This is a genomic window from Pseudomonas sp. DG56-2, from assembly GCF_004803755.1.
Lineage (GTDB): Bacteria > Pseudomonadota > Gammaproteobacteria > Pseudomonadales > Pseudomonadaceae > Aquipseudomonas > Aquipseudomonas auratipiscis.
The window spans coordinates 2,024,842-2,082,512 of record NZ_CP032311.1 but is presented as its reverse complement, the minus strand read 5'-3'; the positions used below and the strand labels follow the sequence as shown (position 1 = coordinate 2,082,512).

Here is a 57,671-nt window from a genome sequence, read left to right as displayed (position 1 = left end):
TATTTGATATGTTGCTTGATTTTATTGTACGGGGCTAGCGACGCAGAAACAGATCTTTGGATATTTGATGCGCAGAAACGATACGGCACTTCAAGAAATTGTTGGCGTGCTTCGTAGTTTCCTTGCTCCTGCAACCTGAATTTGGGTTGAGGGCACAGCGTGAGATTCCATCAACGCGGGGCAAAAAAATAATCTCGAATCCCAGTGCCGAACGTCCGCAATGGGTCGATAGCTGTCATCCAATCAACAGTTATCGGCCAGAAGCAGCCACTGGACAGGCCTGTTATCAGTCGCTAAAACCTGGCGGCTTTGATGAAGCCAACAAAGATTTGCCTGCATGAATCCCTCAAATGTGGGAGACAATGGTAACGGTGTGCGTGTAGGGAATCTAGAAAACGGTAGAGGAGCTCTTGTTCGTCCCAATGGCAGCAACGATCGGACAACCATCGAAATACAACGACCTGACGGAAAAAGAACCGGTGATCAGATACATTACGACTAAAGGATGTCGACATGAATAAACAAATATTCCGTCCATGGAGTGCATTAGGCTTGCCTGCTTTAGGTAGAGTAACCTTTGAACGAATTACTTATGACATCGGCATGCGCGTTCATCTTAAATAATCAGGAAATGCAGGTAGAAGACTTTATTTAGACTTCATCCAATTTCCCACCGCAATACGTATAGCAAACGAGAGCATGAGACTTGTTTCGTTGCAGCTTATTCCCAAGGAAATCGAAACCTCATTCTTTTTAGTCGAGAATTCAGATTTTTCAGGATGGCTACATAATGATTCACTTGATATCTATAAAGATGATCCGATTTTTCATTTGGCAATTGTCACAGATGAGTGGATAGACATTATTTGCAATGAAAAACCAGTACTTGTGATTGAGGGCTGTAAGCTTTAGAGGCTCAGACTTGAATGACATTGATGGGACGACCTGCATTCTTGAAGCAGCAGCTGATAGGGCGGCGCAATGGCCGAGATCGACTGAAGGATAACGTCTGAAAGACTACCGGCCTACCGCCTTGGTAGTCAGTCGTGCGCGCCTCCGGTCGTAATGGCAGAAAACGACCCATCGGAGACACTGAGTTGGTCTCATGCCAAGCTTGTCGCCTACAAACGAAATGCTACCTATGCAGCCGTTGTAGACTCTCGACCTACCCATTGCTGCGATTCGTTGCTAGCGGCAATAGACTAGACAAGATTGATTGAATAAAAGTAGATTATCTAAGAGTTGATTTTTCTAAATCAGGCAGTGGAGCAAATGAATTGCTGGCGCTACCTTTCAATGTCGTTATTCGTGATGCCCTTCAATACGATGACTGCTTTCAGATTATCTTGTTCGACGGGTCTGGGTTGACTGTATACAACCCGTGTCGATTTGAAGGGATAAGCTTTTCCGATCTCAAAGGCTGTACACTCAAAGAAATCAGTGAAGACGAAGCGACCACATTAATCGTGTTGGCCTTAGACAAGGGCACTCTGCATGTCAATGTGCACCCAGACGCTTGGACAGGGCCTGAAGCAATGACGCTCCACGGGCCAGGTCATTCGATTGTGATCTGGAGTTGACCGCTACTGAGCACCCTGGAACGGACTATCTATATTGGGTCGAATGCAGCCAGTCCCAGAATGGTTGCAATCGACCCTCAGCGGCCTCTGCATTGACGCCGTAAGTGGCCGAAAAATAATCCGCTCACATTATAGAGGGACCATATTTCATGCCGGTCAAGTTGGGTGAAGCAGTAACTCAGCGATTTCCTGAGCCTTCGCCGGCGCGATCCCTCGGACCTGATCTGTCAACAAAGGATGATCTTCACTTCCTCCCTGTTGCAACTCGACTATCGGACGAAGCCCTTCGGGCTGCAAATACACATTGACGGCAAAGGGGCCGCCCGGGGGGTAACATGGGATGTCGTTGGCCAACCATCCGAAAAAGCCATCGCCATCTGCTGGAGCAGTGCGGGTCTCTACATAACGGCCATAGCTTTTTTCAGAAACAGATACCCAAACACCCCAGATAAAGGGTTCGCTGATCCCGTGAATCGGAATTTCCAGAACTGAACGGATGAAGAAGTCCGTGCGTCCCTCCAACGTAACTGTGCACAGATCATCAGTGATCCAGCCACACGACGCCTTTTGCTCATCCGTCAACCACTGATAATACGCAGGTGCAGCGAAACCAAATGAGGGAGATCCTTCATGTACCTCGTTGCAACACTCACACCGGTAGGCAAAAATCGCAGCCATTGCAGATCCTTAGCATTCAATAGGCCTTTGATGTAAGGCAGCCTAACAAACACGGCGCACGCCCGCTATTGACCCAGCCTGTGTGAAAAAGAACCAAGAGTGAGTTGTAGGGGATAAAAGCCTGGAGCCGCTTGCAAAGGGGGAAAGGAATAGCGCGGATTAGCCCTAGTGAACACACTTGGGCGCATGATCTCGCTTGGCCAGGTGTACAGGTTGACGAGTTTAGCCAGCTAACCGTCAGGCTGGACGAACTCAGCGCCAGCGCACCAGTGAACACCAAGTGGATCAAGTACCCGTTTTACTTCAAGGCCGGCACATAGGTGATCGACAACAAGGGCGACGCGAGCGAAAGCGGCTGGGTGATCTATGAGTCGTTCGATGTGTTCAACGGTGCACTGCCGGCCTGACACTTCGGCGCTGTCAATTGAAGCTAATTTTCGGGGCCATTTGGCAGGCTGTAAAACTTCCAAACGACAAGAACAGCTGCAACGAGAAATGCGACAAGTCCATATGACACGTAGTCAGACCGTCCAAGCGCCCTCTCACTTTTAACCAAAAGGCCGCCTGCAATTATTAAGGCCACTGCCAGTCTCAAACGCCAAGACTTCATTCTCCGTGATGCCTGCATCAGCAACCACTCCTTGTACGTCGCAAAAGCATATCACTCACTTCAACAAATACCGCCAGCCCGGCATGGGCGGAGCCTGCAAGGAGAAAGCAATGGGCAACTACAACTATCGGCTACGTACGACGCCACTACAATGTGCTGGCCGAGATCGGGCGCAGCGTGATCGCCAACGGCGAGCCTGGTGTGATCCTGACGGATCGCGGGCACTACATCGGCGTCATCCTCGACAGCACCCCGAAGAAGCGCATCCGAAACTACCACCCCACCTGGGAAATGCAGTACGGCGAAATGGCCGAAGAACTGCCGCTGAAGTAGTTCGAGGTACTCGCCAACGATATGAATGACTAGGACGATGTGAAGTACATGCTCGGCGATGCGCAACACTACGAGCGCCGGGTGTGGACGGCCACTCGAAGCCAGGCCGAATTCCGGGCAAATCAAGAGCTGGACTAGTGCTTCGAAGACGCACGGCGATGCTCACCTTCAAAGTGCACGCGGCCTACCCCCCACGCTGCCAGTCAGAGTCTCAAGGCTTTTCGTCTAGCTCTGGTGGCCAAGCACTGATGAACCAGAGGATCCCTGGGATCGCAAGGTAGCTCCAGTGCTGACTCGGATATACCCCGATGCCGACAGCGCAAATCGCGAGCAAGGTGCCGCCCACTCGACGCTGGCGCCTCCGATTGAACCACTCTAGCCAAGCTTTATGCCTTTCTCGCAACCCCATTACCACTCTCTCAGTTTGGCAAACAGCGAAGCAAGCACCCCGACCCAACGAATCACGCCACCCAGGCGAGGAAGGTGCCTGAGCAATGGGGCCACTATATTGACATTGCACCTGTAAGCAAAGAAAGCGACGATTGGATGCTCTCTCATGTCACAACTGCCATAAGGATATCGAACCTTGAAACTCCCACCCGTCAAAACAGAATTGCTGGAGCGCGCACTGAAGCAGTTCGACGGCAGTTTCCGAGGCCTGCCCGAGTGGAAAGGATGGATGAATAACCAGGCTCATCGCTATGCAATCAGCGCCAATAACCAGATGTATCCTGCGAAGAAAATTGTATCGCTGGCGACCGGCATATCCGTAGGCCACTTCTCTGGAGGGCAGCCAACAAACAGCTACCTGAAGCGACACGGGTTTACGATCGTTGATCTCCCCCGATCGTCAAAGCCGGAGCTACGATTTGTAGTTGGTCAGGTTTACGACCGTCAGACCGAGATCCACGACTTGTTCGGAGGTAGCCGGCAGAGCGGCATTTCTCCATCTGCTCAAGCACCAGCAATTTTCCTGTTCACTGGAGACTCTGGTGAACAATATGGATACACAGATTCAACTGATGATAATGGAGTTGTCAGCTACACCGGTGAAGGCCAGACCGGTGATATGACTTTGACAAGAGGCAACCTAGCCATCCTCCAACACGCTGAGGCAGGGAGAGCTCTTCATTTATTTAAATCGCTTGGAAAGGGCGTTGGCCAGGAGTACATAGGCGAATTTACAGGTGCTAGCTATGAGTGGCGCACTGGACTCGATAAACGTGGTCAAGAGCGCCAGATTGTTGTGTTCAACCTGGTGCAAACGGAAACAGTAGCCCATCGAAAAGATTTCGAGGTTCAGGAAGATGAAATGTTCGTGCCGCCCCCGACGCTCGAAGAAGCACGAGCTCTTGCATTCGCAGCGGCTGGAACTGGCGGGCCAGGAGTTAAAGCCGCTGCAATGCGTACGATCTACCGTCGTAGCAAAGTAATCGCAAACTATGTCATCCGTAGATCAGGTGGTAACTGCGAAAGCTGCCAGCAACCGGCACCTTTTATGAAGAAAGATGGATCACCCTACCTTGAGCCGCATCACGTGAATCGAGTATCCGACGGTGGCCCGGACCACCCAATGTATATAGGTGCGATCTGCCCGTCTTGCCATCGAGAAATTCACCATGGGCTTGATGGAGAATCAAAAAATGAAGCCCTAAAAGCCTATGTAAAGGCTGTTGAATCTCACAAGATAAGCTGTTGATACAAGTGACTCCAAACCGGCCAGGATAGCGGCCGGCATCTCAAATCATTGTTGACTATGTGACAGTTAGTAAGCGCTCAACGAATCAATTCATCCCTATTTTTTCAGACGTCCGCCCCTCAACTCCCCGCGTCGGAAACTGTCCGGGGCGAATTGAATTAACCGACGAGTTCGCCGGCGACGGTGCCCGCTTCCGCAAGGACCGACCCAGCTATCAGCAGATGATGCATTACGCAGAGATTCAGTACGACTTGTTCGCTGAGATCGATGAAGGCATCGACTGCCTCTACGGTGATTGATTGACCTTAACGAGCTCCCGAACAGCCTTGTAGGCGCTATTAAAATCGCTGAGATTAGAAACGTTAGGGTGTCGGCGATAGTCGGCAAGTTCGATTTCCCCCTTTACATCGAACTGGAAGCGATCGCCGGAAAGAAAATCCGTCCACGCCCACAGTATAACTGCCGGCACACCTATGCCACGATGTGTCTCATGCCAGGGATGAATCCAGCATTCATTACGGGTCAGCTTGGGCACTCTGTCCAGGTACAGCTGTCGACCTATGCAAAATGGCTGAACTCGGCCAGTGAATGGTCCGAACTGGAGAAACTCGAAATGCAGCTAATTGGTACAGAATCGGTACAGGATTAAATTTCGTTCATGTTTCGCCCAATGATCACAGGCTAATCGACAGACTCTAGGCCATACTCCAGAATGCGAGCGTTTTTTTGGGGGAAAACCCTTGCACAGCCAACGACATACCAACTTTTAGTGAGCATTGACGTGAAAACCTCCCTTTCGATTCTAAGCCTGCTGCTGTTGCTCACCAGTACCGCGACTGTCCCAACGGCCACTGCTGCGCAACCCCCTGCCCAAGTGCAACGCGATCCTGCTAAGTTGCACCTGGCCTCTGGCGCTGCCTTGTTGATCGATTTGCAGACCAACAAGGTGCTTTACGCCAACAATGCCGACCGGGTGGTTCCTATCGCCTCGGTGACCAAGCTGATGACCGGCATGGTGGTGCTCGACGCCAAGCAGAACATGGATGAAATGCTCACCATGACCATCGCCCAGAACAAGGAAATGAAAGGAGTGTATTCACGGGTACGCCTGGGCAGCCAGCTCAGTCGCCGGGAAACGCTACTGATTACCTTGATGTCTTCGGAAAACCGTGCGGCCTCGACGCTGGCGCACAATTATCCAGGCGGCTACAACGCATTCATCAAGGCGATGAACGCCAAGGCCAAGGCCTTGGGCATGGCCCACACCCGTTATGTCGAACCCACAGGCTTGTCGACCAGCAACGTCTCCACCGCTCGTGACCTGGGCAAGTTGCTGCTGGCAGCGCGCAATTATCCGATGCTCAGCCAATTGAGCACCACCCGCGAGAAAACCGTGGCGTTCCGCAAGCCTAATTACACATTAGGCTTTCGCAACACCGACCACCTGGTCAACAAGAGCAACTGGGACATCGACCTGACCAAAACCGGTTTCACCAACGATGCCGGACACTGCCTGGTGTTGTTGACGAAGATGGATAACCGCCCGGTGGCCATGGTTATTCTCGATGCATTCGGCAAGTACACCCACTTCGCCGACGCCAGCCGCATGCGCCAGTGGCTGGAAACCGGCAGCACCAAACCTGCACCTGCCGTGGCCATGCGCTACAAGTCCGAGCGCAGCCAGAACCGTCCACAGGTTGACTGATTGAAGTACCGGGCCGGCGCGGCTTGCCCGCCAGACCCATCGGGGTTCAAGCCGTGGTGCTGACCATGCTTCCAGCACCACCGCCGCCAGCGTCCAGCAGGGCCTTGACCAACTGGGCGTTGGCGGTCATGAGCGCACTCATGGTTGCGCTCACTGCCGATTGTGCAGCAGCGACCGCGGAGGCCTTGGCAGTTGCTTCCATGTTGCTGCTCATAATTTCCTGAAGCTGCTTTTGTTGCTGCTCCAATTGCTTTCGCAGGCGCTCGATCATTTTGCGCAGCTGCTGGATGTGTTCGGGTTCTCCGCTTTCGACAGATTCGTTGGCTTCGCTCTTGTTGCTGGCGGCAGCGCCAGAAAAGCTCAGCTTGAGCGGATCTTCTTCGGTTTTCGCCGCCTGCGCCTCAGCGCCGGCATTGATGTTCACAACCCCGGTGGACACACCGTTTAATGGGATTGCATTGTTCGATACCAGTGTAATGCCGACCATGCGTTCATCATCCTGAAGGTGTATGGGTTGACTTTTCTATCGGCCGATTGCGGCACAACTTGAACGCGCGCCGCGCGCTAAATTTCCTCCATCGCCACTCGTCCCTCCTGATACCCAAGCTTCGCCCCAGACACTCTCACGCGCTGGGCAAGCCGCTCCGATCAGCCCCAGCGTCGAGATGGCAATGACTCAGTCCCGCACCCGAAAAGCGTTGTACATCGGCCTGCCCCTGGCCCTGGCAGTGTCCGCAGCTGTAGCAGGTTACCTATACACCAGAGAAGACCCAGGCTACCCACGCGCTATCGTCGAGCAAGCTAGCGCCCTGCATGAACACATGTTGTCGTTCGACAGCCATATCACCGTGCCGTTGAGCATGGGCAGTGCCGGCCACGAATTCGACGCCGACGGTACCGCTCAGCTGGATCTGGTCAAGATCGGCAAGGGCCGCTTGTCTGGCGCCGCCCTGACCGTGTTCGGCTGGCCGGAGCTGTGGAACGGCCCGAATGCGCCGCACCGCCCTACGCCAGGCTTTGTCGATGAAGCCCGGCATCAGCAGGAGGTGCGCTACACAATCATCAGCAATATGGTTCGCGACTTTCCCAACCAGGTGGGTATTGCCTACACCCCTGAGGACTTCCGGCGCCTCAACCGTGAAGGCAAGTTCGCCATTTTCATCAGCATGCTCAACGCCTATCCGCTGGGCCACGACCTGTCGCAACTGGACCTGTGGACCGCCCGCGGCATGCGCATGTTCGGTTTCAGCTACACCGGCAACAACGATTGGGCGGATTCCTCGCGGCCGTTACCATTTTTCAACGACACCGCCGACGCCCTCGGTGGCCTGTCACCGCTCGGCGAGCAGGCGGTCAAACGCCTCAACGCACTGGGCGTAATTATCGATGTCTCGCAGATGTCGACCCTGGCCTTGGAAGATGTCGCCCGCCTGAGCCGCACACCCATGGTTGCCTCACATTCGGCGCCACGGGCATTGGTAGACATCCCGCGCAACCTCAGCGACAAGGAAATGCAACTGATCAAAAACAGCGGCGGGGTTATCCAGGTGGTCGCGTTTGGCACCTACCTAAAACCGCTGAGCAAACCCACCCTGGACAAGCTTGAAGCGTTGCGCGCACGCTTTGACCTGCAACCCTTGCAAGGCCTGGCCAATGCCTTGATGCCAGGGGATGCGATCATTGCCATCTGGCCGCAAGCGCGCTTTGGCGAGTATGCCGCAAGCCTCTACGGCATCCTTGAAGAGGAGCCCAAGGCCAACCTCAAGCACCTCGTCGACGCCATCGACTACACGGTGAAGAAAGTCGGCATAGATCACGTTGGCATCAGTTCAGACTTCAATGACGGTGGCGGTGTCGACGGTTTTCAGGATGTCAGCGAGATCCGCAACGTCACTGCCGAATTACTGACACGCGGTTACTCGGAGGCCGATATCGGCAAGCTGTGGGGCGGCAACTTCCTGCGTGTATGGGATCAGGTGCAAAAAGCCGCAGACCCGGTTGCCAGCGTCACACCTTGACGCGACCAACAAAAACGCCGCCCGGGTTGACCAAGGCGGCGTTTTCATTCATCGGCAAGCAGCGTTTAGCTGGCCGTGGCCAACAGCGACACCTTCGCGTCACGCACCTGCCCACGCGACTTGTCGTGCTCATACAGTGAGGCGGCAATCTCGTCGGCGCGGATCGGCAGTACCGACAGCAAGGTATCGCTCAACCCGTGACTGGCCTGACTGAAGCCCTGCATGTACAGGCTGGCCTTGCAACGCTCGTCGGTCAGCAAGCGGTAGCTGCGATCGACTTCGTAGTCATGCAGATAATCGTCTAGCGGCGCCAGCAACTGGCGATGCATCTGACGCTCGTAACCGGTGGCCAACACCACGGCGTCATAGCCTTGCATGCGGGTTTCGCCGGTAGCGTTGTTGCGCATCACAAGTTCAACGCCTTGCTCGGTGGCTCTGGCCTGCTGCAGCGTGGTCAGGGTATGGAATGCGTGACGAGCCACACCGGAGACTTTCTGCCGATAGAAGATCGCGTAGATACGCTCGATCAGGTCCAGGTCAACTACCGAATAGTTGGTGTTGTGATACTCATTGATCAAACGCTCGCGCTCGCTGGCCGGCTGCTGGAACACCAGGTCGGTGAACTCCGGAGAAAACACTTCGTTGACGAATGGGCTGTCGTCGGCAGGCTTGAGTGCCGAGCCACGAATGATCAAATCCACCTGCGCCGACGGGTAGCTGTCATTGAGGTCGATAAAGGCCTCAGCAGCACTCTGGCCGCCACCGACAATCGCGATTCGCATCGGCTTGCCGTCAACGCATGGCTGCTTGGCCATACGCGCCAGGTACTGGGAGTGATGGAACACCCGCGCATCACGTTTGAGTGTTTCGAAAATCGCTGGGATACGCGGCGTGCCCCCAGGACTGAGCACCAGTGAGCGCGTCGTTCGTGCGAACTCCACACCCTGCGCATCCCGGGATATGACCCGCAATGCCTCGACCAGTTGATTGTTCAGCACCGGCTCAACCCGCAACACCTCTTCGCCATAGCGACTGTGCGCCTCGAAATGCGACGCCACCCAACGCAGGTAATCATTGAACTCCATACGGCAGGGATAAAACGTGCCCAGGTTGATGAAGTCGACCAAACGGCCGTGCTGCTTGAGGTAGTTCACAAACGAGTACGGGCTGGTTGGATTGCGCAGGGTTACCAGATCCTTGAGAAAGGATATCTGCAGCTCACTCTGGCTTACCAGCGTATTGCCGTGCCAACGGTAGTCGGCCTGTTTGTCGAGAAACAAGGTATCGAGCGGGCCCTGGATTTGTCCGCGCTCTTCCAGGGCGATGGCCAGGGCCAGGTTCGAGGGGCCGAAGCCGATGCCGATCAAGTCATGTACGACGGCCGATTCAATTGCCTGAGTCATATCCAGTGTCCTCCAGATAAGCCCCGATGGTCGGGGTGAAACAAATTAACCCTGTCGGTCATTGGCGAGGCGGCAGGTCGTCTGTTGACTAGGAACGAGAACAATCGGGGAAAATTTAACCAGCCTTCACACCTGGCAGCAGCGCAGTAAATTTTTTCTCGCTGCGCTCGTCCTCCCCAGACAGCAGCGAACCATGAGAAGGCAATGACTCGACCACGTTGGCAGCACACCTTGCGTTTCGGCCTGCCGGTGCTCCTCGCGCTCGGTGCCAGCGCAAGCTGGTGGGCCTGGGACCAGGGCTATCGGGACAACCCCGGCTACAGTTTCGCGGTCATCCGCCAGGCCAACGATATGCACGAACGTCTGCTGACCTTCGATGGGCATATCAGCGTGCCGCTGACACTGGGCTCGGCACACAATCCACTGGATGGCGACAGCCAGGGCCAGTTCGATTTACCCAAGCTGCAGCGTGGTGGCCTGTCCGCGGCGGCGCTTACGGTGTTTGGCTGGCCGCCGATCTGGCAAGGCGAAGGTGCGCCGCATCGCCCCAGCCCCCACTTCGTTGCCCAGGCACGCGCGCAACAGGAATCCAGCTACCGCATCATCAACAACATGGCGCGCGACTTTCCCGAGCAGGCGGCTATCGCCTACTCACCGGACGACGTTCGCAGGCTGCAAGGCGAAGGTAAGTTCGCGATATTCATCAGCATGCTCAATGCCTATCCGCTGGGCACCAGCCTCGATCAGCTGGATTTCTGGGCGGCCCGCGGCCTGCGCATGTTCGGCTTCAACTACGTGGGCAACAACGCCTGGGCTGACTCTTCGCGACCCATGCCGTTCTTCCACGACACCGCCAACGCCCTGGGCGGCCTTTCAACGCTCGGCCAGCAGGCGGTACGCAGGCTCAACGACCTGGGCGTGATCATTGATGTGTCGCAGATGTCCAGCCAGGCCCTGCGCCAGGTCAGCGCCCTGAGCCGCGCGCCGTTGGTGGCCTCGCACTCCGGCCCACGGGCGCTGGTGGATATCCCGCGCAACCTGGACGACGACGAAATGCGCCTGATCGCGGCCAGTGGTGGCGTGGTCATGATCCCCACCTACGGTGACTATTTACGCCCGATCAGTCAGGCGAGCCGAGCGCAGATCGAACAATTGCGCCAACGTTTCGAGCTGCCGCCGCTGCCAAACCAGGCCTGGGCATTGATGCCGGGTGACCCGGCGATCGCCACCTGGCCAGAACAGCGCTTTGGCGAATATGCAAAAGCGCTGTACGCCATTCTCGCCGAGGAGCCGAAGGCCACCTTGAACGACTTCGGCAATGCTATCGATCATGCAGTGAAGACCATCGGTATCGAGCATGTCGGCATCAGCTCCGACTTCAACGACGGCGGTGGCCTCGAAGGTTTCGAGGATGTCAGCCAGATCCGCAACGTCACCGCCGAACTGCTGTCTCGCGGCTACTCCGAAGCCGATATCGGCAAGCTCTGGGGCGGCAACTTCCTCAGGGCCTGGGCGCAGGTCCAGCACTCCTCAAAAACCCTCAGCGCGCGATGAACCTTGTCATGACCGACCGTAGAACATTCCTCAAACAGGCCGGGTTGCTCGCCGCCGCCCTGCCGCTGACCGGCACCCTCGGCCCAAGCGCCCTGGCCAACGTGCCAACACCTTCGGGCGGTGATAAATGGGCGCAGTTTCGCCAATTGTTCGACCAGGATCCGACCTACATCCACTTCGCCAATTTTCTCGTCACCTCGCACCCCAGACCGGTGCGCGAGGCCATTGCCCAGCACCGTGCCAACCTTGATCGCAATCCTGGCCTGGCCATGGACTGGGACCTGGAGGAAACCTGGACGCGTGAAGCCGAGGTACGTAAATGGGCTGGGCGCTATTTGAACGCCAAGCCGGCACAGATCGCCCTCACCGGTAGCACCACCGAAGGGCTGGCGATGATCTATGGCGGTATCCATGTGCGCCCGGACCAGGAAATTCTCACCACTCGCCACGAGCACTATTCAACCCACCATGTGTTGAACTTTCGTGCCGAGCGCGAAGGCACCCGGGTCCGGCGCATCGATCTGTTCAAGGCCCCGCACAGTGTTTCCAGTGACGAAGTGCTGGGCAGCATAGCGGCCAACATCCGCGCCAATACGCGGGTACTGGGCATGACCTGGGTGCATTCGGGCAGCGGCGTCAAATTGCCCATCGGCGAAATCGGCCAGCTTGTCGCCGAACACAACCGCAACCGCGACGACAAGGAGCGCATTCTCTACGTGGTTGACGGCGTGCATGGATTTGGCGTGGAAAACCTCGACTTTCCCGACATGCACTGCGACTTCTTCATTGCCGGCACCCACAAATGGCTGTTCGGCCCACGCGGTACGGGGATCATCTGCGCCCGCTCGGAACAGCTCAAAGATGTCAGCCCACTGGTGCCGACCTTTTCCCAGGACAGCGACTTTGCCACCAGCATGACCCCGGGCGGCTACCACGCTTTCGAACACCGCTGGGCGCTGGACAAGGCTTTCGAATTGCACCTGCAGTTAGGTAAGGCCGAGGTCCAGACCCGCATCCATCAACTCAATGCCGATTTACGCCAGCGCTTGCAGGGTATGCCGCAGATCGAACTGGTAACACCGAGCAGCACGGCGCTGTCCTCGGGCTTCAGTTTTTTCCGGGTCAAGGGCAAGGACAGTGACAAGGTTGCCGCCGAGCTGATGAAGCAACGCGTAGTGGCCGACGCCGTCAACCGTGATGTCGGGCCCGTGGTGCGCACGGCGCCGGGTTTGCTCAACAACGAAGCCGAAATCGAACGCTTCATGGCCATCCTCGCCAAGGCCGTGTAGCGCCGCCACTTTCATTAAAAATCGAGAGAGCAATGAATTCACAGACTCCCCGTATCTCGACAGCCAAGGTCATCTCCGGCCTGGCGCTCGGCGCCTTGCTCGTCACCCTCGCCCCCGCGGTGGCTCAGGCAGACGACGCACATAAGCCTGGTGAAGTGTTCAAGGATTGTAAAGACTGCCCGGCAATGGTGGTGCTGCCCGCCGGGACCTTCACCATGGGTACCCCCGAAGACGAACAGGGTCGCGAAGCCGACGAAGGTCCGATGCACCAAGTAACGTTCAGCAAGCCCTTCGCCATGAGTCACTTCCAGGTACTCAGCGGTGAATGGAATGCTTACCTCAAGGACAGCGGTTACCAGATGCCCGACGGCGACGACCGTCCTGGCCGCGAATGCCTTGCCGGGGTACCGCGCTACGCGCTCAGCGACGAGTACAAGCGCGCCGACAAGAACCGCTACCCAGCCGTCTGCATGAATTTCCATGAGGCCCAGGCATATACCGACTGGCTGTCGAAAAAGACCGGCAAACGCTACCGCCTGCTCAGCGAGGCCGAGCGCGAATACGCTGCGCGCGGCGGCAGCAAAGGTGCGCAACCTTTTCCACGCGATGAAGGCAAAGCCTACAGCATCGCCAAGCACGCCAATACCTATGGCCCGGAAGACGGCTTCAGCTTTCTCGCCCCGGCGGGCAGCTACGCGGCCAATGCCTTTGGCATCTACGACGCCCATGGCAACGTCTACGAGTGGACGGCCGATTGTCAGAATGACAGCTACGTCGGCGCCCCCAGCGATGGCAGCGCCTGGAAGCAAGGCGACTGCGTGGTGCGCATGATCCGCGGCAACGACTGGACCGAAGCGCCGATTTTTTCGCGCTCGGGCAACCGCAACTACCGGCGCCCGGAAACCCGTGGCGACTGGATCGGCTTTCGCGTGGTGCGCGAGCTCTGATCGACAGCCAGGCAGGAGGCAACGCGGCTAAATCGTCCCGCGCCTGGCTCGTCTTCCAACACACAGCCATCGCCCGCTTCACGGGCCAGTCCACCCCGCCCTAGGCTCCCAGCCCGTTGCGAACGAGGTAGTTTCATGACCGCAGCATCGCGTAGCGCCACCCGCGAACTCTTGAGCCTGCTCAAGCCGTACCGCCTGTTGGTGATTTTTTCCATTGTTCTGGGCATCATCGGCGGCCTGGCCGTTACCGCCCTGCTCGCCACGGTCAACCAGGGCCTGCACAACGACGATGGCATGAGCAAGGGTATCGTGCTGGCCTTTGTCGGCCTATGTGTGGTGGCGCTGCTGAGCAGCATCGCAGCCGATATCGGCACAAACTATGTAGGCCAGCATGTCATCGCCAAGCTGCGCAAGGAACTGGGCGCCAAGGTGCTGTCGGCACCGATCGAGCAGATTGAACGCTACCGTACCCATCGTCTGATTCCGGTGTTGACCCACGATGTCGACACCATCAGCGACTTCGCCTTTTCCTTTGCTCCACTGGCCATTTCCCTGACCGTGGTGGTCGGCTGCATGGGGTATCTGGCCAGCCTGTCGCTGCCGATTTTCTTTCTTACCCTGACCGCTATCGGCGTCGGCTCGGCCATTCAGTACGTCGCACAGCGCAAAGGGTTGCGTGGTTTCAACGCTGCGCGCGAAGCGGAAGACGACTTGCAAAAGCACTATCAGGCCATTGCCGAAGGCGCCAAGGAACTGCGCATTCACCGCCCCCGTCGCCACGCCATGTTGACCCGCAATATTCAAGGCACCGCCGATCATATCCGCGACACCCACGTACGCTCGATCAACATCTTCGTGATCGCCAAGAGCCTCGGGACCATGCTGTTCTTCGTGGTCATCGGCCTGGCCTTGACTCTGCAATCGCTATGGCCGAGCAATGATCCGGCAGTGATCAGCGGCTTCGTGCTGGTGCTGCTGTATATGAAAGGCCCGCTGGAAAGTCTGATTGGCAACCTGCCGATCATCAGCCGCGCGCAGATTGCCTTCCGACACATCGCCGATCTGGCCGAGCGCTTCTCTTCACCGGAACCGCACCTGTTGCTCAATGCCGAGCACAGCGCGCCTGCTGCGCTGGAGCGCCTGGAACTGCGCAACGTGCAGTACAGCTTCCCGGCCGTGCCAGGCAGTGATCCATTTACCCTGGGGCCGGTCAACCTGAGTATCGCCCCTGGCGAAATACTGTTTATCGTCGGTGAAAACGGCTGTGGTAAAACCACCCTGATCAAACTGTTGCTGGGCCTCTACACCCCCCATCAGGGTCAGGTACTGGTCAATGGCAAAGCAGTGGATGCGCAAAGCCTGGACGACTACCGCCAGCACTTCACCACGATCTTCGCCGACTACTTCCTGTTCGAAGACCTGATGAAAGACGGCAGTAGCCTGCCCGCCGATGCCGGCCAGTACCTGCAGCGCCTGGAAATCGCCCACAAGGTCAGCGTGCGCGATGGCGCGTTCACCACCACTGACCTGTCCACCGGCCAGCGCAAGCGCCTGGCGCTGGTCAGCGCCTGGCTGGATGAACGTCCGGTACTGGTCTTCGATGAATGGGCCGCCGACCAGGACCCGGCCTTCCGCCGGGTGTTCTACACCGAGCTGCTGCCTGACCTGAAACGCCTGGGCAAGACCATCATCGTCATCTCCCATGACGATCGCTACTTCGACATCGCCGACCATTTGCTGCGCATGGAAGCCGGCAAGGTTGTCAGCGAGCCCAGCTTCGCCTGAAAACTGCAGCGAACGCCCGCCGTTCGCTGCTTTACGTTAAATCCGACTCGTCGTCCTTCGTCTTTCTGAGAACGCACAATTCCTGCCGACGGCGACGAGATCGATGATGAATCCACAGCACTCCCTCCCCGAAGATGACCTGCTGGCCTTGTTAATGGCCGATGAAGCAGGCGCCCCGGACGCCATCGCCACCCGTTCCGATCAAGCCCCTCAACCCCTGTCGTTTGCCCAGCAACGCCTGTGGTTCGTACAACAATTCGCGCCACTGGGCTCAGCTTACAACTTGCCACGCGCCTTGCTGCTGAAGGGTGAGTTACGGGGGGACTCGCTGGAGTCGGCCCTACAGCAGGTAATTGAACGCCATGACATCCTCAGAACCCGTTTCGAAGAAATCGACGGCCAGCCCATGCAGGTGCTCACCCCACAGGCGAAACTGCACCTTCATCACCATGATCTTTGTGCCCTGATCCCTCTCGAACGCGACACTCGACTCCAACAACAGCTAACGGCCGAGGCAGGAAAACCTTTCGACCTGGGCTGTGCCCCATTGATTCGCGCCAACCTGATTCGCCTGGCCGAGGACCAGCATGTGTTGCTGTTGAACATGCACCATATTGTCTCCGACGCCTGGTCCAACCCGATCCTCATGCAGGACCTGAGCCGCGCCTACCAGAACGCCGTGCAAGGTCACAGTCAATCACTGCCACGGCCGGCCATCCAGTACAGCGATTATGCTCGCTGGCAGCGCCAGGACTACCTCACCACCGCCCAACATGCCAAGGCTGCGCGCTACTGGCGCGACTACCTTGGTGGCGAGATCACCCCGCTGGACCTGCCGTTGGATCGGCCTCGCATCGATGGCCGTGTAGCCCTCGCCGGCACGGTTACCGCGAGCCTGCCGGCGCCACTGGTGGCAGGTCTCAACAGCTTCTGCCAAGTCCACGGGCTGACCCCATTCGTGGTGATGCTCGGCGCCTGGCAACTGCTGTTGGGCCGCTATGCCAATCAAGACGATTTCACCGTCGGGGTACCCAATGCCAGCCGTAATCAGGCCCAAACCCAGGATCTGGTGGGCTACTTTGTCAGCACCCAGATCTACCGCGCGCAACTCGATGGTAGCCAATCGGTACTGAGCTTTCTGCAAGCGCTGCGCGAACAGTCGCTGGCAGCCCTGGAGCATGCCGACTACCCCATCGAACTGATCCTCGATGACTTGCAACTACAGCGCAGCAGCGAAGCAAATCCGTTGTTCCAGACCCTGTTCAACTGGCGCGTGGCGACCGGCGAACAAGCGCCGTTGCACTTCGCCGACCTGTTGCTGGACTTTCTGCCGCTGGGACAGCAGGAAGCCAAGTTCGACCTCTCCCTGGATATCACCTACAACCCTCGCAGCATCCAAGCCAGCTTCGAGTACGACAGCACGTTGTTCGCTTGCGCCAGTATCGAGCGCCTGGCGCGGCATTGGCAGAAGCTGCTGAACGCCCTGATCACACAGCCACGATACGCCGTCGGCGAACTGCCCATGCTCGACGCCGATGAGCAAAAAGCGCTGCTCGCATGTGGTAATGACACCGCCGTGCCGCGTCCAGACCTGCCCGCCGTGCACCTGCAGGTTGCTGCGCAAGCCGCCAGCACGCCTCAGCGCCTGGCCGTTGCCTGCCACGGAAAGACCCTTACTTATGCCGAGCTCGACAGCCGCGCCAACCGTCTCGCCCATCACCTGATCGAGCTGGGCGTGGGGCCTGATGTGTTCGTCGGCGTGGCACTGGAGCGTAGCGTCGATCTGGTGGTCGGCCTGCTGGCGATCCTCAAGGCCGGTGGCGCCTACTTGCCACTGGACCCGAACTACCCCGCTGAACGCCTCACCTACATGATGCAGGACAGCGCTGTTGAGCGAGTGCTGCTGCACCCCGAGCAGCAGCACAGCATCCCACTGCCCGAGGGTGTGCAGGCGGTGTACCTGCACAGCGTTCACGAGCAATTGCGCGGCTACGCCGAGACAGCGCCGCAGGTGACGGTCGACCCCGAACATCTGGCCTACATGATTTACACCTCGGGCTCCACCGGCCAACCCAAGGGCGTACAGGTGCGGCACGGGGCGCTGGCCAACCATATGGCCTGGATGCAACAGTCACTGCAGCTGACAGCAGACGATCGAGTTCTGCAGAAGACTGCGATCAGCTTCGACGCCTCGGTGTGGGAATTCTGGCTGCCACTGCAGAACGGCGCTCAACTGCGACTGGCCAGCTCCGCCCTGAACCAGGATTTATCCCTGCTCTGGCAGGAGCTTGCCGCCGAGCGCATCACTGTCCTGCAGATGGCCCCGTCACTGCTGCAAGCCCTGCTGAGCCAGGCGGATGCTCGACAATTGGCCAGTTTGCGCCTGGTGCTGCTGGGCGGCGAAGCACTGGCTGTGGCGTTGGTAGCGCAACTACAGGCATTGTGGCAGGGACGCATCGTCAACCTTTATGGCCCGACCGAAGCGACGATCGACAGCTGCCAGCAGAGCATTGTCGAATCGCTCGACGGCTCCATTGCCCCGATCGGCCTGCCGATCGACAACGTTCGCGTGCACGTCCTCGATCGGCAACTGCAGTCTTGCCCGCATGGCAGCGCTGGCGAGCTGTATATCGGTGGTGCGGGCCTGGCGCGTGGCTACCACCAGCGCCCGGCATTGACTGCCGAGCGCTTCGTACCTGATCCTTTCAGCGCCAGCGGCGAGCGCCTGTACCGCAGCGGCGACCTCACCCGCCGGCGTGCCGATGGCACGCTCGAGTACCTGAGCCGAATCGATCAGCAAGTGAAAATCCGAGGTCTGCGTATTGAGCTGGGCGAGATCGAAGCCCGCCTGCTGCAACGTGCCGGGATCGTCGAAGCTGCCGTACTGGCCCAACCGAGCGGCAACGGACTGCAACTGGTGGCCTACCTTGCTGGCGCACACGTGCCAGACCAGCTCAGCGCCGCCAGCCTGCGTGAATCACTGCGCCAAACCCTGCTGCAGCAACTGCCGGATTACATGGTGCCGGCCCATTACCTGTTTCTCGACAGTCTGCCGCTGACGCCCAATGGCAAGCTTGATCGCCGCGCGCTCCCGGCGCTGGACAGCCGTCACGGCCAGCGTGCCTATCAGGCGCCGAGTGACGCCATGCAGCAACACATCACTCACCTCTGGCAAGAGGTGCTCAAACTTGAGCAGATCGGCGTCAACGACAACTTCTTCGAGTTGGGCGGCGACTCGATTCTGTCCATCCAGGTCGTCAGCCGCGCCCGCCAGGCTGGCATTCGCTTCACGCCCAAGGATCTGTTCAAGCACCAGACCATTCAAAGCCTGGCCCAGGTCGCGCAATGGGGTGAAAGCGCCGTGCAAGCCGATCAAGGCCCGGTGCTGGGCGAGACGCCGTTGCTGCCGATCCAGCATGCATTCTTTGCCAGCGCCATCGAGCAGCGCCAGCACTGGAACCAGTCGGTGATGCTCAAACCGGCAGCCCCGTTACATGCAGACACCCTGCATAGCGCCCTGGTAGCGCTGGTCGAACACCACGATGCCTTGCGCCTGCGCTTTACCCAGGTGGATAACCGCTGGCAAGCCATTCACACGCCGCTGACCGATAGCTCGACACTGCTGTGGCAGCGCAGCGTCGCCGATGCACAAGCGATGCTCGATGTGAGCAATGCAGCGCAACGCAGCCTCGACCTCAGTGACGGGCCGTTGCTGCGCGCGGTGTTGATGAGCCTGGCCGACGGCAGCCAGCGCCTGCTGCTGGTGGTCCATCATCTGGTCATCGACGGTGTGTCCTGGCGCATCCTCTTCGACGACTTGCAGCAGGTCTACCAGCAATTGCACAACGGTCAGGCGCCGAAGTTGATGGCCAAGACCAGCGCGTTCAAGTCCTGGGCCGAACGCTTGGGTGAACATGCCCGCAGCCGCGCAGTGGAGGCCGAGCTGGGGTATTGGCAGGCGCAGCTGCAAGACCTGAACCCCGACTTGCCCTGCAACAACCCCAACGGCAGCTTGCTTGGCCGCCACGCCGGAACGCTCGGTGTGCAGTTGAGCCAGGCCCACACCCGCCAGTTGTTGCACACCGCGCCTGCAGCCTATCGAACGCAGATCAATGACTTGCTGCTGACTGCCCTGGCACGTGCAGTACAACGCTGGAGCGGCCAGTCACAGGTGCTGGTGCAGTTGGAAAGCCATGGCCGTGAAGCGCTGTTCGATGATATCGACCTGACCCGCAGCGTCGGCTGGTTTACCAGCCTGTACCCGGTGCGTCTGTCGCCGCAGGCAGCGATGGGGGATGCGATCAAGACCATCAAGGAGCAACTGCGCGCGGTACCAGACAAAGGCATCGGCTACGGCGCCTTGCGCTATCTGGGTGACGCCACGATTGCCGAGCAACTCCAGGCGTTGCCGCAGCCGCGTATCACCTTCAACTACCTGGGCCAGTTCGACGGCAGCTTCGATAGCGACAACGGCGCCTTGTTCGCCCCCAGCGGTGAAGCCGTCGGCGATGAAAAGAGCCATGACACCCCGCTCGGCAACTGGTTGACGGTCAACAGCCAGGTCTACGACAACCGCCTGAACATGGCCTGGACCTTCAGCCACGAAATGTTCGCTGAGGCTCAGGTGGAACAACTTGCACAGTTCTGCCGTGAAGAGCTGGAACAACTGATCGAACACTGCAGCAGCGGCGAGCACCTGGGCCTGACCCCTTCGGACTTCCCGCTGGCGACCCTCAGCCAACAGCAGCTCGACGCCCTGCCGATTGCCGTGCGAAACATCGACGATATCTACCCGCTGTCACCCATGCAGGAAGGTCTGCTGGTGCATACCTTGCTGGAGAAGCACTCGGGCATCTACTTCATGCAAGAGTGCTACACCATCGGCGAAAGCATCGACTACACCTTGTTCGATGCAGCCTGGCAGCAAGTGGTGCAGCGCTACGAAGCGATTCGTGCCTCTTTTCTGTGGAACACCGGTGGCCAATTGCTGCAGGTGATTCATCGCAACACCCCGGTCAAGGTTGAATTGCTCGACCTTAGCGACCTGCCCCTGGAGCAGGCCGAGCCGCGCATCATCGAACTGCTGCGCGAAGAGCGCGAAACGGGGTTCGACCTGGCCAAGGAGCCGCCGATCCGCTTCAAGCTGATCAAACTAATCGACCAGACTCACCGCTTCGTCATGAGCAACCACCACATCCTTATCGATGCCTGGTGCCGTTCGTTGTTGATGGCAGACTTTTTCGAGATCTACCACGCCTCCCGCGAAGGTCGGCCCAGCCAACTGGCCACGCCGTATCGCTTCCGCAATTTCATTGAATGGCTGCAGGGCCAGGACCGCGAGGCCGCGCAAGGTTTCTGGCGAGCGCAACTTGCGGGGCTGGAGCAGGCCACGCCATTGCCCACCGACCGCCCGCAAATCAGTGGCGCGGCGCATTCGGTCATCGACGACAACTACACCTGGTTGAGCAGCGAGCAAAGCATGCGACTGCAGGAAGCGGCCAACCAGCAACGGCTGACCGTCAACACCTTCGTCCAGGCTGCCTGGGCCTTGACCCTGCATCATCACAGCCGCTCCCGCGATATTGTCTTCGGCGTAACCGTCTCCGGACGTCCGGCTCATATTCCGCAGATGCAGGATACCGTCGGCCTGTTCATCAACAGCGTGCCGTTGCGCATCAAGCTACCCTCCCCGGACGTGCGCACCCGTACACTGGATTGGTTGCACACCATTCTCGACACCAACGTCTCGCTGCGTGAATATGACTACCTGCCACTGGTAAACATCCAGGCCTGTAGCGAACTGCAAAAAGGCCAGCAACTGTTCGACAGCCTGTTCGTCTTCGAGAACGCGCCGATGGCCGCCTCGGTTGGCGCCGATGCGCAGGACATGGGGGTGATTTCCGAGTCGTCGCGGACCCACACCAACTACCCGATCACCGTGGTGGTCTACCCTGGCGAGCAACTCGGCCTGCACCTGTCGTATGACACGCGCTATTTCGACCGCGCAACCATGGACGCACTGTTGGCGCAGTTCCAGCAACTGCTGGTGAGCCTGCCTTCGCAGCTGCAGGCACCGCTTGAACAGGTGGCGCAGCTGGAAAACGGCGAGCATCACGACTGGATTGTGCAGCACAACCAGACTGCCGTCGCCCATGCCCTGGACCGCTCGTTCATCGAGCTGTTCGAAGCGCAGGTCGACCAGCACCGCGAGCAGCCCGCCGCCAGTTGCCAGAACCACGTGTGGAGCTACAACGCTCTCGACCGTCACGCCAACCGCGTTGGCCATGCCCTGCTCGCCCATGGTGTGACGCAGGACCAGCCAGTGGCGCTGCTGACCGACCGCAGCCTGGAACTGCTGGCGACCATCGTCGGCGCTTTCAAGGCCGGCGCCGGTTACCTGCCGCTGGACCCAAGCCACCCCGACGAACGTATTGCCAACATCCTCGCGGCCAGTCGCACCCCGGCGCTGATCTGTACTGCCCGCTATCGTGAACGCGCCCGCTCATTGCTGGCAGGCCTGGCGCAGCCGGTGCAACTGCTGGTCTGGGAGGACGTGCTCGATAGCGGCTACAGCGAAACCCGCCCAGGCATCTTCAGCGCAGCCAACAGCCTTGCGTACGTGATTTTCACGTCCGGCTCCACCGGGCAGCCCAAGGGCGTGATGGTCGAGCAAGCCGGCATGCTCAACAACCAGTTGAGCAAGGTACCCTACCTTGGCCTGGGCACGCGCGACATCATCGCCCAGACCGCTTCGCAGTCGTTCGATATTTCAGTCTGGCAGTTCCTCACCGCGCTGCTGTGCGGCGCCCAGGTACGCATCATTCCCGATGAGGTGTCCAAGCACCCGGCGCGGCTGCTGGCAGAGATTGAAGAACAGCATGTCAGCGTGCTGGAGATTGTCCCGGCACTGATCCAGGCCCTGCTCGAAGAACAGCACAGCAACCTCACCGAACTGCGCTGGTTGCTGCCCACCGGCGAAGCGCTGCCAGCGGAAACAGCGGCAGGATGGCTGCAACGTTATCCACACATCCCACTGGTCAATGCTTACGGCCCGGCCGAATGCTCCGACGACGTCGCCTTCTACCAGATCGATCAGGCGGCCACCGAGCGCACCCACATCCCCATCGGTTACCCCACCGACAACAACCGCTTGTACCTGCTCGATGACTACCTGTGCCCGGTCCCCGATGGTGCGGTGGGTGAGATCTGCATTGCCGGTGTCGGCGTCGGTCGCGGCTATTGCGCCGATCCGGGCAAGACCGTCTGCGTGTTCGTGCCCAACCCTTTTGCCTTGCTGGCGGGCGAGCGCCTGTACAAGACCGGCGACCTGGCGCGCCGACGCAAGGAAGACGGCGCCCTGGAGTACCTGGGGCGGGTCGATCAGCAGGTCAAGGTCAATGGCTTTCGCATCGAGCTGGGCGAGATCGAGGCGCAGATCAGCCTGTTCCCCGGCATTCGCGAAGCCGCAGCGCTGGTCATCGAGCATGCCTTGGGCAAGCAACTGGTGGCGTTCCTCACCCTGGAAGCCCAAACGCAGGCCGACAGCAACAACCTCGACGACCTGCGTGCATTCCTCAAACGCCGTCTGCCGGTGTACATGAACCCCAGCCTGTACCAAGTGTTGGAACAGATGCCACGCAACGCCAACGGCAAGCTCGACCGCAAGGCCTTGGCCCGCCTCGAAACCCAAGGTCCGCAACAGCTTTTCCGCGCACCGCAGAGTGAATTGCAGCATGCCGTAGCGACCGTTTGGCAAACCGTGCTGAAGGCCGAACACATCGGTCTTGATGACAATTTCTTCGCCTTGGGCGGCAACTCGCTGTTGGCCACACAGGTCACCTCGCGCATCCAACTGGAGCTGGCAATCGAGGCGCCGCTGGCGGCCTTGTTCGAAAGCGCCAGCCTGGAGGACTTCGTTCGCCGCCTGCCGGCCCCGGCTGCGCCAACCACTGAAAACGAATTGACCGATCTGTTCGATCTGCTCGATGTGCTGGAGACTCAATGATGCAAAGCAAAGCCCTGTCTGACTTGATCGAACGCTTTATCAAGTTGCCCACAGCCCAGCGCAAAACCCTCTACCAGCAAATGGTCAGCAAAGGCGTGAACATCGCGCGCCTGCCGATCCCGGTGACGCGCGACAGCTTTGAACGTATTGCACTGTCGTTCGCCCAGGAGCGGCAATGGTTTCTCTGGGGGCTGGACCCCAGCAGCAGTGCCTACAATCTGCCAACCGCCCTGCGCTTGCGCGGTGCGCTGGATGTGCCGGCCTTGCAGGGCAGTTTCGATGCTTTGGTGATGCGTCACGAAAGCCTGCGCACACGCTTTGTCGAAGAGGGTGACCAACGCCTGCAAGTGGTCGAGGCCGAAGGCCGAATTGTCATGGAGCAGTTGGCGCTACCCGCTACTGGCAACGACACCACTGACCGGTTGGATGCCTACATCGCCGAACAGATTGCCCGGCCGTTCGATCTGCAGAGCGGGCCGTTGCTACGCGTGCAGTTGCTGCGCCTGGGTGCCGACGACCATGTCTTGTTGTTGGTGCAGCACCATATCGTTTCCGATGCCTGGTCGATGCAGGTGATGGTCCGCGAACTGATCGCCGGCTACAGCCAGAAAAGTGCCGGGCAACCCACGACCCTGCCCGACTTACCGATCCAATATGCCGACTACGCACTGTGGCAACGCCACTGGATGGAAGCCGGTGGCCGCGAAGAGCAGTTAGCCTACTGGCGCGAACAACTGGGTGATGAACAGCCGGTACTGCAGTTGCCTGCCAGCCGCCCACGACCGCCCGTACGCAGTGATCGCGGCGCGTTGCACAAGGTAGAGCTGGACGCTGAACTGGGTCAGGCGCTCAAAGCCTTGGCCAAGCAGCAAGGGGTTACCCTGTTCATGCTCATGCTGGCCGCCTTCCAGGCCTTGCTGCATCGTTGCAGCGGCCAGGACGACATTCGCGTCGGCGTGCCCATCGCCAACCGCAACCGGGTAGAAACCGAAGGGCTGATCGGCTTTTTCGTCAACACCCAGGTGCTGCGTGCGCAGTTGCATGGTGAGTTGCCGTTCAGCGACCTGCTGCAGCAGGTCAAGCAGCGCGCCCTTGGTGCCCAGGCTCATCAAGACTTGCCATTCGAGCAACTGGTCGATGCCCTGCAACCTGAGCGCAACATGAGCCACACCCCCTTGTTCCAGGTGGTCTACAACCACCTCAGCGCCGCGCCGGTCAGCGCCGCAGTGACGGCCGGGGATATCCAGGGATTGTCTGTCGAAGCGATCGAGTGGGCCAACCAGACCGCGCAGTTCGACCTGGCCCTCAACACCTACGAATCAGAGCAGAGCCTGTCGGCCTCGTTCATCTATGCAACCGATCTGTTCGATGCTCAAGATGCACGTTTGCTGGCCAATCACTGGCTGAATCTATTGCGCGCCATTGCCCGGAACCCGCAGCAGCGTATCGGTGAACTGACATTGCTCGACCAGGATGAGCAACAGGCGATGCTGGCGCAATGGAACCCGGTGCCCCGCCACTTCGAAGTCGAGCGTTGCCTGCATCAATTGATCGAGCAGCAGGCCGCCCTTCGCCCCCAGGCCATCGCCCTGACCTTTGAAGGCCAGCACCTGAGTTATGAGGCGCTCAACCGTCGCGCCAACCGCCTGGCCCATCACCTGATCAGCCAGGGCGTCGGCCCCGACCGCCTGGTTGGCCTGGCCTGCGCGCGCTCCTTCGACATGCTTGTGGCTATCCTCGCCATCCTCAAGGCCGGCGGCGCCTATGTACCGCTCGACCCGCAATACCCCGAGGACCGCCTGGCCTACATGATCGAGGACAGCGGCATCGCCCTGCTCCTGGGGCAACCGGCGGTGCTCCAGCACCTGCCGCTGCCCGAAGGGCTGGCAACCGTCGCCCTCGACGCGAGCTTTGCCGAGCAGCCCGAGCACAACCCGGAGGTTGCCCTGAGTCCAGACAACCTGGCCTATGTCATCTACACCTCAGGCTCCACCGGCCGGCCCAAAGGCACGCTGCTGCCGCACCGCAACGTGCTGCGCCTGTTCGGCGCCACCCAGGACTGGTTCGGCTTCGACCACGACGATGTCTGGAGCCTGTTCCACTCCTATGCCTTCGACTTCTCGGTGTGGGAGATCTTCGGTGCCCTGCTCCATGGTGGTCGCCTGCTGATCGTGCCTCAAGACACCACGCGTGCCCCCGACGACTTCTACGCCTTGCTGTGCGACGAAGGCGTCAGCGTCCTCAACCAGACCCCTTCGGCTTTTCGCCAGCTCATGCATGTGGCCTGCGCCGAACAGAACCTTCAGCGTGACAACCGCCTGCGGCATGTGGTGTTCGGCGGCGAAGCCCTCGATATCGGCAGCCTGACGCCCTGGTTCCAGCGCTTCGGTGACCAGGCCCCACGCCTGGTCAACATGTACGGCATCACCGAGACCACCGTACACGTCACCTATCGCCCGTTGTCGTGCGCCGACCTCCAGCAAGCCAGCGTCAGCCCGATTGGTGAGCCGATTGCGGACCTGTCCTGGTACCTGCTCGACGCCCAGCTCAATCCGGTGCCGCACAACTGTATCGGTGAGCTGTATGTCGGCCGCGCGGGTCTTGCCCGTGGCTACCTCAACCGCGCCGATCTCACTGCCACGCGCTTCATTCCCAACCCGTTCGACAATGACGGCAGCCGCCTGTACCGAACCGGTGACCTGGCACGCTGCACTGCCGATGGAGCGATCGAATACATCGGCCGTATCGACCATCAGGTGAAAATTCGTGGCTTCCGTATCGAGCTGGGTGAAATCGAGGCGCGCCTGCAAGCCCTCGACGGCATTCGTGATGCAGTGGTGCTGGCGCAACCTGGCCCCAGCGGCGCGCAACTGGTGGCCTACGTGGTGGCCGACGATGCACGACTGGAGATCGCCGAGCTCAAGGCCCGGCTCAAGGCGTCGCTGCCCGACTACATGGTCCCCGCGCATGTGCTACTGCTCGAACGCCTGCCGCTGACCACCAATGGCAAGCTTGATCGCAAGGCGTTGCCACAGCCCGACAGCCAGGCACAGCAACAGGGCTACACAGCCCCCCGCGAAGGCCTGGAGCAACAGATTGCCGAACTCTGGCAGCAGGTGCTGCAAGTCGAACGGGTCGGCCGCGACGACAACTTCTTTGAACTCGGTGGCGACTCGATCATCTCCATTCAGATGGTCAGCCGCGCTCGCCAGGCTGGTATCCGTTTCACTACCAAGGAGCTGTTCCAGCACCAGAGCGTGGCCCGTCTGGCTGGCATTGCCCAGCACATCGAGCAGGGTCAGGTCATCGACCAAGGGCCAGTAACAGGAATCGCACTGCTGCTGCCAATTCAGCAATGGTTCTTCGAAGAGGTTCAGCAACAACGTCATCATTGGAACCAGGCTGTGGTACTCAAGCCACGCCAGGCACTAGAGCCTGCCATCCTCGAAGAGGCCCTGCGCGCCTTGCTGGCACACCATGACGCCCTACGCCTGGTGTTCCGTGAACAAGGCCTGGGCTGGGTGGCCGAGCACCGGCCGCCGGCCGAACTGAGCGAACCGCTGCTGCGCAGTCTGCGCCTGGAAAACCTCGAAGATCTGCGCGAAATGGGCGAACAGAACCAACGCAGCCTCGACCTGACTAACGGCCCGTTGCTGCGCGCCATGCTCGCCGAACTGCCCGATGGCAGTCAGCGCCTGCACCTGGTGGTGCATCATCTGGTGGTCGACGGAGTGTCCTGGCGCATCCTGTTCGAAGACCTGCAATTCGCCTACGAACAGCTGCAGGCCACTCGCAAGGTCAAGCTACCCGCCAAGACAAGCGCTTTCAAACACTGGGCCGAGCACCTCGAAGGCTATGCTCGCGCCCGCCTCGGCCAGCAGGACGAGGTGTTCTGGCAACGCCAGCTGCAGGGTGCCCCTGAGGGCCTGCCGTGCGACAACCCCGAAGGTGGCCTGCAGAACCGCAATGCCATGACCGTGCATGCACGCCTGCCACAAGCGCAGACTCGTGCCCTGTTGCAACATGCCCCAGCGGCCTACCGCACCCAGGTCAACGATCTGCTGCTCACCGCATTGGCGCGAGTGATCTGCCGCTGGACCGGTGAACGCAGCATGCTGGTACAGCTCGAAGGTCATGGCCGCGAGGAGCTGTTCGACGACATCGACCTATCGCGTACCGTGGGCTGGTTCACCAGTATGTTCCCGGTACACCTGACCCCCGCCGATGATCTGGGACTGGCGATCAAACACGTCAAGGAGCAACTGCGGGCCATTCCCGACAAAGGCATCGGCCATGGTGCTCTGCGTTACTTGGGCACGCCCGAGAGCCGCGAGCGCATGCAAGCATTGCCGCAGCCGCGTATCACCTTCAACTATCTGGGCCAGTTCGACGCAAGCTTCGGCGAAGAGCAAGGCGCCCTATTCATCCCTACCGGCGACCCCGCCGGTGCCGAACAGGATGCAAACGCACCGCTGGGCAACTGGCTGACCCTCAATGGCCAGGTGTATGGCGGCGAACTGAGCATGGGCTGGACCTTCAGCACCGAGATGTTCGACAGCACCACCTTGCAGCGCCTGGCCAACGACTATATGGCCGAATTGGCCAGAGTGGTGGAGCATTGCTGCCTACCGAGTCAGCATGGCGTCACGCCTTCCGACTTCAAGCTGGCGAACCTCACCCAGATGCAACTCGATACGCTGCCGGTGCCAGCCGGCAACATCGAAGACATCTACCCATTGTCACCGATGCAACAAGGTATGCTGTTCCACACCCTGTATGCCGAAGGTAGTGGCGACTACATCACGCAAATGTGCGTGGATGTCGAAGCACTCGACCCCGAGGCTTTCCGCAAGGCCTGGGAAACGGCCGTGGACGCCCACGACATTCTGCGCAGCAGCTTCATCTGGGAAAATGGTTTGGCCCAACCGGTGCAATTGGTGCACCGTCGAATCGAGCTGCCGTTCCGCTATCTCGACTGGCAACTGCGTGACGACCTCAGCGAGGCGCTGGCGCAGTTGGCCGAACAGGATCGCCTGCAAGGTTTCGACCTCAGTACCGCACCACTGCTGCGTCTGTGCCTGGTGCGCACCGGCGAGAACCGCCATCACCTGATCTACACCCACCACCACATCCTGCTCGACGGCTGGAGCAACTCACTGCTGCTGGGCGAAGTGCTGCAGCGCTATCGAGGTGAGCCTGTACCGGCTACGGGCGGACGCTACCGCGACCTGATCGCCTGGCTGCACCAACAGGACGCAACCGCTTCCCAGGCGTTCTGGAGCGACCAGTTCTCACACTTCGAGGCCCCCACGCTACTGGCTCACGCCCTGGCCCCCAATGGCTACGCAGCCCAAGGCCACGGTGAGCATTTCCACCGCCTCGATGCCACCAGCACCGCCGCGCTGAATGCCTTCGCCCGGCAACAAAAAGTGACCTTTAACACCGTGCTACAGGCGGCGTGGATTCTTCTGCTGCAACGCCTAACCGGTCAGGCCACGGTCACCTTCGGCACCACAGTGTCGGGCCGCCCGAGCGGCTTGAAGGGCATCGAGCAACAGGTCGGTCTGTTCATTAACACCCTGCCGGTGGTGGCTTCCCCTCGTGCCGAGCTTCGCGTTGCCGACTGGTTGCAGCAGGTCCAGGCCCAGGGCCTGGCATTGCGCGAGCAGGAGCATGCGCCGCTGTACGAGATCCAGCGCTGGGTGGCTCAGGGCGGCGAGGCGCTGTTCGACAATATTCTGGTATTCGAGAACTACCCTGTGGCCCAGGCCCTACAACAAGCGCGCGGCAACGGGCCACGTTTTGCCAATGTGCGCAACCAAGAGCAGACCAACTACCCACTGACCCTGCAGGCGATCCTGGGCGATGAACTCACCCTGCAGTTCAGCCATGCCCACGCAGCCTTCTGCAGCGCCGACATTCAACGCCTTGGGCAGCAAGTGGAGGCCTTGCTGCGTGCCATGCTGGCCAACCCGCAGCAGGCCTTGGGCGAGTTAACACTGCTGAGCGGCGAGGCGCAACGTGCAGCCATTGCCCAGTGGAACCCGACCCCCCAAGTCTTTGACGTCGAACACTGCCTGCACACCTTGATCGAGCGCCAGGCCACCCTGCGCCCCGCGGCCATCGCCCTGACCTTTGAAGGCCAGCACCTGAGTTATGAGGCGCTCAACCGTCGCGCCAACCGCCTGGCCCATCACCTGATCAGCCAGGGCGTCGGCCCCGACCGCCTGGTTGGCCTGGCCTGCGCGCGGTCCTTCGACATGCTTGTGGCTATCCTCGCCATCCTCAAGGCCGGCGGCGCCTATGTACCGCTCGACCCGCAGTACCCCGAGGACCGCTTGGCCTACATGATCGAAGACAGCGGCATCGCCCTGCTGCTCGGTCAACCGGCAGTGCTCCAGCATCTGCCACTGCCCGAAGGGCTGGCAACCGTCGCCCTCGACGCGAGCTTTGCCGAGCAGCCCGAGCACAACCCGGAGGTTGCCCTGAGTCCAGACAACCTGGCCTATGTCATCTACACCTCAGGCTCCACCGGCCGGCCCAAAGGCACGCTGCTGCCGCACCGCAACGTGCTGCGCCTGTTCGACGCCACCCAGGATTGGTTCGGCTTCGACCACAACGATGTCTGGAGCCTGTTCCACTCCTATGCCTTCGACTTCTCGGTGTGGGAGATCTTCGGGGCCCTGCTCCATGGTGGTCGCCTGCTGATCGTGCCTCAAGACACCACGCGTGCCCCCGACGACTTCTACGCCTTGCTGTGCGACGAAGGCGTCAGCGTCCTCAACCAGACCCCTTCGGCTTTTCGCCAGCTCATGCATGTGGCCTGCGCCGAACAGCACCTTCAGCGTGACAGCCGCCTGCGGCATGTGGTGTTCGGCGGCGAAGCCCTCGATATCGGCAGCCTGGCGCCCTGGTTCCAGCGCTTTGGTGACCAGGCCCCACGCCTGGTCAACATGTACGGCATCACCGAGACCACCGTACACGTCACCTATCGCCCGTTGTCGTGCGCCGACCTCCAGCAAGCCAGCGTCAGCCCGATTGGTGAGCCGATTGCGGACCTGTCCTGGTACCTGCTCGACGCCCAGCTCAATCCGGTGCCGCACAACTGCACCGGTGAGCTGTATGTCGGCCGCGCGGGCCTTGCCCGTGGCTACCTCAACCGCGCCGATCTCACTGCCACGCGCTTCATTCCCAACCCGTTCGACAATGACGGCAGCCGCCTGTACCGAACCGGTGACCTGGCACGCTGCACTGCCGATGGAGCCATTGAATACATCGGCCGTATCGACCATCAGGTGAAAATTCGTGGCTTCCGTATCGAGCTGGGTGAAATCGAGGCGCGTCTGCAAGCCCTCGATGGCATTCGTGATGCAGTGGTGCTGGCGCAACCTGGCCCCAGCGGCGCGCAACTGGTGGCCTACGTGGTGGCCGACGATGCACAACTGGAGATCGCCGAGCTCAAAGCCCGGCTCAAGGCGTCGCTGCCCGACTACATGGTCCCCGCACATGTGCTACTGCTCGAACGCCTGCCGCTGACCACCAATGGCAAGCTCGATCGCAAGGCGTTGCCACAGCCCGACAGCCAGGCGCAGCAACAGGGCTACACAGCCCCCCGCGAAGGCCTGGAGCAACAGATTGCCGAACTCTGGCAGCAGGTGCTGCAAGTCGAGCGGGTCGGCCGCGAGGACGACTTCTTCGAGTTGGGTGGGCACTCGTTGCTCGTCATCAACCTGGTTTCGCAGCTGCAACTGAGCCTGGGTCTCAAGGTCACGCCCCAGGAGGTGTTCCATCACCCTGTCCTGGGTAACTTCGCCGCCAGTCTCGACCCTCAGGCAGGCCTGGCTGGCAAGGAAAAACTCAATGCACTTGAAGCACTGCTCGACGAAATGGAGGAAGTCTGATGGATAACCAAATGGCAATGGGTATCGCTCGGCGCTTCATCAGGTTGCCCCTGGAAAAACGCCGCCCCTTCCTCGAGAAGATGCTCCATGAAGGCGTTTCGCCCGCCAACTTACCGATTCCACCGCTACGTGCGGACTTCGACAAGTTGCCGCTCTCGTTCGCCCAGGAGCGCCAGTGGTTCCTTTGGCAGATGGACCCGACCAGCAGTGCTTATCACGTGCCCATCGCGCTACGCCTGCACGGGGTACTGGATCTCGAGGCCCTGCAACGAGCCTTTGACAGCTTGGTGCAACGTCATGAAACCCTGCGCACCACCTTCGTACTGGGCGAGGAACGCCCCGAACAAGTCATTCATGAGCCCGTACCGCTGACCATCGAGCGACACAATGCGTCATTCGACGAAGTCGAGCTCAAGAACTGGATCGAATACCGCATCGCCCAGCCGTTCGACCTGCAACATGGCCCGCTGCTGCGCGTCAGTCTTCTGCAAATGGCCGCCGACCAACACGTACTGCTTGTGGTGCAGCACCATATTGTCTGCGATGGCCAGTCGATGCAGGTGATGGTCGATGAACTAGTGCGACTGTACGGCGCCTTCAGCCAAGGGGGCAAAGCGTCCCTGGCGCCGTTGCCGATCCAGTACGCCGACTACGCCATCTGGCAGCGTCGCTGGATGGAAGCCGGCGAACGCGAGCGACAAATGAGCTACTGGCAAACACAACTGGGTAGCGACCATACCGTGCTGGAACTGCCTTTTGATCGCCCACGCCCAGCGGTGCGAAGCGACCTGGGCGCACTGCTGTCGATAGACCTGCCAGCCACGTTGGGCCAGAACCTCAAGGCCCTGGCCCAACGCCAGGGGGTCACCTTATTCATGCTGCTGCTGACTTCATTTCAAGTGCTGCTGCACCGCTACAGCGGTCAAGGCGATATTCGCGTCGGTGTACCGGTGGCCAACCGCAACCGGGTCGAAACCCAGGGTCTGATCGGCTTCTTCATCAATACCCAAGTGCTGCGCGCCGAAATCCACCCCGGCCAGACCTTCAGTGAACTGCTGCAACAGGTGCGCCAGCGCACCCTGGGCGCACAGGACCACCAGGAGCTGCCGTTCGAGCAGTTAGTCGAGGGCCTGCAACCGGAGCGCAGCCTCAGCCACACGCCGCTGTTCCAGGTGATGTTCAACCATCAGCACGCCGCCCGCCAGGCCACCGACAGCGGCTCCAGCGGCCCATTGCAAGTCTCGCCGTTGGCCTGGAGCAGCCATACCGCCCAGTTCGACCTGACCCTGGCTACCTACGAGTCCGCCACCGGGCTGGCCGCCACTCTGACCTACGCCACCGACCTGTTCGAACCTGGCCGTATCGAGCGCATGGCGCGACACTGGCTCAATCTACTGCACGGTATCGTCGCCAACCCACAGGCCAAGGTGGCGCTACTTCCGCTGCTCGAGACTGAAGAACAAGCGCTGATCGTCGAGCAGTGGAACGACACCACAGTGACCGACTACCCGCTGGATACCCCAATCCATCGTTTGATCGAGGAACAGGTGCTCGCTACCCCGGATGCACCAGCGTTGCACTTTGGTGAGCAGGCGTTGAGCTACCGCGAGTTGGACCAGCGCGCCAACCAGTTGGCTCATCAATTGATCGCCCTGGGCGTCGGTCCGGAAGTGTTGGTCGGCATCGCCGTCGAGCGTAGCCTGGAGATGGTCGTCGGCCTGCTGGCAATCCTCAAGGCGGGTGGCGCCTATGTGCCGCTTGATCCTGAATACCCCGAGGAGCGCCTGGCCTACATGATCGAGGACAGCCGCATCGGCTTGCTGCTGAGCCAATCGCACCTGAACCTGCCGTGCCCGCAACGTCTGGCGAAACTGAACCTGGATACCCTGTCGCTGGAAGGCTTCTCGGTGCAACCCCCTGCGGTCGCCGTCGACCCTGAACATCTGGCCTACGTTATCTACACCTCTGGCTCTACCGGCAAACCCAAAGGCGCGGGAAACCGCCACAAGGCGCTGACCAATCGCCTGTGCTGGATGCAACACGCCTACAACCTTGGCCTTGGCGACACCGTACTGCAAAAAACGCCGTTCAGCTTCGACGTGTCGGTGTGGGAGTTCTTCTGGCCGCTGATGACCGGTGCACACTTGGCCATTGCCGGGCCTGGTGATCACCGTGACCCGCGTCGCCTGATCGCACTGATCAACAAACACCAGGTCAGCACCCTGCACTTCGTGCCGTCGATGCTGCAGATGTTCCTGCTCGATGAGCAGGTCTCTTCCTGCACCAGCCTGCGCCGGATCGTGTGCAGCGGCGAGGCGTTGCCGGTGGATGCCCAGAACCAGGTGCTGGCCAAACTGCCAAATGCCGCGCTGTACAATCTTTACGGCCCGACCGAAGCAGCTATCGACGTCACCCACTGGCACTGTCGCGACGAAGGCCTCGATGCGGTGCCGATCGGCAAACCGATCGCCAATCTGCAAACCTACGTACTGGATGTCGAGTTGCAGCCCGTTCCTGCGGGTGTGGTCGGCGAACTTTACCTCGGCGGCGAAGGGCTCGCCCGCGGTTACCATCGCCGCCCGGCGCTGACTGCAGAGCGCTTTGTCACCAGCCCGCTCGGCTACGGCCAGCGTCTGTACCGCACCGGCGACCTGGCTAGCCTGCGTACCGACGGCGTAATCGAGTATCGTGGTCGCATCGATCATCAGGTGAAGATCCGAGGCCTGCGTATCGAGCTGGGAGAGATAGAAGCCCGCCTGATGGAACAGGAAGCCGTGCGCGAAGCCGTGGTGCTGGCCATAGACGGCACCTTGATCGCTTATGTAGTGCCAACTGACTGGACTGCGCAAGACCAGGAAGCCCAGCGCGATATCATCCGCGAGCCACTGCGCCAGACCCTGCCAGACTACATGGTCCCGAGCCAACTGCTGTTCATCGAGCGCCTGCCGTTGAGCCCCAACGGCAAGCTCGAACGCAAGGCGCTGCCCAAGCCCGATTTCACGCAAGTACAGAAGACCTACGTCGCGCCGCGCAGCGCACTGGAACAACGTATCGCAGCCATCTGGCAGGACGTACTCAAGCTTGAGCGGGTGGGTTTGAACGACAACTTCTTTGAACTCGGTGGTGACTCGATCATCTCGATCCAAGTGGTCAGCCGCGCCCGCCAGGCTGGTATCGATTTCACCCCGAAAGATCTGTTCCAGCACCAGACCGTGCAGCACCTGGCAAGCGTCGCGCAACAGGACGCCAGCCAGCTGGCGGCGTCATTCAACGCCCTGCCCCACGACTGGCAAGAGGCAGCCGAGGTGGCCACACGCAGCGTGACGCCGGCAGATTTCCCCTTGACCAAGCTGACCCAGGCCCAGTTGGATAACCTGCCGATTCCGGTCGACCAGGTGCAAACCCTCTATCCCCTATCACCCATGCAGCAGGGCATGCTCTTCCACACCTTGCAATCCAGCGCCGCCAGTCTTTACGTCACTCAAACCAGCGTACCGGTGGAAGGCCTGGACAACCAACGCTTCATTGATGCCTGGAACGCCGTCATCGCCCGCCACGAAATGCTGCGTACCGGCTTCTGGCACGATAACCTGCTCAGCGAGCCGCTGCAGATCGTGCGGCGCCAGGCCAGCCTGCCCTTGCGCCTGCTGGACTGGCGCGGGCACGAGGTCAGCGAGCAGCAACTGCACGCCGAGGCCCAGGCCGACTGCCAGCGCGGCTTCGACCTGCTGCAGGCACCGCTGATCCATCTCACCCTGATCCGCTTGAGCGATACCAGCCAGCAGTTGATCTGGACTGCCCACCACATTCTCATGGACGGCTGGAGCAGCTCGCAGCTGCTGGCCGAGGTGTTCGCCCTGTACGCCGGACACCCGCTGCCAGCCAAGCAAGGGCACTACCAGGACTACATCCAGTGGCTGCAGGCCCAGGACACCAAGGCCTTGGAAAGCTTCTGGTGCGCACGCCTGCAAGACATCGGCAGCACCACTCAACTGGCCGCTGCGGTGTACCCCAAGCCTGCGGCCGGGCAAACAGGGCACCAGCAGCTGTGCCTGGACTGGGATATCAGCCGCACCCAGGCGTTGCGCCTGCAGGCACAACGCCTGCGGATCACTCCCAACACGCTGATCCAGGGCGCCTGGTTGCTGCTCCTACAGGCCTACACAGGCCAGCAGACCGTGTGCTTTGGCGCCACGGTCGCCGGTCGCCCCACCAGCCTGCCGGGGGCCGGGGATATCCTTGGGTTGTTCATCAACACCCTGCCGATTATCCAGAGCCCGCGCCCAGAGTTGCAGCTGCGTCAATGGTTAGCGCAACTGCAGGCCGACAACCTGGAGGTACGCGACCATGAGCATGCCTCCCTGGCCGACCTGCAACGCTGGGCGGGTCACCCGGGCCAGGCGTTGTTCGACAGCATCATCGTGTTCGAGAACTACCCGGTTAGCGAGCGCCTGGACGACGCTCAACGCTCACAGTTGCGCTTTGGAAAAGCCCAAGGCCGGGATGTCACCAACTATCCCATGGACCTGGAAGTGCACCTGGGCGAGAGCCTGCGGATCAAATTCCTGTACCTGCGCAGCCACTTTACCGAACAGTCCGTACACGCCATCCGTGGCGAATTCGAACGCTTGCTACAAGCCATGCTCACCAACCCGGACAGCGCCCTGGGCAACTTGCTCTTGTGGCAACCTCAGGCGCAGCCAACACCCACCGCACCCACAACGCCGAGCACCTTGCTGGTCGAGCGCATCGCCCAGCACGCCCACGCCAATCCCGACCAAGTAGCCGTCAGTTGCGCCGGCCAGTATCTGACCTACGCCCAGTTGGAAGTGCGTGCCAATCGCCTGGCGCACTACCTGATGGCTCAGGGTATCGGCCCGGAGCACTTTGTTGGCATTGCCCTGGAACGCTCGTTAGAGGTGATAACCAGCTTCCTCGCGGTAATGAAGGCCGGTGCAGCCTACGTGCCGCTGGACATCGATTACCCGCCGGAGCGTATCAGGTGGGCCATGCAGGACTCAGGCATGACCCTGCTGCTTACCCGCGGCACCGTGTACGAGCGCCTACCCCAGGGCACCGGCGTGCCCTGCACCGACCTCGACGGCCTGGACCTGTCGGCATTTCCCGCGCACACCCCGGTGCAACGCAGCGGCGGTGACAATCTGGCGTACCTGATCTACACCTCGGGTTCCACCGGCAACCCCAAGGGCGTGTCGGTCACCCATGCACCACTGGCAATGCATTGCCAAGCCATCGCCGAGCTGTACGAGATGGACGCCAGCACCTGCGAGCTGCTGTTCATGTCATTCGCCTTCGACGGTGCCCAGGAGCGCTGGCTGTCAACGCTGTCGTCGGGCGGGCGCCTGGTGCTGCGCGACAACCGCCTGTGGACGCCGGAGGAAACCTGGCAAGCTCTGCACCAGGAGCAAGTTAGCATCGCTTGCTTCCCACCTGCATATCTGCAGCAACTGGCCGAATACGGCGAAACCCAGACCAGCCCACCGCCGGTGCGCATCTACTGCTTTGGCGGTGACGCGGTGGCCGATGCCAACTTCGAGTTGGTCAAACGCAGCCTGCGCCCGCAGTACCTGACCAACGGCTACGGCCCCACCGAAACAGTGGTGACGCCACTGCTGTGGAAGGCTGACCTGGGCCAGCGTTGCGAAGCAGTGTATGCCCCCATCGGCAAGGTCGTAGGCAACCGCACGCTGCAGGTGCTCGACCCGCTCCTGCGTCCCCTCCCGTCGCGATTGGCCGGCGAGCTCTATATCGGTGGGGAAGGTGTTGCCCGTGGCTACCACGCACGCCCTAGTCTCACCGCCGAACGCTTCGTGCCCGATCCCTTCGGTACGCCTGGTGCACGCCTGTACCGCACCGGCGACTTGGTACGCGCTCGTCTGGATGGGGTGTACGACTACCTGGGGCGCTTGGACAATCAAGTGAAGATTCGCGGCTTCCGCATCGAGTTGGGCGAGATCGAGTCACGCCTGCGCAGCTACCCTGGCGTTCAGGATGCGGTGGTGGTGGCACGCGATATCAGCAATGGCAAGCAACTGGTCGGTTACGTGGTCGGTAACGACCTGCAGACCGATGCATTACGCGCTCAGCTGGGCGCCGAGCTACCCGACTACATGGTGCCAGCGCATCTCCAACTCCTCGCGCACCTGCCGCTGAGCCCCAACGGCAAGGTCGACCGCAAGGCCCTGCCCGACCCGGACTTCAAGGCCAACGTCCACGTCCCCCCGCGCAATGCGCTGGAGCATGACTTGGTAAAGATTTGGCAAGAGGTGCTGGAGCGCGAACAGGTGGGTATCACCGACAACTTCTTCGAACTTGGCGGCGATTCTCTGCGCATCCTGCGCGTGCTGTCCAAGGCCCGAGCCCTGGCGCACCCCGGCTTCGAGCTGAAGCTGCGTGACCTGATGGGTAAGCCGACTATCGCCGAGCTGTCCGGCTTTGACCCACGCGAAACCGCCAGTGCCCCCAATCCGTTGCTCGCACTCAACCGCCCCACGCCCGGCAGTCCCCCACTGTTCTGCCTGCATGCAGGTTTCGGTACGCTGTTCGACTACGAACCGCTGGCCCGTTGCCTGGAGGGCCAGCGCAGCGTGGTCGGGGTCCAGTGCCGCATGTTGCTTGACCGCGAATGGCAAGACAGCTCGCTGACACAGATGGCCGACGACTATGTCGCTGCAATTCGCAGCCTGCAACCTCACGGACCCTACGCTCTGCTCGGCTGGTCGTTGGGCGGCGCCCTCGCGGTGCTGGTAGCCGACAACTTGAAGCGACAGGGCCAAGAGGTCGAATACCTGGGCCTGGTGGACAGCTTCTCACCCCATGGCCAAGTGTCTGCCGACGATGGGCATGCCCAAGAGCTGGCACAGTTCCTTGGGGTCATACTCGGGCGTCCGGTCGAATCGTTGGCACCGCTAACGCTACAAGGCGAGCACGCGCGCGCGGCGCTGGAACAGCTGATTCGCGATGAACAGGGCAAGGGTCCGGAAAACGCTCGCTACAGTGGCTTCGATGCTGCCGACCTGGCCTTGGTGTTCATCGTCGCAATGAAGCTCAAGGCGCTGTCCGAACGGCTCGAAAGCCTGCCGGTGGTTTCCGGTCCAGCCAGCGTCTGGTGGGCCAATACTACTCCAGCAACGGAGCGCAAGACCTTCGAGCAAGTACTCGGAGGCCAATTGCAACGACGTACGCTACCTGCCGGCCATCATGAGCTGCTCGACCATCCGGGTTTCCTCGAACACCTGCTTCGGGACCTCACCAGCCCTGCACCGTTGCAATCCTGACCCTTGTCCGGCGCGGGCGAGAACGCCCGCGCCGGCCTGATCCCGTTGCCACACAAGGAATTTTCATGTCTCTACACCCGGACCTCGCCGCTTTCCTGGAACTGGCCGAATTCGGCCGCCTCACGGGCAAGAGCAAGCCCATGCACGAACTGAGCGTCGAGGCCGCCCGCGCCGAGTTCGAGGCCACCTCAGCGATCCTCGATCCAGCCCCTCCGGCCGACCTCGAGGTGCTCGAACTGACGTTCACCACCCGCGACGGCATCCACCTGCCAGCGCGGCTGTACCGCCGCAGCACGACGGCCGCTGGGGCGCAACCGCTGACGTTATACTTTCACGGCGGCGGTTTCGTGGTCGGCAGCCTGGACTCCCACGACAGCGTATGCCGTCGCCTAGCCAGTACCGGCGCTGCAGCGGTGCTCGCCCCGGCCTATCGCCTGGCCCCTGAGCACCGGGCCCCGACCGCTCTGGATGATGCGCTGGACAGCGTCAACTGGCTGACCACAGTAGCTACCGAGCTGAACCTGGACATCAACCGGGTGTCCTTCGCTGGCGACAGCGTTGGCGCCACTCTGGCCACCAGTCTGGCCCTCATCGCCGCCGCTGAACCTGCGCGCATCACCGTGCAGCCGCTGTGCCAGTTGCTGTTCTACCCCGTGACCGACATGAGCCGCCAGCGCGCGTCGCACCGTTTGTATGCCGAGGGTTACCTATTGGAAACTGACACCTTGGAGTGGTTCTACAGCCACTATTGCGCCGCCCACCGCGACGACCCGCGGCTCTCGCCGCTGCTGGTCAAGCACCTGCCGGTCATGGCCCCGGCCTACATCAGTCTGGCGCGCTTCGACCCGCTGGTGGACGAAGGCCTGGCCTACGTCGAACGCCTGCGTGCCAGTGGTACCCAGGTTCACCTGGAAATTCAGGAAGGCCTGACCCACGACTTTCTGCGCATGACCGGTATCGTCGCCGAGGCGGCGCAGGTCTACGAACACTGCACGGACTGGCAGGCCAGCCAGGTGATCCGCGAAGAGGTCGAAACTGGTTAAACAACGTCAGCAGCGTGCAAATATTTGCGCTAACCATCGCCCCCACAACAAAAAAACGCCCGATGCAAACATCGGGCGTTTTTCTTCGCACACCGTTACAACGATCGATCAGTCCCAGACACCTCGCAGGGTCAGCATGTAGTTACGCGGCGTACCGTAGTAGTTAGCATAATCCGGATGCGTCAGGGTGTCGTAGTACTTGCGATCGAACAGGTTGTTGGCGTTGAACGCCACCGTCCAGTGCGAATCTACCTTGTACTCGAGCATCGCATCCCACACGGCGTAGCCGCCTTGGGACATCTCTACCTGAGTCTTGGGAATTTCGTTCACGCCGCTGTACTCGATCTCGCCGCTGACGAAGTTGGCGCTCTGGATAGTTGCACCACCACCGACCTTCCAGTCGGACAGCTCACCCGGAAGCACGTAGGTGCTCCAGAACTTGGCCAGATGCTTGGGCGTCACGCTGCTGAAGATCGCGCTGTTGGTGCGGTCCTCGTTGCGGTTGTAGGTGTAGCCAGCCATCACTTGCCAGTTCGGCAGCAGCTCACCGCTGATTTCCAGGTCGATGCCCTTGCTGGTGACTTTGCCACGTGGCAAGTAACAGCAACTGCCGCCGTACATCAGCACTTGCTGGGCATAGCGCGGGTCGGGGGTCGCCTGGTTCTCGCGCTCGGAGTAGAACAGCGCCGCCGAGACGTTAACCGCACCGTCCCACAGCTCGCCCTTGACTCCGGTCTCGTAGGTTTTGCCTTCCATCGGATCCAGTGACGTGCCCGGTTGCGGACCAGCCAGAGACTTGGCCTGCGGGTTGAATATCTCCGAATAACTGACGTAAGTAGACCACTCTTCGTTCAAGTCGTAGACCAGACCACCGAACGGCACTACCTTGGTCGGCTCGCGATAGTCGACGATGTTTTTCACCGACCAGACGTCGGTGACCCTGTCCTTGGTCGAGTAGACTTGATCGTACTTATAGCGAGTGGCGCGTGCACCCACTATCAGCTTCAACGGATCAGCGAGTTGCAGGCGCAGGGTCGAATACAGGCCGTACTGTTTCTGCTTGTTCGGGCTGTAGTCACGCCAGAACTCCTTGTCCATGGTGCCTTCCACCCATGGCTGGGTGGCTGGGCCGAAACGACCGCTCATGCCGTCGGCAGCGCGCCAACGGGCTCGAATGGACTGCGCGTCGGCACCAATCAGCAGCTCGTGCTCGCGGCCCAGCATATCGAACTTGCCAGAGAGGTTCATGTCCAGCACGGTCTGGTCGGTCTTGGCACGCTGGTAACTACCCGCCCAGTAAGGTCCGCTTCCATCGGCCCTGTCGATGTTGCCATAGATGAATGCACCCTGGCTCTCCACGGTTTCGAATACGTGGGTCAGCGAGGTATTGAACTTCCAGTCATCACTGAAATAGTGGTCAAGTTTGAAGAACAGCTCATTGGAAGAGTGATCGGAATACGACCAGGTCGTAGTCGGCCAATAGCTGCGGCTGTAGTTCGGACTCTTGCCATCGGAGTAGAACGGCAGGCCATCACCGGTGCCAGTTTCCTTGTTCTTCTCCAGGCGGCCACCGAGGGTGATCATGGTGTCGGGCGTCAGGTCTGCCTCGAGCACACCATAGACCGTCGGGTTCTCGGTACCGCGGTTATCCATGAAGTACTGGCGGTCGGTGTAGGCAGCGACCAGCCGGCCACGCAACGCTCCATCGAATGCGAGCGGACCGGTAACATCGACCTGCGAGCGGTAGTTGTCCCAGGAGCCGGCCGAGGCATCGAATTTGAGCTGGTAGTGGTCCAATGGGCGCTTGCGCACCAGGTTAATGATGCCGCCTGGGTCGCCCACACCACCGAACAATCCGGCAGAGCCGCGCAGCACTTCGATGTGGTCGAACTCGGCAAGGTTGTACAGCTGGTTGGAATAGCCACCGTTGGCGTCGAGGCTGGAAGCGCCGTCGATCTGGATGTTCTTGATCTCGAAACCACGCGAATAGTAACGCGGCATGCGGTAGTTGAAGTTTTTGACGGTGATGCCGGGGGTGGCGCGCATTGCATCGCCCAAGCCAGTAATCTGCCGGTCCTTGAGGGCCTGGGCGGTAATCACCGACACCGATTGCGGCGTCTCGCGCAGCGACATCGGCGTCTTTGAGCCGACGCTGGTCAGCCCTGGCGTGTAGGAGCCTGAGTGCTCGGTGGATTCACCCATCCCTTGGCCGACGACGCTAGTCGCGCCCAGCTCCAGTGTCGCCCCCGAAGCGGACCCCTTTGGGCTGCTTAGGATGACCGTGTCGTTCTCGATGCGGTAGGTCAGGTTGGCATTCTTGAGCATGGTGTCCAGCGCGGTGCTGGGTTCCATGTTGCCGGAGACCGGTACAGAACGCTTGCCGCTGACCAGGCTCGGCTCGAACAGGAACTGCAGGCCGGTCTGATAGCCCAATTGGGTCAGCGCTTCATTGAGTGGCATTGCCGGGACGTTTACCCGACTTTCCTGCGCTTGAGCAACATTCCCCATGCCCAATGCCAGGCCTAGCACGATAATCGACGTGCAGCTGCGCAGCCGTTCCTTCTGCCACGAGCAAAAACGGCCCGTCAATGCGTGTCGTTCAGATTTCATTTCTTCGAATCGCTCCCGTGTTGCGGTCCAAGTGTTGGAAATCGTCGCCTCTGGAGGGCAACTGATAGAGGGCACAGCCCCTGATTCGAGTACGTTCACAGCCATACATGCCGGGTGGCACGGCAGCAAAGCGGATGGACTCGCTGACTAGACGAAGTGAATCTGAACGAAATTAGGAATATTTATCTTTTGATACGTTTCACAAAACGCAGCCTCTGCGTCGAGCAGATTGCAAAACGTGCATCTATGCGCTGCAGGCGCAGGACAGAGGATATCAGCGAGTCTCACCACTGACATCCCGGATTGAGGCGTTCCCCGTCTTCATCAAGGCTTTGATCCATAAGCAAATAATCCATTGAACAGCAGCCATCATTCATTAAAGAGTTAATGTGCCTTATTTGAAAGTCAGCGCTGCAGGTATGGGATTAAATAGGCAAGGCCCAGACCTTCGGAGCACGCTCAATGTTTCTACCTATCCGCCCACGCACGCCTATTTCCCGCTGTGCAATGGGACTGTTTACCTTAGTCAACAGCTTCGCTTTACCCGCTTACGCGGATCTTCTGCAGGACAGCCACGCGAGCCTGGAGGCGCGTACTGTTTACTTCAACAGCGACCTGCGCGACGGTAGAACAGCCAATCCGCAAGGCGCGTCAAAGCACGACGAGAGCGCCCAAGGTTTTATCTTCAAACTGCAATCGGGTTATACCGAAGGCGTCATTGGTTTCGGCGCAGATGCCTTGGCCATGCTGGGGATCAAACTCGACTCCAGTGCCGCCGACAGTAACAGCGGCCTGCTGCCCTCAAGTGGTCACCACCCGCGGCATGCCGCCGACCAATACGCCAAGGCAGGTATTGCGGGGAAGGTGCGTTTTTCCCACACACAACTTAAATACGGTGCGCTGCTACCGGACATGCCGCTGTTAAAGTACGACGACACCCGACTCCTGCCGAGTATGTTTCACGGCAGCCAACTGGTCAGCGAGGAAGTTGCCAGGTTGAAATTCAGCGCTACTCGATTGCAGCGTTATACCGCGCGGGACTCCACTGATGCTCAAGACATTCGCTTGAACTGCAAGAACAAGCGCTACGTCTGCGATACCACCGGCAATCGTTTCGAGGCCTACCAGGCAGACTATCAACTCAATCGCCAGTTCGTACTGCAATATGCTCAGGGCGAACTGGAGAATGTCTATCATCAGCGCTTCTTCGGTATTTTGGGCAGTGAGGCCCTTGGCGCTGGAAAGATCAACGCCGACATACGCTGGTTTGACAGCTATGACGATGGCTCGGCGCGCGCCGGTAAAATAGACAACCATGCCTTGAGCGCGATGCTCGCCTATTCCCGTGGTTACCAGACATTCAGTGCTGGCTGGCAGAGTTTGAATGGAAGTAGCTCGACGCCCTACCTTGATGGCAGCACACCCTACTTGGTCAACTACGTACAGTACAATGACTTCGCAAATACCGAAGAGCATTCCTGGCAACTGCGGTACGACATCGACCTGACCGGCGTCGGCGCTCCCGGTTTCAACATCTTGACCCGTTACGTTAGCGGCGACCATATAAAACTTGTCAACAACCAGGAAGGCAAGGAATGGGAACGTAACATAGAGTTGAAATATGTAATTCAGACCGGCTCCTTCAAAAACCTCAGCCTGCGTCTACGCAATGCCACCTATCGCACAAACTATGCGCAGTCAGCCCGGGATGTGGATGAGATTCGTCTGATTGCCAGCTACAACTTCTCGATCATCTGACTGACTATCAAGCTGCTGATAAACAACATTTTTTACCCGCAAATAATAACGCCACATCTCATTATTCGCTGAATAATCATCAAACCTTAGCTTGCCGACTTGTTTCCCCGACACAACCCTCTTAGCGTTGACTCATGCCGTGACAACCGAACACCGACAGCAGAGGCTCCGCGACATCACTGCGTAGTCTGATCACATTGAAAGCCGACTGTTCTCAATCACTTGGAGATCCCCATGAGCGATTCCATCGTTAACCTATGCCCGAAACACTTCGACCGCAAAACGACTGCACTGTTATTTACTGACCCACAAGTAGAAGTGCTGACCGACCAAGGAGGCGCCTGGCCTTTTGTAAAAGATGCGGTATTGGCCAACCGTACGGTCGAGAATATCGAACGGCTTTTCCAGACGGCAAAGCAACATGGTTATGAGGTTTTCGTCTCGCCGCATTACTACTACCCCACCGACCATAAGTGGCACTTTCATGATCCACTGAGTGAAGTCATGCATGCCAACCGCATGTTCGAGCGCGGCAGCCCATTGAGCTTGCAAGGCTTCGTTGGCTCAGGGGCGGATTGGGTTCCAGCGTTGCAACCGTATATCGAAGACGGCAAGACCATTGTTTGTTCGCCACACAAACTTTATGGGCCGCAGTCCAACGATCTGATATTGCAGTTGCGCAAGTTCGGTATCCAGAAAGTCATTCTTGGCGGCATGCTCGCCAATATGTGTGTCGAGGCCCATGCCCGCGAACTGCTTGAGCAGGGCTTCGAATTGATCATTGCCAAAGATGCAACGGCGGGGCCGCGCCACGCTGAATGGGGTAATGGCAATGTATCAGCAGATATCAACTTCCGTTACTTGTCCAAAGATGTGCTCAGCACCGACGAGATCATTCAGCGTTTAACCCCTGCACCTGCCTCCAAAGCAGACGAGCAGCGCTGCAAACAACGATAACGCGCGATTGAAAAACTTTCTTCCCCCTCAAAGGAACACCCTCATGACCCGGTCATTAAGAAAGACGTTGATCACCGCCTGTATCCTGACCTCAATCAGCATGTTGCCCCTGCAGTCCTTTGCCTCGCAGGCCGTCGACTCCACGCTCTATTCAGTCAATCGTGGCGATCCGTCACTCCAAGCCAACGGCAAATACATTGACGAGATGGTTGCGGACTTCATGAAGAAGAACGATTTGCCTGGTTTGTCGATGGCGATCGTTCAAGCGCCTTACATTCCCCGTGCAGCAGGCTATGGCCTGGCGACAGAAACCAATGACGAACTTGCATCAATCAAAACCATCTGGAACGTAGGTCAGATCACCCAGGCGTTTACCGCCGTGTCCATTTTCCAGCTTGTGGAGATGGGCAAGCTTGATGTCAACGACAAGGTGGCCGCCTACCTCAGCGATACGCCAAGCAGTTGGCAGGACGTGACCATTCTCGACCTGCTCCAACACGCCTCCGGTATTCCCGACTTCAGGCACCATGGCTATGACGCCAACACCGCCTACACTCCGGACAAACTGGTCGATTTGGTAAAAGGTGACCCGCTGATATTCAAACCAGGCACCAAGGTCAAGGACAGTGCGACCGATTTCATTTTGCTCGGTCAAATTATCGAAAATACCAGCGGGATGAGCTACGAAGACTTCGTCTGGAAATACCAGATTCAACCGTTGGGCTTGAAAAGCACGATGTTTGTGGCAGACATGCAAAGCAAACTCCACCTTGATCGCCCTACCCCCACCAAAGTCAAAAACCAGCATTCAAAATTCAAGGCTGACCAGACCTTTATTGACCCACTAGAGACGGCAACAGGCTACAAGTCGATCAACGGAAAAAATACAGCGGTCAGCCTTGAAGCATCCAACAACCTGTACGCCTATGGCGGCCTGTGGTCTTCAGCGGAAGATATCAGTCGCTGGGATATCGCCCTTGCGGGCAGTGTGCTGCTCAAGGATGCCGCACACCGCGACACGATCTACAAACCCGCAAAGCTTAAAAATGGCGCAGTGGTCCCGGCGATGGCCGGCTGGGAATTCACCAAACATCCCGGGTTCCTTGAAATCAAGGGCAGCAATGCGGGGTTCAGTGCTTATCTGAGTCGGTTTACTGCTGGCGATGAACTGGTCTGCGTCACGCTCATTACCAACAAGCAAGACGTCGATATGACGGCTCTGGCCCGTGACATTGCCGAGGCCTACAAGCCTGGCCTGGGGTCGGGGCTGGACTCGGACAAAGTGGTCAACCAGGAAAGCAAATTCAGCGTCGACGAGACCATCGCCCGTCTGAAGAATGATCTTCAGAGCAAGAAGATCCCTGTCTTTGCCGAATTCGACCACGAGAAAAATGCCCGCGGTACAGGCATGAACGTGCGGCCGACCAAGGTGCTGGTATTGGGAAACCCCAGCGTCGGCACCAAGCTGATACTGGATAAACAAGGCGCGGCACTCGATCTGCCGCTTCGCGTTGCGGTCTGGCAGGATGAACGGGGCCGGGTGTGGGCGGGTTATGAAAACCTTGATCAACTGTCGCAGAAGTACGGCGTAACGGACAGCGTCACCCTGAACAAGATCAGTCAGTTCATGAGCACCTTGGTCGGCAACGCTGTGAGCGTCTATCAACAGTGATCCGACGTCGCATGCAATGATCCAGTTGTCTGTCCGCTGCAGAACGCAGCAGACAGACGTTCCCCAGAGGATATCAGCTACTTTGCCCTTGTAACTGCCGGGCTTTCTCCAGCAGCCTGGCCTTCTCTTCCGGGCTCATTGCATCCAGGCGCAGGCGTGCCTGGGCGAGTTTCTCCAGTTGCCCCGGTGCGCTTTCCTGCAGGCGTAGAACCTGGGCCAGTGCCGCGGGGGTGGGGTTATCGAACACCACGCCCGGGTGGACTTCGCACTGCAGTAGTTTGCGGATGCCTGCAACCAGTTTGATCACCAGCAACGAGTGGCCACCGGCAGCAAAGAAGTCCTGCTCGACACTCAGGCGCTCAAGCCCAAGCACGTGTGCCATGCGCTGGGCAAGCACTGTTTCCAGGCCATCCCGGGGTGCGACATACACCTGCTGCGTAGCGCCGAGGTCCAGCGTGGCCAAGGCCCGGCGGTCGATCTTGCCATTGCCCAGGCGGGGCATGGCGTTCAACACCTGCACCTGGTGCGGCACCATGACCGCGGGCAGGCGCTGGCTCAGTTGCCTCTTCAGACTCGCCTGCCAGTCCTCCACCGGCTCGCCCTGCGCGGTAACGAATGCCAGCGGTTCCTGCTGGGCATCGAGCACTACCGCGGCCTCACTGACGCCCTGCAGCGCGCAGAGCTCGGCTTCGATTTCCGCCAGTTCGACGCGAAAGCCACGCAGTTTGACTTGCTGATCGGCGCGACCCTGCAGCTGGATTCCGCCTTCGGGACGATAACGCGCAAGGTCTCCCGTGCGATAGATCCGTGTTCCCGGCTGCAGAGGATGGTCCAGGAAGGCTTCGGCCTGCTGCGCTGGGCTATTCAGGTAGCCACGAGTCAGTTGCTCACCGCCGATGTACAGTTCGCCGAGTTCACCGCTGGCAACCAATTCGCGTTGCGCATTGAGCACCCACACCTGATTGTTGCTCAGCACTTGGGTCAGCGGCACCACCGTGGCATCGAGATCTTGCGCGGTAATCGGATGAATCATCACTCCGACCGTGGTTTCACTCGGGCCATAGTGGTTGAACACGCGGATATCCCCGCGAATGCGCAGGATGCGTTCGACCAGTGCCGGGGCCACCGCTTCGCCACCCAGCACCAGCGTGGCTGGCAGTACCGCCGCGTCCGTATCGATGAGCGCCGCCAGATGTGAAGGGACGATTTTCACGCAGTCGATAGCATGCTGGGCAATGAAGCGCGCAAACGCCTGGCCGTCTTGCATGGTAACGTCGTCGGCCAGGTGCAGCGCCGCGCCGTTGTACAAGGCGCCGAACACGGCAGTGTGGCCCAGGTCAGCGACCACGCTGGAGCTGAAGGCGAACCGGCGGCAGCGCTCCAGGCCCATTGCCGCGCTGGCCGAGGCCACGTAGTTGAACAATGCGCGGTGTTCGATGACAACGGCCTTCGGCGTCCCGGTGGAGCCGGAGGTAAACAGCATGTAAGCAACGTCGTCGCCTAGCGCTGCAGGGTAGTCGGCCAGCGCCGGTGTCGGCTCGTTGCAGTCGATGTGCGCAAGGTCGAGCAGCGGCAGCGTCAACTCAGCGCTGGCAGGCAGCTCACGGGCAATCAGCAGTGCCGCGTCTGCTTGCTCTACAAGGCGAGCCAGGCGCGCGCTGGGCCATTGTGGATCGAGCGGCAGCCAGGCGGCGCCCAGGCGCCAGACCGCCAACGTCGCCACCAGCCAGTCGGTGCAACGCGGCAGGGCCAGGGCCACGCGCTGCCCGGGCTGCAAACCCTGACGACTCATGACCGCGGCCAGCTGTTGAACACGCTGTTCCAGCTGAGCGTAGGTGAGGGTCTGTCCCTCGCTTACCACGGCAGGTGCGTCAGGGGTCACCGAAGCCCACTCGGCAATGCGCTGGGCCAAGGTCAGGCTCGGGTCGATCGGCTGGGGGACCGGGTTGAGGGCCAGCAACCGTTGGCGCTCGGCGTCACCCAGGAGCGGCAACTCACTCACCGGGCGTGCGGGCATTGCACTGATGCCTTGCAGCAGCACCTGGTACTGCGCCAGTAAACCCGCCATGGCTTCGATGCCGTAGTGTGCGGTCTGGAATGCCAGGCTCAGTAGCTGCGGCGTGCCCTGGGTATCGGTGCCCACCTGCAACACCAATTCGAACCCAGGGTCCAGCGCCACCGCTCTGCGCGCCAACCACTGCCCTGCCCTCATCTGCGCAGCCGACGGCAAGCGCCGGAGCACGAAGCCGTGCGTTGGTTGGACGTCGCCACTCCAGTATTCCTGCCAGGTGCGGTGTTGCTCCAGCACCTGCGCAAGGTGGGTCAGGCACTGTTCAAATGGCATGGCCGGGTCCAGCGCCAGATGCAATGGCAGGGTCTTCTCGAATACACCGAAGGTCTGGTCAAAGAACTCGTAGTCGGCACGACCATCGTGACGCCATCCGGCGAGGAACGGAGAACGCCCGCTCAAACGTGCCAGCAGCACCCACCAGGCAGCTTGCAGCACTGTTTCCAGCGTCACACCCTGATTCGCGGCAAGCAGCTCGAGCGCCTGGCGCAACGCCGTTGGCAAGGGTGCATCGACCTGCCCGAGCGCTGCCGCCGAGGCCGTCTTGCGTCGGTAAGGCAACAGCGGTTGCGCCAGAGCTTGCGAACCGAGATGAGCCTGCCAGTACTGCGCAGCCTGTCCGGCATCTTCGTCACGCACCACTTCGCCGCGCCACTCCAGATACTGGCTGAACTGGCCCGCCTCTTCGTCTGCACCGCTGGCGCCTTGCTCGTAGGCTTGCAGTAGCTGCTCGACCAGCAATGGCAAGCTGCCCGCGTCGATCACACCACGTGCCAGGACCAGGCTCAGACGCCAACTGGCACCTTCCAGACGCTGCAACAAAGCCTGGGCCAGGCCGCCCTGTTGCAGAAGCAGCGGACGCTGCAGCCATTGTTCCAGGCGCTGCGCTGCGGTACCGGCATCGACGGCCAGATCATCAACCTCGACATTCAATCGCGGTTGCGCCAAGCCAGGGAACTGGCGTAGGCCGTGATACCCGGCGACCTCAAGCAGCCTCGTGGTCAACACCTGCTGGCGCACAGCCACATCGTCCAGCGCCGCTTGCAAGGCGGACATGTCCAGGGCGCCGTGGATATCCAAGTGCAGCACATGAGCCAACTGGCTCCAGCTTGCCCCAGCCTGAGCTGCCTGCACCCATTGCTGCTGCTCGGCAAGCAGGGCCAGGCCGCTGCCCGCCTCGTTCAGTTCGATGTCATTCATGCGTCAACCTCTTGTTCGCTGTTTACGGGGCGAAGTGCTGGCTGCGCTGCCTCCAGGCTGCGCCTTTCGACCATCTCGCCCATGGCGACAACGATCTTGCGCGGTCCTTCGAAAGGATCGCGGGCGTGAGCGGCAAGCATGTTATCCAGCAGGATCACATCGCCTTTGCGCCAGTCAAAGCGCACGGCGCAGGCTTCATACAGGTCACCGATCTCTTGCATCACTTCGTCCTCGATCGGCGAGCCATCGCCGTAATAGACGTGCCGAGGCATTCGCTCGATGCCGAACAATGCCAGCATGTCCTCGCGCACATCCGGGTCCAGGCAATAGATATGGTGCAACTGCACCTGGTTGAAAAAGGTCTTCTCGCCGGTCAACGGATGGCGAATGATCGCCGGGCACGGCGTGCGGATCTGCAGTTCGTCGTTGTCGAGCCAGGTCCACTGGATACCTGCGGCCCGGCAGCGGGCCTCCACGTGCGCGCGGTCATCGGTCTTGAAGAAATGCTGCCAGGACACATCGAGCTTGTCAGCGAAGGTTCTGACGTAAAGCAAGCCCTTCTGCTCGAAGGTTTCACGCAATGTCTCGGGCAGGCGCAGATACATCTGCCGACAATCGACCACCGGCGTCGCACCGCCCACCGGCGAGGGTTGTTCGCAGAAAAACAGCTGCTTGCGCGGCCAGGTGTCCTGGTGCGAGCTTTCGTTGTGGAAAAGGATCATCTTCTTTTCCGGATACGGCGTGGAGCGGTAGGTGTTCTTGCCACCCTCCTTCTTCGGCAAATCACCGTACTGACCGTAGAGCCCCGGTTGCACCGCCTCGGCAAAGGCCTCGAAGGCATGGATATCGTGCAAGGCAAAACCGCGCAAAAGGATGCCGGCATGGCGTGACAGTTTTTCTTCCAGCCACGGCCGGTTGCGCTTGACCCACGTCACCAGATCCAGCCCAGGGTCGTTCGGTTCGACCAGCAACGGGAACACCTGTGGCGGCGCCAGCAACGACTCGCGTATCGGTGCCTCGCCCGCCAACGGCCCTGCTGCCTTGGGCTTCTTCAGGAACTTGCCCAGCTTGTCGGCCTTGGGACCGACAGCCGGCGCCGGTGCAGCTGCTACGGCGGTATCGCTGATCATCTTGATGTCTCCTAGTCGGATATCCGGCTCACTGGCAATCTGTTCGAGAATGTGTATCCATGCCTTGGCCAGTTGGTTGATTCGTTCCGGTTTGAATAGCGCACTGGCGAACTGCCAAGTACCGCGCAGGCCGTCACCGTCAGGGTCGAGGAACAAGGCCATGTCGAATTTCGAGTAGCTGGCCAGTGCCGGCAGTACCTCGACCTTGAGTCCGTCCAGACTGCTGTTGCGTACCGGTAGGTTGTTCATCACGAACAACACCTGGACCAGCGGGTTAAGGCCACGTTGACGCGCGACACCGGAGGCTTCGACGATCATGTCGAAGGGTAAATCCTGGTGTTCGAAGGCGCTCAGCGCCGTGTCACGGACCACGCCCAGGTAACGGCTGAAGGTCTGCTCTGCGCTGTAGCGCGAACGCAATGGCAGGACGTTGACGAAGAAACCAATCAGTTGCTCCAGCTCCGGTTGCTGGCGCCCGGCAACGTCGGCGCCGACCACCAGGTCGTCGCTGGCGCTGATGCGGTGCAACAACACCTGGAAGGCGGCCAGCAAGGTGCTATAGAGGGTGGCGTTGGCCTGTGCAGCAAGCACCTTGAGGCGCTGCACCAAGGTGCCATCGAGATGCAGTTGCAGGTCGTTGCCCGCCGTTGATGCCACGTTCGTTCGTGGATAGTCGGTCGGCAACGGCAGTTGCCCGCTGTACGCGGCCAGTGTGCGCTTCCAGTAGTCGGCCTGCAGCGCCATGACGCCGCTGCTCTGCAATGCCTGCTGCCAGCGCGCATAGTCGCTGTACTGCACCTTCAGCGGTGTCAGCACGGCTGGCTTGCCGGCATGGAGCAAGCCGTAGAGCGCGACCCATTCATTAACCAGCAGCGACATCGACCAACCATCGGAGATGATGTGATGCATCGCATACAACACCACATGCTCGGTCGCACTCAGGCGCACCACCCGGCCGCGCATCAGCGGTGCACTGAGCAGGCTGATCGGGGTACTGGCATTGTCCAGTACCGCCTGCGCCACTTGCGTTTCCTGTTCGGCACGGCTCAAGGCGGACAGGTCCAGTAGCGGCAGGTCCAGTTCCACCGTCGGCGACACAAGGGCTATTGGATCGCCCTCGTCATCGCTGACATAGGCGGTTCGCAACACCTGATGACGACGGATGACTTCAGCCAGGCTGGCGCGCAGCAGTGGCACCTGCAACTCACCCTGCAAGCGCAAGGCCAGGGGCATGCCGTAAGCACCAGTGCCCGCGGACAACTGCTCGACCACCCACAGCCGTCGCTGGGCCAGCGACAACGGCGCCTCGGGTTGTTCGCCATAGGCGCTCAACGCAGGCCGCTGTGGCGCTGTGGCGTGCGTTGAACGTGCCTGCAGCAGTTGGGCGAACGCCTGCAGACGGGGATGATCGAACAGATCACGCAAACTCACCGGCACCGCAAGCAGCCCTTGCAGGCGTGACACCACCTGGGTAGCAAGCAGCGAATGGCCACCCAACTCGAAGAAGTGATCGTCAACCCCCACACGTTCAACATCCAGCACTTGCTGCCAGACCTCGGCAAGCTGCTGTTCAAGCGCCGTACACGGTGCTTGGAACGCGGCGCTGGCGGGCGGTTGATCGACCTCTGGCAACGCCTTGCGGTCGAGCTTGCCGTTGGGTGTCAATGGCAGTTGCGCCAGGAACAGGATAAAGACCGGCACCATGTAGCCCGGCAACTGATCGCCCAGACGCGCCTTGATCTGCGCGCGCAAGGTCGCTTGCTGCCCGGCTTCATCGCTATGTTCATGAGCGGCGATGTAAGCGACCAATTGCGCGCTGCCCTGATGTTCGACAGCGAGCACCGCGACCTCGCGCACCGAGTCCTGGGCCAGCAGGCGCGCCTCGATCTCGCCCAGCTCGATTCGAAAGCCGCGGATTTTCACCTGGTGATCGATACGCCCGAGGTATTCAATGCGCGCGTCGGGGCGGTAGCGGGTCAAGTCGCTGGTGCGATACAAGCGCTCGCCCGCGGTCGAAAACGGATTGGGCACGAAACGTTCGGCCGTCAGCGCCGCACGCCCCAGATAGCCACGGGTCAAGCCGGCCCCTGACAGATACAGCTCAGCCGCCACGCCCTGCGGTGCAGGTTGCAGACTGGCATCGAGAAGGAAGCTGCCGGTGCCCGGAAGTGGTCGGCCGATAGTCGCTGTGCCACCGGCTTCACGGCGTGTCCAGGTGGAATAAGTGGTGTCTTCCGACGGACCATACAGATCGTTGACCTGGGTGATGCCCGGCAATTGATACAGCTGCTCGACCAACGCTTGTTTCAGCGGTTCGCCTGCGAGGTTGATGATGCGCACGCTGGCAGGGATCTGCCCGGCGCGCAGCAACGCGGCAATTGCCGAAGGCACTGTGTTGATCAAGCGTACCTGGTCACGCGCCGGCAGCTCTGGCAACGCCAGGGCGTTGCGCGCCAGTATCAGTGAGCCGCCGCTGGCCAGGGTGACGAAAATCTCCCAGACCGAAAGGTCGAAGCACACCGAGGTCGACGCCAGAACGCCTTGCATGTCCTCGCGGCTGTATGCCTGTTGTGACCAGTGGATCAGAGCCTCGACGTTGCGGTGGGTAATGGCCACGCCTTTCGGCTGGCCGGTGGAGCCCGAGGTGTAAATCACGTAGGCCAGGTTGTCGGGGCTCAGGTGCAGCGGCGGAGCACTGTCGGGTTGTTCGGCCAGCCATGGCGCATCGACCTGCATCTGAACGATGCGGGTGCCGGCGGGCGGCACAAGCGCGCCAAGTACCGACGCTTGTGTAATCAAGACCTCGGCGCGACTGTCCGCAAGCATGTAGGCCAGGCGCTCGGTCGGGTAGTCCGGGTCCAGCGGCACGTAGGCGCCTCCGGCCTTGAGTACCGCCAATAGCGCAACGATCAGTTCACTGGAACGCTCCAGGGCCACACCGACGCGCACTTCGGCACCCACGCCGAGGCTGATCAAGTGATGCGCCAGGCGATTAGCCTGCTGGTCCAGTTGGCGATAACTCAAATGCTGGTGCTGGTCGATCAGCGCCAATTGTTCGGGATGGGCCTGCACCTGACGGACGATCAAGGCAACAATGGAACTGCCCTGGGCCGGCGGCAACGTGCTGGCGTTCCAGTCATGCAGCAGGCACTGGTGTTCGCCTGCTGTCAGCATCGGCAACTCGCCGAGCGCCCCAGGCGCCGCCAACATGCCGTGCAGCAACGCTGACAGATGTGCGCCAAAGCCCTGCACCTGGCTAGCGCTGAAATGCGCGCGGGCATACTGGAACTGTAGAGTCAGGCGATCTTCGACGGCAACCAGCAGAGTCAATGGATAGCTGGTTTGCTCACGCGTCTGCACCTCGGTAAAGCGCAGCCCCTGCGGTGCGCCCTCCTGCAAGGCTGTAGAGACCGGATAGTTCTCGAACACCAATAATGAATCGAACAGCCCTTCGCCGCCCTGCCCGGCCCAGCGTTGAATATCGAATAGCGGCGTGTGCTCGTGGTCGCGCAGGGCGAGATTCTGCGCTTGCAGGGTTTGCAGCACCTGCACCAGCGACTGCTCGGGGCTGAGGCTGACAACCACCGGCAAGGTGTTGATGAACAGACCGACCTGCGCTTCGATACCTGGCAGCGGCGCTGAACGCCCCGCCACCGTAGCACCGAAAGCTACCGTTGGCTGACCGCTGTAACGTTGCAGCAACAAGGCCCAGGCTGCTTGAATCAGCGTGTTCAAGGTTACCTTGTGCTGACTGGCGAAGGTCTTCAGACCCTGGGTAATGTCCGGCTCCAGCGTCTGCTTGAACTCGGCATAACCACTCAACCCCTGGGGCGGGTCTGGCAGTGTTGCAGCAAGGCGGGTGGGTGCGTCGAGGTGCTGGACATGCGCCTTCCAGAAACGCTCGTCCGCCACAGGATCCTGCTTGTCCAACCAGGCGATGTAGTCGCGGTAGCGCCCCGCTTGATCTGCCAGCGCGACACCGCTGTAGCGCTGCAGGACCTCTGCGAGCAACTGCGCATTGCTCCAGCCGTCCATAAGAATGTGGTGGCTGGTGTAGATCAATGTGTAGCGCTGCTCGTCCAGTCGAAGCAGGTGTAACGTCAGCAAAGGCGCACGTTCCAGGGCAAAGCCCTTGCTGCGCTGAGCTTCGGCCCAGGCCTCGATGGCCTCGGCCTGATCCGCGCGATTGCGCCAGTCTTCAACAAGAAACGGCACCTGCGCCGCACGCTGCACCACCTGTAACGGCCGAGTCAGGTTGCTGCCGGTGAGAAACGCCGTGCGCAGAATATCGTGCGCATCCACGGTGGCCTGCCAGGCCGCCTGGAAGCGCTGCAGGTCGAGACCTTGCACGGTAACCGACATCTGGTTGATGTACTGACCCGGGGCCTGCGCGTAGAGGCTGTGGAACAACATACCCTGCTGCATCGGCGACAGTGGATAGAGGTCCTGCACGGCTCGCGGATCAAGGCCAAGTTGATCAAGCTGTTGTTGCTCAAGCTTGGCCAACGGCACATCTGCTGGCGTGAGCGCGCCGATGCCTGCGCTGCAGCAATGCTCGATCAGCTCATGCAACGCTTGGGTGTAGGCGTCGGCCAGGGCCTGGACCGTGGTTTCATCGAACATCTGCGCGCTGAACTGCCAATCCACCAGCAGTTCACCCCCATAGACTTGACCGTTGAGGGTCAACCAGTTCGGCAGCGGTGCAGCAGCATCCTGCTCCTGACCTCGCGCTTGGTTACTGGGTACAAACAGGCCATCGGTCTGCGCGAAACCTGCATCGAGCTGACCGAGGTAGTTGAACGTAACGCGCGCTGGCGTCAGTTGCGCCAAGGCTTGGCGGGAGTCAGGGCTACCCAGGTAGCGCAAGGCGCCGTAACCCATGCCGTGGTCCGGCACCGCGCGCAATTGTTCCTTGATCTGTTTGATCGAGTCGGCCAGTGCTGGCGCCGGCGTCAGTTTGAGCGGATAGAAGCTGGTGAACCAGCCCACACTACGGGTCAGGTCGAGTTCGCGCGACAGCGGTTCGCGGCCATGTCCCTCCATCAGCACGGCAACCGAGGGGTGACCGCTCCAACGGACAAGAACACGCGCCAAGGCCGTCAACAGCAAATCGTTGACGCGGGTGCGATACGCCGTGGGGGCCTCTTGCAGCAAGCGTCGGGTAACGTCGGCATCGAGGCGCGTCTGCACATGACAGGCATCGCGATTGAACAACGACGCCGCCGGACGTTGGCAAGGAAGCTCGGCGTCTACCGCCTGGGCTTGCCAGAACGCTAGCTGATGCTCCAGTTCCGGAGTGCAGGCATCGGCCTGCAGTTGCTCGGCCCAGACCTTGATCGAATGCGTCTTGGCCGGCAAGCGCACCTCCTGGCCTGCCAGTGATTGTTGATAGGCCGATTGCAAGTCTTCGAGCAGAATGCGCCAGGACACGCCGTCCACCACCAGGTGATGAACCACCAGCAACAGGCGTTGGCTGCCATCGGCCAGCGTTGCCAGCAACGCCCGCAGCAACGGCCCCTGCTGCAGGTCAAGACTGCGCTGAACCGTATCGGCGGCTGTGTTCAATTGTGCTTCGTCAGCGACTGTCAGTTGCCACAGCAACATGTTGTCGTGCGCCTCGGCAAACTGCGCGCTCCAGCCTTGGCCGTTTGGATTGTGAAAATGCAGGCGCAACGCGTCGTGGTGACGAACGATACTGCCCAGGGCCTGATCGAGTGCCTCCACCTGCAAGGGATCACGGGGCGCCAGCAGCAGCGACTGGTTCCAGTGCTGGTGATTGTCCGTCAGGGTGTCGAAGAACCAGTGCTGGAACGGCATCAACAAGGCTTCCCCCTGTACCGGCCCCTGGTCGATGACATGCGCTGTTTCGCCGGTCTCGGCCACTGCCGCCAGGCTTTGCACGGTTTGATGCTGGAACAAGTCTTTGGGGCTGAAACGAATACCGGCCTGGCGGGCGCGGCTGACCACCTGGATGGAGATGATCGAGTCGCCGCCAAGCTCGAAGAAGTTGTCGGCCAGCCCTACTTGCTCGATCTTCAATACGTCCTGCCAGATCGCCGCGATCTGCTGCTCCACCGCGGTGCGCGGGGCCACGTAGCTTTTCTGCACGCGGTTGGCGTCTGGCTTGGGCAGGGCCTTGCGGTCCAGCTTGCCGTTGGGGCTCAGGGGCATGTGTTCGATGAACAGCAACTGTGCTGGCACCATGTAATCCGGCAACGCCTGGCGCAGCGGCTCGCGAATCGCATCGCGCAGGGCTTCCTGGCGCTGCGGGGTCCAATCGGTAGGCACCACATAGGCGACCAGCGCGGCGTCGATGGCCAGCACTACCGCTTCGCGCACGGCGTCCTGTTCCATCAGGCGTGCTTCGATTTCGCCCAGTTCGATGCGCAAACCGCGGATCTTCACCTGGTGGTCGATGCGGCCTCGAT

At 60.2% G+C, this 57,671-nt stretch carries 21 protein-coding genes and 2 pseudogenes (1 of these 23 running past the window's edge); 17 read left to right on the top strand and 6 right to left on the bottom strand.

What is annotated here, in order from left to right; all coding sequences use genetic code 11:
• Window positions 1–699 precede the first annotated feature (699 nt).
• Entirely contained in the window at window positions 700–912 is a 213-nt protein-coding gene (locus D3Z90_RS09470) for a hypothetical protein (protein ID WP_136475494.1), read from the top strand.
• An 824-nt stretch (window positions 913–1,736) separates the two neighbouring features.
• Here the strand turns inward: D3Z90_RS09470 and D3Z90_RS09465 are convergent.
• Window positions 1,737–2,258 carry a DUF2199 domain-containing protein gene (locus tag D3Z90_RS09465; RefSeq protein ID WP_136475493.1) on the bottom strand — a complete coding sequence of 174 codons (522 nt, stop codon included), beginning with the start codon at window positions 2,256–2,258 and terminating at the stop codon, window positions 1,737–1,739.
• A 720-nt stretch (window positions 2,259–2,978) separates the two neighbouring features.
• On the opposite strand from D3Z90_RS09465, the pseudogene D3Z90_RS27330 reads away from it, so the two are divergent.
• From D3Z90_RS27330 to pbpG, 4 genes and pseudogenes are all read left to right on the top strand, one after another.
• Window positions 2,979–3,339: pseudogene (locus D3Z90_RS27330) on the top strand (hypothetical protein).
• 448 nt (window positions 3,340–3,787) lie between these two features.
• The gene (locus tag D3Z90_RS09450) at window positions 3,788–4,900 is read left to right on the top strand and encodes an HNH endonuclease signature motif containing protein (protein ID WP_136475490.1); all 1,113 of its coding nucleotides are present in this window, start codon (window positions 3,788–3,790) and stop codon (window positions 4,898–4,900) included.
• A 433-nt stretch (window positions 4,901–5,333) separates the two neighbouring features.
• A pseudogene (locus tag D3Z90_RS26925) lies at window positions 5,334–5,549 on the top strand (site-specific integrase); the annotation flags it as partial.
• A gap of 132 nt (window positions 5,550–5,681) precedes the next feature.
• Window positions 5,682–6,605, top strand: a complete 924-nt coding sequence (gene pbpG / locus D3Z90_RS09440; RefSeq protein ID WP_136475489.1) for a D-alanyl-D-alanine endopeptidase — start codon at window positions 5,682–5,684, stop codon at window positions 6,603–6,605.
• Window positions 6,606–6,651: 46 nt separating this feature from the next.
• Here the strand turns inward: pbpG and D3Z90_RS09435 are convergent, their stop codons facing one another.
• The gene (locus tag D3Z90_RS09435) at window positions 6,652–7,092 is read right to left on the bottom strand and encodes a hypothetical protein (RefSeq protein ID WP_136475488.1); all 441 of its coding nucleotides are present in this window, start codon (window positions 7,090–7,092) and stop codon (window positions 6,652–6,654) included.
• A 184-nt stretch (window positions 7,093–7,276) separates the two neighbouring features.
• Between D3Z90_RS09435 and pvdM the strand changes: the two genes are divergently transcribed.
• The gene (gene pvdM / locus D3Z90_RS09430; protein ID WP_136475487.1) at window positions 7,277–8,623 is read left to right on the top strand and encodes a pyoverdine-tailoring dipeptidase-like protein PvdM; all 1,347 of its coding nucleotides are present in this window, start codon (window positions 7,277–7,279) and stop codon (window positions 8,621–8,623) included.
• Window positions 8,624–8,688: 65 nt separating this feature from the next.
• On the opposite strand, the gene D3Z90_RS09425 is transcribed toward pvdM, so the two are convergent.
• Window positions 8,689–10,026 (bottom strand): lysine N(6)-hydroxylase/L-ornithine N(5)-oxygenase family protein, encoded by a 1,338-nt coding sequence (locus tag D3Z90_RS09425; protein WP_136475486.1) that lies wholly within the window; start codon window positions 10,024–10,026, stop codon window positions 8,689–8,691.
• Between the two features lie 204 nt (window positions 10,027–10,230).
• On the opposite strand from D3Z90_RS09425, the gene D3Z90_RS09420 reads away from it, so the two are divergent.
• From D3Z90_RS09420 to D3Z90_RS09385, 8 genes are all read left to right on the top strand, one after another.
• Entirely contained in the window at window positions 10,231–11,580 is a 1,350-nt protein-coding gene (locus tag D3Z90_RS09420; protein ID WP_136475485.1) for a dipeptidase, read from the top strand.
• 8 nt (window positions 11,581–11,588) lie between these two features.
• Window positions 11,589–12,869 carry an aminotransferase class V-fold PLP-dependent enzyme gene (locus D3Z90_RS09415; RefSeq protein ID WP_136475484.1) on the top strand — a complete coding sequence of 427 codons (1,281 nt, stop codon included), beginning with the start codon at window positions 11,589–11,591 and terminating at the stop codon, window positions 12,867–12,869.
• A gap of 32 nt (window positions 12,870–12,901) precedes the next feature.
• Window positions 12,902–13,816 carry a formylglycine-generating enzyme family protein gene (locus D3Z90_RS09410; protein WP_136475483.1) on the top strand — a complete coding sequence of 305 codons (915 nt, stop codon included), beginning with the start codon at window positions 12,902–12,904 and terminating at the stop codon, window positions 13,814–13,816.
• A gap of 135 nt (window positions 13,817–13,951) precedes the next feature.
• On the top strand, window positions 13,952–15,601 hold the full coding sequence (locus D3Z90_RS09405) for a cyclic peptide export ABC transporter (RefSeq protein WP_136475482.1): 1,650 nt from the start codon (window positions 13,952–13,954) through the stop codon (window positions 15,599–15,601).
• Between the two features lie 103 nt (window positions 15,602–15,704).
• Complete coding sequence (locus tag D3Z90_RS09400) at window positions 15,705–23,606, top strand: non-ribosomal peptide synthetase (protein WP_136475481.1); 7,902 nt, start codon at window positions 15,705–15,707, stop codon at window positions 23,604–23,606.
• Window positions 23,603–31,507 carry a non-ribosomal peptide synthetase gene (locus tag D3Z90_RS09395; protein ID WP_136475480.1) on the top strand — a complete coding sequence of 2,635 codons (7,905 nt, stop codon included), beginning with the start codon at window positions 23,603–23,605 and terminating at the stop codon, window positions 31,505–31,507. Before D3Z90_RS09400 ends, D3Z90_RS09395 begins: the two co-directional genes overlap by 4 nt.
• Complete coding sequence (locus tag D3Z90_RS09390; RefSeq protein WP_256658338.1) at window positions 31,507–38,805, top strand: non-ribosomal peptide synthetase; 7,299 nt, start codon at window positions 31,507–31,509, stop codon at window positions 38,803–38,805. The genes D3Z90_RS09395 and D3Z90_RS09390 overlap by 1 nt, the downstream gene beginning before the upstream one ends.
• Window positions 38,806–38,870: 65 nt before the next feature.
• Window positions 38,871–39,848 carry an alpha/beta hydrolase gene (locus tag D3Z90_RS09385; RefSeq protein WP_136475479.1) on the top strand — a complete coding sequence of 326 codons (978 nt, stop codon included), beginning with the start codon at window positions 38,871–38,873 and terminating at the stop codon, window positions 39,846–39,848.
• Between the two features lie 108 nt (window positions 39,849–39,956).
• Here D3Z90_RS09385 and D3Z90_RS09380 read toward each other — a convergent pair whose 3' ends face one another.
• Window positions 39,957–42,458, bottom strand: coding sequence for a TonB-dependent siderophore receptor (locus D3Z90_RS09380; RefSeq protein ID WP_136475478.1), 2,502 nt, complete (start codon window positions 42,456–42,458; stop codon window positions 39,957–39,959).
• Window positions 42,459–42,920: 462 nt separating this feature from the next.
• Between D3Z90_RS09380 and D3Z90_RS09375 the strand changes: the two genes are divergently transcribed.
• The 3 genes from D3Z90_RS09375 (at window position 42,921) to D3Z90_RS09365 (ending at window position 46,845) form a co-directional block, all read left to right on the top strand.
• On the top strand, window positions 42,921–44,216 hold the full coding sequence (locus tag D3Z90_RS09375) for an OprD family porin (protein WP_136475477.1): 1,296 nt from the start codon (window positions 42,921–42,923) through the stop codon (window positions 44,214–44,216).
• Between the two features lie 234 nt (window positions 44,217–44,450).
• Complete coding sequence (locus D3Z90_RS09370; protein WP_136475476.1) at window positions 44,451–45,173, top strand: cysteine hydrolase; 723 nt, start codon at window positions 44,451–44,453, stop codon at window positions 45,171–45,173.
• 43 nt (window positions 45,174–45,216) lie between these two features.
• Entirely contained in the window at window positions 45,217–46,845 is a 1,629-nt protein-coding gene (locus tag D3Z90_RS09365) for a serine hydrolase (protein ID WP_136475475.1), read from the top strand.
• A 73-nt stretch (window positions 46,846–46,918) separates the two neighbouring features.
• On the opposite strand, the gene D3Z90_RS09360 is transcribed toward D3Z90_RS09365, so the two are convergent.
• Together D3Z90_RS09360 and D3Z90_RS09355 are read right to left on the bottom strand one after the other, a co-directional pair.
• On the bottom strand, window positions 46,919–50,113 hold the full coding sequence (locus D3Z90_RS09360) for a non-ribosomal peptide synthetase (protein ID WP_136475474.1): 3,195 nt from the start codon (window positions 50,111–50,113) through the stop codon (window positions 46,919–46,921).
• Window positions 50,110–57,671, bottom strand: partial view of a non-ribosomal peptide synthetase gene (locus D3Z90_RS09355; protein WP_136475473.1) — the 3' portion only. Its footprint extends 2,695 nt past the window's final position; the window shows 7,562 of its 10,257 coding nt (coding positions 2,696–10,257); its start codon lies beyond the right edge, outside the window; its stop codon occupies window positions 50,110–50,112. The genes D3Z90_RS09360 and D3Z90_RS09355 overlap by 4 nt, the downstream gene beginning before the upstream one ends.

What these genes read in the sequence shown, in the direction of transcription:
- D3Z90_RS09370 (WP_136475476.1), top strand. Translation starts at nt 44,451, where the DNA reads ATGAGCGATTCCATCGTTAACCTATGCCCGAAACACTTCGACCGCAAA.
- D3Z90_RS09420 (WP_136475485.1), top strand. Translation starts at nt 10,231, where the DNA reads ATGACTCGACCACGTTGGCAGCACACCTTGCGTTTCGGCCTGCCGGTG.
- D3Z90_RS09410 (WP_136475483.1), top strand. Translation starts at nt 12,902, where the DNA reads ATGAATTCACAGACTCCCCGTATCTCGACAGCCAAGGTCATCTCCGGC.
- D3Z90_RS09415 (WP_136475484.1), top strand. Translation starts at nt 11,589, where the DNA reads ATGACCGACCGTAGAACATTCCTCAAACAGGCCGGGTTGCTCGCCGCC.
- D3Z90_RS09385 (WP_136475479.1), top strand. Translation starts at nt 38,871, where the DNA reads ATGTCTCTACACCCGGACCTCGCCGCTTTCCTGGAACTGGCCGAATTC.
- D3Z90_RS09395 (WP_136475480.1), top strand. Translation starts at nt 23,603, where the DNA reads ATGATGCAAAGCAAAGCCCTGTCTGACTTGATCGAACGCTTTATCAAG.
- D3Z90_RS09425 (WP_136475486.1), bottom strand. Translation starts at nt 10,026, where the DNA reads ATGACTCAGGCAATTGAATCGGCCGTCGTACATGACTTGATCGGCATC.
- D3Z90_RS09360 (WP_136475474.1), bottom strand. Translation starts at nt 50,113, where the DNA reads ATGAATGACATCGAACTGAACGAGGCGGGCAGCGGCCTGGCCCTGCTT.
- D3Z90_RS09390 (WP_256658338.1), top strand. Translation starts at nt 31,507, where the DNA reads ATGGATAACCAAATGGCAATGGGTATCGCTCGGCGCTTCATCAGGTTG.
- D3Z90_RS09400 (WP_136475481.1), top strand. Translation starts at nt 15,705, where the DNA reads ATGATGAATCCACAGCACTCCCTCCCCGAAGATGACCTGCTGGCCTTG.
- D3Z90_RS09380 (WP_136475478.1), bottom strand. Translation starts at nt 42,458, where the DNA reads ATGAAATCTGAACGACACGCATTGACGGGCCGTTTTTGCTCGTGGCAG.
- D3Z90_RS09435 (WP_136475488.1), bottom strand. Translation starts at nt 7,092, where the DNA reads ATGGTCGGCATTACACTGGTATCGAACAATGCAATCCCATTAAACGGT.
- D3Z90_RS09465 (WP_136475493.1), bottom strand. Translation starts at nt 2,258, where the DNA reads ATGGCTGCGATTTTTGCCTACCGGTGTGAGTGTTGCAACGAGGTACAT.
- pvdM (WP_136475487.1), top strand. Translation starts at nt 7,277, where the DNA reads ATGACTCAGTCCCGCACCCGAAAAGCGTTGTACATCGGCCTGCCCCTG.
- D3Z90_RS09405 (WP_136475482.1), top strand. Translation starts at nt 13,952, where the DNA reads ATGACCGCAGCATCGCGTAGCGCCACCCGCGAACTCTTGAGCCTGCTC.
- D3Z90_RS09470 (WP_136475494.1), top strand. Translation starts at nt 700, where the DNA reads ATGAGACTTGTTTCGTTGCAGCTTATTCCCAAGGAAATCGAAACCTCA.
- D3Z90_RS09365 (WP_136475475.1), top strand. Translation starts at nt 45,217, where the DNA reads ATGACCCGGTCATTAAGAAAGACGTTGATCACCGCCTGTATCCTGACC.
- D3Z90_RS09375 (WP_136475477.1), top strand. Translation starts at nt 42,921, where the DNA reads ATGTTTCTACCTATCCGCCCACGCACGCCTATTTCCCGCTGTGCAATG.